Below are 56,966 nucleotides of genomic sequence, written 5' to 3' on the forward strand. Positions count from 1 at the left end.
GTCGGCGATCGCCTGCTCGGGGTTGATGCTGGTGTAGACCTTGGCCGGCGCGTTCCCCTTGTTGATGGTGCCCGTGTGGCCGTTGAACACGGCCAGCCCGCCGTCGATGTGCAGCGTCTGCGACCACTCCTTGGGCTCGAACTCGTCCATGTACGTGCCCGACATGACGCCCTTGCCCTTGCCGGCCTCGCCGCCGCGGCTGACCGGCACGCGCGAGCGGTCGAGGAAGTACTCGTTGGTGCGGCCGTCGGAACGGTTGGCGGTCTTCACCGACTCGTCGAAGTACGAGATCGTCCAGTAGGGAACCGGCACGCCCTTGTCGGGCTTGAGCGGCGTGTATTTCCAGTCGGGCGCCTTGGCCAGCGCGAAGTGTTCGTGGCGTTTCTCCGCCTGCTCGGGTGCGGCCATGCGTTCAGCGCTCCATGATGCTGAGGCTGGCCTGCGACCAGTCCTGCGCGCCGGTGGTCAGCCGCCAGACCAGCGCCAGCGTGCCCTGGTCGAGGTCGATGTGGAGCGTCGACAGGTCCATGTCCAGCGGCACGACGATGCCGTCGTGGTCCGCCATCAGCGCGGTGGCCTTGAGCGCCGGCAGCCGGAAGCCGCGCACGGCCTCGAACAGGCCCTCGAGCTCCACGTCCTCGTCGCCGCGCAGGTAGCCGTTGGTCTGCTGGTCGTCGGGCGCGCAGTTGAAGTAGCGCAGGTCGAAGTCGCGCGGCAGGTGCGGCGCGACCTGCTTGCGCCAGGCCTCGTCGGTGGTGCCGATGCGCGAGACGCGCGGCTGCCAGTCGCCGGGCACGGGCGCGAAGTTGAGGGTGCGGTAGTGGCGCCCGGGCGCGGCGGCCAGCGTCTCGTCGGGCGACAGCAGCTGCGGCGCCGGCCATTCGCGGTCGCGCTCCCAGCGCTCGCCGCGTTCGCCGCGCCGCCGGCCGCCGAAGCCGACGCCGACCGGGTTGGCGAGCCAGGCATCGCGCGGCGCGTCGTCGCCGCTCGGGTGCTCGCCGCCGAAGGCATGCTCGTAGAGCAGCGGCACGCCGCGCACCGGAGAGGGATGCGACAGCTCCCAGCCTCCCATGGCGCGGTAGCGCCAGTGGCGCGGCCCGGTGATCTGCAGCGACTTGCGCAGCGCCCCCACCTGCACGTGCGCGAGCCAGCCATGGGCCGGTTCGCCGCCGGGCGCCCTGGCCTCGCCGGTCACCAGCACGTCGGTGCGCTCGCGAAACGGGATCAGGTCGCTGGGCTGCAGCAGGCTCGACGCGCCCGGCTCGCCCGCGTAGCGGTCGGCCATGTTGAGCGGCGGCTGTTCCTCGAGCGGCGACAGGCCCTGGGCCGTGATCGCGAAGGTGGCCTTGGCGGCGAGGCTGTGGTATTCCTTCTCGTCGTACAGCTCGGTGTCGAATCCAAAGGCGGGGTACGGGGTCTCGTTGATCAGGGCGATGGCCATCGTCAGTTCATGTGGATGTGCTGGCCGTCCATGTCGACGACGGTGGCGCCGTTGACCTGGATGCGGTCGCCGCGGATGGCGATGGTTCCGTCCGACTTGAGCGTGATCGACGAGGCGCCGCACACCAGCGTGAGCTCGTCGCCGGCCTGGTGCACCATGGTGCTGCCCGCGTTCACGCTGACCGTCTTGCCCGAGCTCAGCGAATAGCTGGTGCCCACGGTGGTCGCGTAGCGGGAGCCGACGTTGTGCGTGTGCAGGAAGCCCACGTTGCTCATCCACGTCGCGCCCACGTTGAGGTTGTAGGCCGCGCCGATGTTGGTCATCTGCGCGATGCCCACGTTCTTCAGGCTGGTCAGGCCGATGGTCTCCTGCTTGTTGGAGCCCACCGTGAGGTTCTGGTTGACGCCGATCTTCACCTTCTCGTTGTTGCCCACCGTCTCCGTGCGGTTGACGCCGATCTTGATGGTCTCGTTGAGGCCGACGTCCTCCTTGCGGTTCTCGCCGATCGAGATCGTCTCGTTCTGGTCCACCCGCTCGTTGCGGTTCTTGTGGATGGTGATGCGCTCGTTGCCGTCGACGGTCTCGGTGCGGTCGTTGTGCACCGTGATGGTCTCGTCGTGGTCCACCGTCTCGGTGCGGTCGTGGCCCACGTGCACCGTCTCGTCGTGGTCGATGGTCTTGGCGCGGTCGTGGCCGACCCAGTGCGTCTCGTCGTGCTCGACCTCGATGTCCTGGTTGCGCTCGGCATGCAGCCACACCTGCTCGGCGCCCTTCTTGTCCTCGAAGCGAAAGGCGTTGGCGTTGGCGTCGGTCGCGCCTTCGGAGCTGCGCGACAGCAGCCCGCTCTGCGTGGCGTTGGCGGGCAGCTCCCACGGCGGCATGTTGTCGGCGTTGTAGACCCGGCCGGTGACGATCGGCCGGTCGGGGTCGCCGTTCTCGAAGTCGACGATCACCTCCTGCCCGATGCGCGGGATCTGGATGCCGCCGAAGTTGGTGCCGGCCCAGGGCGACGACACGCGGATCCAGCACGAGCTGTTCTCGTCCTTCGAGCAGGTGCGGTTCCAGTGGAAGCTCAGCTTCACGCGGCCGTACTGGTCGGTCCAGAGCTCGCGCCCGGCCGGGCCGGTGACGATCGCGGTCTGCGGTCCCGTGGTGCGCGGGCGCGGCACGGTGGGCGCGTCGGCGCGAAAGACCTTGCTGGTCGGAATCACCTCGAAGTCGACGCGGCACTCGAAGCCCTGCTGGTCGCTCGCGTCGCCCACGTCCTGCAGGTGCAGCCGCGCGTCGGTCACGAGGTACTGCCGGTTGGCCTCGTCCTGCGGATGGCGCTCGAGCTCGAGCAGGCAACCGGGCACCACGGCGCGCAGGTTGCCCGAGCCGCTGGCGCGCTCGCCGCCGACGCCGGCCTCCTGCATGCGCACGCGCGCCAGCTGTTCGCCCTCGGACTCGACCATGTAGTCGCCGGGCCAGCCGTAGCGCTCGCGGTCGCTCTGTGCGGTCTTGCGCGGCATCGCGCTGACCTGCTGCAGCCGCGCCTTCGGCCGCTGGAAATCGAAGTCGTCGGTGACCCAGCGCCCGCTCTGCAGGCATTCGGCGGCCTGGAAGCTGTCGCAATGCTCCTCGGCGATGGTCTCCTCGGCGCCGCGGAACGGCACCTTGCGGTAGGCGGCGTTGGCGTAGGGCTGGTGCGAGGACATGTCGTCCACGATCACCAGCTTGTGCGAATCCTCGGCGTGCTCGAAGTAGTAGTACAGGCCCCACTCGTGCAGCAGCCGCGCCACGAAGTCGTAGTCGCTCTCGCCGTACTGCACCTGGAACTCGCGCGCCGGGTAGCTCTGCGTGGCGCGCAGCTCGAACGCGAAGCCGTAGCCGCCGAGCACCTCCTGCACGATCTCGAGCACGCTCTTGTTCTGGAAGATGCGGTAGTCGCTGCTGCGCACGGCCAGAGTCAGCCAGGGCTCGATCACCGCCTCGTAGAGGGCGCGACGGTTCTCCAGGCGCAAGAAGCGCATGCGCGTCACCAGCCCGGAAATGTGCCGCTTGCTGCCACCCGCGCCGGGGCGGCCGTCGAGCACGATGTGGGCCGTGAGCGTCTCGCCCACCATCGGCTTGATGTTGACGTTGGCCGCCTGGCGTGGGCTGTGGCCCGGGGTTTCGGGCGTCGCGAGCACCAGGCTGTAGCGGAAGAGCCGGCTCAGCCCCTCCTCGCCGTCGATGGACACCGGCTGGAGGGCAGGCCGGCCTCCGAGCGTGGGCATGGTCGCACAGCTGGCGTCGAGGATGCAGCCGGCCTGCGAGGAAGCAATGGGCATGAAGTTGGATGGGTCCCGTGATGCGATGAGGCGCCGGATCGTGGACACGATGGCGTCATCTTTGTTTCTTCTTTTAACTTTCCGGATCAGTCTACGAAGAGCTGCCTTTGGGGGTCAAGAAGTCCTAAGTACTGCTTTTCCGCCATCGGCGCCTTCGGTGTCCGGCGAAATTGTTCACGGGGCCGCGTGCTATCCTCGACGCAATTCCGTCCGCCGCACTCTGTCTTTATCGAGGGCTGCGTGCGCGACGCGACACAAATCCAAGAACCCTCCGAGGACACCATGAGACTGATTTTGTTGGGCGCGCCCGGGGCGGGCAAAGGCACGCAGGCGGCCTTCATCTGCCAGAAGTACGGCATTCCGCAGATCTCCACCGGCGACATGCTGCGTGCCGCCGTCAAGGCCGGCACGCCGCTGGGCCTGCAGGCCAAGGCCGTGATGGATGCGGGCGCGCTGGTCAGCGACGACCTCATCATCAATCTCGTGAAGGAACGCATCGCCCAGCCCGACTGCGCCGAAGGCTTCCTGTTCGACGGCTTCCCGCGCACCATTCCGCAGGCCGACGCGATGAAGGCCGCTGGCGTCAAGCTCGACTACGTGCTCGAGATCGACGTCCCCTTCAGCGACATCATCGAACGCATGAGCGGCCGCCGCTCGCACCCGGCCTCGGGACGCACCTACCACCTCAAGTTCAACCCGCCCAAGGTCGAAGGCAAGGACGATCTGACCGGCGAGGAGCTGATCCAGCGCAAGGACGACGAGGAAGAGACCGTGCGCACGCGGCTCGACGTCTACAGCCAGCAGACGCGTCCGCTGGTCGACTACTACTCGGCCTGGGCCAAGGCCGATCCGGCCGCCGCGCCGAAGTACCGCGCCATCCAGGGCGTGGGCACGGTCGAAGAGATCACCCAGCGCGCCCTGGCTGCACTGAGCAGCTGAGCCCCGGCTCGAATCGCAAGCCGCGTGCGGGCCCCGGGGCCCGCGACGCGGCTTTTTCTTTGGGCCCCGGCTTCAGAGCAGCGCGAGCGTCAGCGCGATGCGCGCCTTGACCGGCGTCAGCGCGCCCGCGTCGGGCAGCGTGTCGCCCAGCTTGGCCAGGATGCGTCCCTGCGTGCAGCGGGTGGCGCGCAGCACCGCGATGCCGGTCGCCTGCGCCTCGAGCGCCGCCGCCTCGAGCGCGTGGTGCAGCGTGCCGTTGCCGGTGGTCGCCAGCACGAGGCCGCGCAGCGGCGAACTGGCGCCGCCGTCGGCGCGCAAGGCACGGATCACCGCACCGCTCGCGCCCGCGTGGCTCGTCACGATCTCCACGCGCGGCCACGCGGCTTCGTCCTCGGGCAGGCGGTCGAGGGCCGCATCCGTTTCCGAAACCGGCCAGTCGCGCACGCGCCGCACCGCGCCCTCCTCCACGTAGCCCAGCGGCCCCGCGTCGCCGGCGTCGAAGGCATCGAGCCGGTAGGTGTGCACCTTCTGCACGTCGAAGGCACCGAGCACCGTGCCCGCGCACACCGCGCTCACGCCCTGCGCGCCCGGCGTCGCGGCCACGGCGATCGCATCGCGCACGTTCTGCGGACCGTCGGGCGACAGCGCGGAGGCCGGGCGCATGGCGCAGGTCAGCACGATGGGCTTGCGCGGCGCCAGCACCGACTGGAGGAAGAAGGCGGTCTCCTCGAGCGTGTCGGTGCCGTGGGTGATCACCACGCCGGCCACGTCGGGCTGCGCGAGCCAATGGGCGCAGCGCAGCGCCAGCGCGCGCCAGATCGCGAAGGACATGTCCTTGCTGTCGACCTGCGCCACCTGCTCGGCCGCCAGCGTCACGCCCGCGGGCGCCTCGATGCCGCCGAGCAGGTCGGCCACGCCCACCTCGCCGGCGGTGTAGCCGATGTTGTCGCCACTGTTCGCCGCGCGGCCCGAGATGGTGCCGCCGGTGCCGAGCACCACCACGCGCCGTGGATTCGAGAGGGATGAATTCACCATGGCTTGCCAACTTTGAAAAACTGGTTAAAAATACAGGTACTGGATGTTCAGCCAGTGCCGCAAGGAACCACCATGCAGTTCGCCGTGAAGCTTACCGCCCGCCAGCAGCAGATCCTCGATCTGATCCAGAGCGCCATCGCCCGTACCGGGGCGCCGCCCACCCGCGCCGAAATCGCGAGCGAGCTGGGCTTTCGCTCCGCCAATGCCGCCGAAGAGCATCTGCAGGCCCTGGCCCGCAAGGGCGTCATCGAGCTCGTGAGCGGCACCTCGCGCGGCATCCGCCTCAAGGGCGATGCGCTGCGCTCGCTGGCCGAGTCGCGCAACAGCCAGTTCTCGCTGTCGCTGCCCGGCATGGCCCAGCTCGCGCTGCCGCTCATCGGCCGTGTCGCGGCCGGTTCGCCGATCCTCGCGCAGGAGCACGTCGACCAGACCTACTACGTCGAGAACACGCTGTTCCAGCGCCAGCCCGACTACCTGCTCAAGGTGCGCGGCATGTCGATGCGCGACGCCGGCATCATGGACGGCGACCTGCTCGCCGTGCAGGCCACCAAGGAAGCGCGCAACGGCCAGATCGTGGTGGCGCGCCTCGGCGACGAGGTGACCGTCAAGCGCCTCAAGCGCAACAAGCAGGTGATCGAACTGCACGCCGAGAACCCCGACTACCCGACCATCGTGGTCCAGCCCGGCGAACCCTTCGAAATCGAAGGCCTCGCGGTCGGCCTGATCCGAAACACCATGCTGATGTAGGCACGCCGAGCCGGCTGGGCGGTCCGTATCGCCAAGCCGCCTCGCGGATCCGCATCACGCATCCCCCATCCGGTCGCCGCAGGTGGCGGGCGTATGGCGCTTTGTCGCCATCACCCTGCTGCGCCCGATGACAACGAATCCTGCCTGTGTTCAACCTCAAACCTTCTTGGAGTTCACATGGGAATCGCCCTCCTCACCTTCGTCGATCTTTGGATGCCGCTGCAGTCGCTCGCGAGCCGCTGGCTGCCCGCCCGCCCCGTACACCGTCGCGATGACGACCTCTGTGCCAGCGAGTTGCGCTATGTGTCGATACGGCCGTCGCGCGCCGCACGCGGCGACAGCGGGCACAACGCCATCGCACCCGCCGCCGTGGCGCAGGCGCCCTCGCGTCCGCTGCGGGTGGTGCGCCTCGTCGACCGCCAGCAGGGTGGCGCGCGCAACAGCAACCGCGTGGTGATCTCGGGCCGGATGGCGGATGTGTGCGCCGAGCTCGACCGCCTCGCCGCGCTCGAGGCGCTCGAAACCGCCGCCGTGTCGGCCCGCCCCGTGCACCTGCACTGAGGGAGCAAGGCTCGGCTCGCGCGGTCGCTCGATCGCGTGGGCACGACGCCTCGGGCCCAGGGGCGCCACGGGCCAACATCGCCCTTTGCCCATTCTTCGCGGCCCTTCTTTCGCCTTTGCCCCGTTTTCGCCCTTCGCGGGCCTCGGGGCCGTATCCAAACGTTCACCGGCGCGCCGATTCCATGCTGCGAGGCACAATGGCATGCCATGAATATTGTGATCCTCGACGATTACCAGGATGCGGTGCGCAAGCTGCACTGTGCTTCGAAGCTCGATGCCTACGCAGCCAAGGTCTATACCAACACCGTCAAGGGCATCGGCCAACTCTCGGTGCGTCTCAAGGACGCCGACGTGATCGTCCTGATCCGCGAGCGCACCCAGATCTCGCGCCAGCTGATCGAGAAACTCCCCAAGCTCAAGCTGATCTCGCAGACGGGCCGCATCAGCAGCCACATCGACGTGGCCGCCTGCACCGAGCGCGGCGTCGCGGTGGCCGAGGGGTCGGGTTCGCCGCAGGCGCCGGCAGAGCTGACCTGGGCGCTGATCATGTCGGCGATGCGCCGGCTGCCGCAGTACATCAGCAACCTCAAGCATGGCGCCTGGCAGCAGTCGGGGCTCAAGTCGGCCTCGATGCCGCCCAATTTCGGACTCGGCTCGGTGCTCAAGGGCAAGACGCTCTGCGTCTGGGGCTACGGCCGCATCGGCCAGCTCGTGGCGCGCTACGGCCAGGCCTTCGGCATGCAGGTGGTGATCTGGGGCCGCGAGGCGAGCTGCACCAAGGCGCGTTCCGACGGCTTCCAGGTGGCGCAGAGCCGCCAGGAGTTCTTCGCGATGGCCGACGTGCTGTCGGTGCACCTGCGGCTCAACGACGAAACCACCGGCCTGATCACGCTCGAGGACCTCTCGCGCATGAAGCCGACCTCGCTGTTCGTCAACACCTCGCGCGCCGAGCTGGTCGAGTCCGATGCGTTGCTCGCGGCGCTCAACCGCGGCCGTCCCGGGCTGGCGGCGATCGACGTGTTCGAGAGCGAGCCGCCGCTGCAGGGCCATGCGCTGCTGCGCCTCGAGAACTGCATCTGCACGCCGCACATCGGCTACGTGGAGCAGGAGAGCTACGAGATGTACTTCGGCCAGGCCTTCGACAACGTCGTGAGCTTCATCAAGGGCAACCCCACCAACATCGTCAACCCCGGCGCGTTGCAGGTCCGGCGGTGAAGCCGTGAGCCAGCCGGCGCCGAGGGGCGCACTCTGGGCGCTGCTCGCCGGCAACTTCGTGATCGGCACCGGGGTGATGGTGGTGCCGGGCACGCTCAACGAAATCAGCGTCTCGCTCGACGTCAGCGCCGCCACCGCGGGGCAGCTGATCACGGCCGCGGCCTTCGTCACCTGCCTCGGCGCGCCGCTGCTCGCGGCCGCGGTGGCCGGCTGGGATCGGCGCCGGCTGCTGGCCCTCACGATGCTGTGGTACGCGGCCTGGCACGCGGTGTCGGTCTTGATGCCGAGCTTCGGCGCCCTGCTGCCGGTGCGCATGCTCGCGGTGATCGCGCCGGCCATCTTCACGCCCCAGGCGGCCGCCTGCGCCGGCATGCTGGTGCCGCCCGAGCAGCGCGGGCGCGCGGTCACCTTCGTCTTCCTCGGCTGGTCGATGGCCTCGGTGCTGGGCCTGCCCATCGGCGCGCTGATCGGCGGCCATTTCGGTTGGCGCGCGGCCTTCCTCGCGATCTCGGCGCTCAGCGTCGTGAGCGCGGTCTCGGTGTGGCTCACGCTGCCCAACGGCATCCGGCCGGTGGCGCTCACGGCCGCGGCCTGGGCGCGCGTGCTGCGCAGCCCGGTGCTGATGGGCATCGTGTCGATCACCGCGCTGCAGGGCGCGGGCCAGTTCGTGCTGTTCAGCTATTTCGGCCCGATCCTCAAGCAGCGCTTCGGCGCCGACGCCACCGAGCTGAGCCTGATGTGGGGCTGGTTCGGCGCCTGCGGCCTGCTGGGCAACATGGTCGTGAGCCGCATCATCGACCGCGCGGGCGCCGGGCGCATGGTGCTCGTGACCACGGGCCTGATCGCGCTGAGCCTGGCGCTCTGGCCGCTGGCGGACAGCCTGTTCTGGATCGCGGTGGTGGTCTCGCCCTGGGGCCTGGGCTGCTTCTCGACCAACTCGGCCCAGCAGGCGCGGCTGGTGGGCCTCGCGCCCGCGCTGGCGCCGGGCTCGGTGGCGCTCAACAGCTCGGGCATCTACATCGGCCAGGCCTTCGGCGCCGCGCTCGGCGGCTGGCTGCTGGCGCGCGACGCCATGCACTGGATGAGCTGGGTCGGGCTCACGCTGCTGCTGGTGGCCATGGTGCTGAGCGCGGGCATCGACCGCAGCCGCCGGGCGGCCTGACCGGCGCGGCGAAACCCGGTCGCGCCGGCTCCCGCAAGCCTCCCCGAGAAACACCGGGGAAACCCTTCTCCCGCCAGACTGCAAAATCGCTGCTGCAGCGGCCGGCGTGCGCGCACGCGCGGGCGGCCCGCCAGAGATCTCTCAACCTTTGAAAAACCCCAGCCACACATGACAGTGAACTACACCCGGATCGGCGTCGTCGGCGCCGGTGCCATGGGCCGCGGCATCGCCCAGATCGCGGCCCAGGCCGGCAGCGAGGTGCTGCTGCTCGACAGCTTCGAGGGCGCCGCGGCGCGCGGGCTAGATGCCATCGTCGCCCAATGGAACAAGCTGCACGAGAAGGGCCGCATCGACGAGGCCACGCGCGACGCCCAGATCGCGCGCGTACGGATCGCCGAGTCGGCGCAGGCACTGGCCGGCTGCGACCTCGTGATCGAGGCCGTGGTCGAGAACCTCGAGGTCAAGCGCAAGCTGTTCGCCGAACTCGAAGCCATCGTCGCGCCCGGCGCCACGCTGGCCACCAACACCTCCTCGCTCTCGGTGACCGCGATCGCGGCCGGCCTCGAGCACCCCGAACGCTTCGCGGGCTTCCACTTCTTCAACCCGGTACCGCTGATGAAGGTGGTCGAGGTGGTGGCCGGCTTCAAGACCGCGCCCGAGGTCTGCACCCGGCTCGCGGGCTATGCCGCGCAGATGGGCCACAGCGCGGTGCAGGCGCAGGACACGCCCGGCTTCATCGTCAACCACGCCGGCCGCGGCTACGGCACCGAGGCGCTGCGCATCGTGGGCGAAGGCGTGGCCGACTTCGTGACCGTCGACCGCATCCTGCGCGAGCAGGCGGGCTTCCGCCTCGGCCCCTTCGAGCTGCTGGACCTGACCGCGCTCGACGTCTCGCACCCGGTGATGGAATCGATCTACCGCCAGTACTACGACGAGCCGCGCTACCGCCCGAGCGTGATCACCGCGCAGCGCCTCGCGGCCGGCGCGCTGGGCCGCAAGACCGGCGAAGGTTTCTACCGCTACGAGGACGGCGCGATGCAGCAGGCTCCCGAGGCGCCGGCGCCGAAGGTCGATACGCTGCCGGCCGTGTGGGTCTCGCCGCGCGCCGCACGCCGCGCCGAACTGCTGCGCCTGGTCAACACGCTGGGCGCGCAGATCGACAGTGGCGCCTCCGCCGCGCCGCAGTCGCTGATCCTGGTCGCGCCGCTGGGCTTCGACGTGACCACGGTCGCGGCCGTCGATCGCCTCGATGCCACGCGCACCGTCGGCATCGACATGCTGATCGACGACGCCGCCAGCAAGCGCCGCGTGCTCGCCACCAACCCGGCCACCCGGCGCGACATGCGCGATGCCGCGCACGCCCTGTTCGCGCGCGACGGCAAGGCCGTGAGCGTGATCCGCGACAGCGGCGGCTTCGTCACGCAGCGCGTGATCGGCACCATCGTCAACATCGCCGCCGACATGTGCCAGCAGCGCGTGTGCACGCCGGGCGACCTCGAGACCGCGGTGCAACTGGGCCTCGGCTATCCGCGCGGCCCGCTGGCCATGGGCAACCTCTACGGGCCCACCAACATGCTCGAGGTGCTGTTCAACATGCAGACCGTCTACGGCGATCCGCGCTATCGCCCGAGCCCGTGGCTGCGCCGCCGCGGCGCGCTGGGCCTGAGCCTGCTGCACGAGGAAGAGTGAGCCGCGACATGACCGCCGAACTCAAGAGCACGAGCGAAGGTCGCACCATGGTGCTGACGATCGCCAACCCCAGCCAGCGCAATGCGCTCGGTCCCGAGATCTATGCCGCCGGCATCGAGGCGCTCAACGGCGCCGAGAACAGCAGCGAGATCCGCAGCGTGGTCATCGTGGGCGAAGGCCCGTGGTTCTGCGCCGGCGGTTCGCTGCAGCGGCTGCAGGCCAACCGGCAGCGCGAGCGCTCGGTGCAGGCCGAGAGCATCGAGGGGCTGCACAACTGGATCGATTCGATCCGCACCTTTCCCAAGCCGGTGATCGCGGCCGTCGAGGGGCCAGCCGCGGGCGCGGGCTTCTCGCTCGCGCTGGCCTGCGACTTCGTGGTGGCCGCGCGCGACGCGGTGTTCGCCGCCTCGTACAGCAATGTCGCGCTGTCGCCCGACGGCGGACTGAGCTGGCATCTCGCGCAGATGCTGCCGCGCCAGCTCGCGAGCGAATGGCTGATGAACGGCGAGCGCATCGGCGCCGAGCGCCTGCATGCGCTGGGCCTGGTGAACACGCTGAGCGATCCGGGCCAGGCCCTGGCCGGTGCGCTCGCGCTGGCCGCCAAGCTCGACGAGCGCGCGCCCAACTCGCTCGCGAGCATCAAGGAACTGCTGAGCGAAGGCCGCGGCGCCACGCTCTCGTCGCAACTGAGCCAGGAGCGCGACCACTTCGTGCGCAACCTGCACCACGCCAATGCCGGCATCGGCATCGCCGCCTTCCTCGAGAAGAAGAAGCCCCAGTACGAGTGAGTACGCGTGACGGGCAGCGGCGCCTCGCGTCGCTCCCGTGACAACCCTACGCCTTTCAGTCGCCGACAGGACAGACCATGGACGACCCCATTCTTACCATCGAAGAACGTGAAGCGATCAACAGTGGTCGCTGGTTCTCTTCCCTCTCCCCTTCGCTCAGGCACGACATCCTCCGATGCGCATTCGTCAGACGGTACAAGGACGGCGACCTGATCGCCGCGCGCGGCGATCCGCCCGAGCACTGGATCGCCTGTGCCAGGGGTGCGGTGCGCGTGAGCTCCACGGCCGTCTCGGGCAAGCAGGTGACGCTGACCTACGTGGAGCCGGGCATCTGGTTCGGCGACGTCGCGATGTTCGACGGGGACCGGCGCACGCACGATGCCTATGCGCATGGCGACAGCACCATCCTGTGCGTGGCGCGCGCCGACTTCCAGAAGATCCTGGCCGCGCACGTCGAGCTCTACGAGGCGCTGATGCGCCTGCAGGCACGGCGCATCCGCACGCTGTTCGGGCTGGTGGAAGACCTCAACACCTTGCCGCTGCGCGCGCGGCTGGCCAAGCAGCTCATCCACCTGGTGCGCAGCTACGGCGTGCCGAACCTGGACGACGGCAGCCAGATGCGCATCGGCCTGCAGCTGGCGCAGGAAGAACTCGCGCAGCTGCTGGGCGCCTCGCGCCAGCGCGTGAATCAGGAACTCAAGACCATGGAACGCGAGGACATCATCCGCATCGAGCCGGCCGGACTGGTGGTGCTCGATCGCGCGGCACTGATGCGCGTCTCGGAATCGGATCGATAGCATGAGCCAGGATTTTTCGAACTTCGTCGGCACCCGCGCGGTGTCGCAGCAGCACGCCTTCGACGTCGACGCGCTGTCGGCCTGGCTCGAGAAGAACCTCGAGGGCTTCAAGGGCCCGCTCACGGTCGAGATGTTCAAGGGCGGCCAGTCCAACCCGACCTACAAGCTGGTCACGCCCACGCAGAGCTACGTGATGCGCGCCAAGCCGGGCCCGGTCGCCAAGCTGCTGCCCTCCGCGCATGCGGTGGAGCGCGAGTTCAAGGTGATGAGCGGCCTGGCCGGCACCGACGTGCCCGTGCCGCGCATGCACTGCCTGTGCGAGGACGAGGCCGTGATCGGCCGCGCCTTCTACGTGATGGAGTTCATGCAGGGCCGCGTGCTCTGGGACCAGTCGCTGCCGGGCATGGGCAATGCCGAGCGCAGCGCCATCTACGACGAGATGAACCGCGTGATAGCCGCGCTGCACACCGTGAAGTACGCCGAGCGCGGCCTCGCCGACTACGGCAAGCCGGGCAACTACTTCGAGCGCCAGATCGGCCGCTGGAGCAAGCAGTACGTGGCCTCGATCACGCAGCCCATCCCCGAGATGGACAAGCTCATGGAGTGGCTGCCGGCGCACATGCCCGCGAGCGCGCGCGACGAGAACATGACCTCGATCGTGCACGGCGACTTCCGGCTCGACAACCTGATGTTCCACGCCACCGAGCCGCGCGCGATCGCGGTGCTCGACTGGGAGCTGTCGACGCTGGGCCATCCGCTGGCCGACTTCAGCTACCACTGCATGTCCTGGCACATCTCGGGCGCGACCTTCCGCGGCATCGCGGGCCTCGACCACGCGAGCCTGGGCATCCCGACCGAGAGCGAATACATCCGCAGGTACTGCGAGCGCACCGGCCTCACCACGCCCGAGGCGCTGGCGCCCGACTGGAACTTCTACCAGGCCTACAACCTGTTCCGCATGGCCGCGATCCTGCAAGGCATTGCCAAGCGAGTCGAGGCCGGCACCGCATCGAGCGAGCAAGCCGTGGCCTCGGGCCGCGGTGCCCGTCCCATGGCCGAAATGGCCTGGCAATTCGCGCAGCGAGCATGAGCCTCCCGGCCTTTCACGTCGCCTTCCGGCATGTGATCCGCCGCCCCTCGCGGGGGAGGCCCGGCCCGCTCGTGCGCTCACGAAACGCACAACGCACCCTGTGCGCACACGGCCGTACCGGCGGCTAGGCACCACCCGAGCCGCCCGCCCTTCACCCCCAACGGAGACCCCCATGGATTTCGAATACTCGGCCAAGACCAAAGACCTCCAGAAACGCGTCAGCGCGTTCATGGACGAATACATCTATCCCGCCGAAGCCGAATACAGCGCCGAACTCGCGGCCAACACGGCCGCCGGGAAGCGCTGGACCGCGCTCAAGACCGTCGAGAAGCTCAAGGACAAGGCCAAGGCCCAGGGCCTGTGGAACCTGTTCCTGCCCGTCGACAGCGCGGCCGCCTCGGGCTACGACGGCGCCGGCCTCACCAACCAGGAATACGCGCCGCTGGCCGAGATCATGGGCCGGGTGCCATGGGCGTCTGAAGCCTTCAACTGCTCGGCGCCCGACACCGGCAACATGGAGACCATCGCGCGCTACGGCTCCGACGCCATCAAGGCACGCTGGCTCAAGCCGCTGCTCGAAGGCCAGATCCGCTCGGCCTTCGCGATGACCGAGCCCGACGTGGCCTCGAGCGACGCGACCAACATCTCGACGCGCATCACGCGCGAAGGCGACGAGTACGTCATCAACGGCCACAAGTGGTGGATCTCGGGCGCCGCCGACCCGCGCTGCGCCGTGTTCATCACCATGGGCAAGAGCGATCCCGAGGCACCCAAGCATTCGCAGCAGAGCATGGTGATCGTGCCGGCCGATGCCAAGGGCATCCGCATCGTGCGCCCGCTCAACGTGATGGGCTACGACGACGCGCCGCACGGTCACGTGGAGATGTACTTCGAGAACGTGCGCGTGCCGGTCGACAACATCCTGCTCGGCGAAGGCCGCGGCTTCGAGATCGCCCAGGGCCGCCTCGGCCCCGGACGCATCCACCACTGCATGCGCCTGATCGGCCTGGCCGAGCGCGCGCTCGAACTGATGTGCCGCCGCGCTTCGTCGCGCGTGGCCTTCGGCAAGACCGTGGCCTCGCAGACCGTGACGCAGGAACGCATCGCCGAGGCGCGCTGCAAGATCGACATGGCCCGCCTGCTCACGCTCAAGGCCGCCTGGCTCATGGACGTGGCCGGCAACAAGGTCGCGAAGAACGAGATCGCGATGATCAAGGTGGTGGCGCCTTCGATGGCCTGCCAGGTGATCGACTGGGCCATGCAGGTACATGGCGGCGGCGGCATGTGCGACGACTTCCCGCTCGCCTACGCCTATGCCGGCGCGCGCACCCTGCGCTTCGCCGACGGTCCGGACGAAGTGCACCGCAACGCGATCGCCAAGTGGGAGCTGGGCAAGTACGCGCCGGGCAAGGCCGAGGCGGAGATGCCGGTCACGCGCTTCTGAGCGGGCGGCTTTCCCAAAAGCAAAGGGCGCGATCTTTTTCGCGCCCTCGGATTGCTGGCTAACCTCAAGCCCTCGCCTCTCGGCGAGGGCTTTGTGCTTTTGGATGACAGGATGCTCGATGGCCCCACTCCCGCGCAGCAAGAGCTCGCCATCGTGGCAAGGCGCCGGCGGACCACCTGTTCTGCAAGCCTTACAGCAATGGCTCTAACCAGGCGCGGAGCGATGGCGTATCGTGAATATCGCCCCCGAATAGGTGCTCGGGGATGAGAGGTTCGTTTGCTTTCCGGCTCCGACCGATCCAGACTTTCTGGGGAACGGCGATTTGCAAGCCGCTCGGCAGATCGACCACGGCGATGTCGAGATAGTCGGAGTCCGCGCTGGTCGCTTCACCGACATGCAAAGCGCCCGGAACTGCGAGCACCAGATCCGAAAAATCCAGGCAAGCGCTCGCGCAGTTTTTATCCGTCAATAAAACGACGCGACCCTTGAATGAATCTCCCTCGGGAGGCGACGGGTACTGGCTTCCTTCAATCGCACCGTCGGAAACCAATACATCGGGCCCGGATTTCTGATGCGCCTCTTTCAGGAATTTTTCCATCTCCGAAATCTTCCTGTATCTGACGCTCTGCGGCCCCGCGCGCGCCAATTCATCGCGCGCAAGGCGCGCAAACCAATCCACCGAAATTCGAGATGGACGCCACCACGCTTGCGCACCACTTTCCAGATTTGGTGTATCTCGTCGCATCAGTGCCGCCAGCATTTGATAGCCGAAGAGACTGCTTCCACCGTTATTTCCGCGCGCATCGAATACGACGACATCGGCTTTCGCCGGAACACTCAGAATGGCCGAGATGGCGTCTTCCATTTCGTTTTTTTCCAGATCCGAAGACAGGAACTGCTGCGCATAGATCCAATAGCGATTCTTCCCCCAGGGCTCAACGCCCATCCGGGGTCGTTGCTTGTTCGAGGAATAAATTCCTGCATCCGAAGCTTTCCAATCGAGCCGATATTCCCGGGTTTCCCCATTCGACTCAAAGGTACAGCTATACGGTTTTTCTGTTTCCCAGATGCCGTCACGAGGAATTCGATTCGAAAGCAGCAGTGCGAGCCTGTCCAGAACGGATTCCAAGCCGGTGCGCCGGTCCACGAAAGGCGCGATGTGGGTATCTATGTATTCGGATGGTTTCAGTCCATCGCAGGCGATCAGGATGGCTCCTTTTTCTGGCAACGTAGTGGGCCATCCTGAAGCGGCACGCACGACCCGCCATTCGCCACTCCTCCACTGCGCGGTCCAGCCGGCCCACATTGTCTTGCTGGAGGCGTTCGGATCCCAGACGGCCACATGACCGTCGCGAAAACCGGATAGGTAATAGCGGACCGCCGCCAATATCTGCGGCGCGTTTGCAGCCCGCATCGCAAGTTTCTCGGCCTCGTCATAACCTCGAACAATCCAATCGTTGAACGACCGGTCTGTTTTCAGCGCTACTGCCGGATGGGCATCAAGGAGAACCTGTTGCGCCCGTGCAAGCTCGGCCAGAGCGATCGCAGAGTAATTCGAGCCCGTTGCATTTGATGAAAAAGGCAGGACAGCCAATAACAGGAAGCAACGCTTGAATTCGCGCAGAGCCGGCAACTTCAGGCGAGGCATCAAATGGCATAGTGGATTATTGGATTCCGCATGACCATCCGATTGCCGACGGGCACTGTCGCGACTGAGCGCGCGTACGCACCAATCTTTCATCATGACTCACTCCCTTTCGGCTTGTTTGCAAGCTCTATGAATGGATGTGGCATCCTACACCGGCTTCTTCAAAGCCTTTTAAGAGGACTCACCCTTTTTCTGCGAATTGATTCGCAAAAAATCATCAACGGAGGTTGCAAGCCGAAGGAAGGTTTTTGGATTCGCTGCCTATCTGAACGAATCTCAGAGCTTCTTCTGCATGAACATCGCGCTGCCGAAGGCCGGATCCAGCTGGTAGTCGGCGAAGCCTTCGCGCTCGTAGGCCTTGCGCGCGGACACGTTGCCCGACAGCACCTCGAGCGTGAGCTTGCAGGCGCCGCGCGCGCGGGCCTCCTGCTCCACGCGCTCGAGCATGCGCTGCGCGAGGCGCTGGCCGCGGTGGCTGGACGCCACGACCACGTCGTGCACGTTCACCAGCGGACGGCAGGCGAAGGTCGAGAAGCCTTCCACGCAGTTGATCAGTCCGACCGGCTGGCCGTCGTCGTAGGCAAGCACGCTGAAGGCCTGCGGCCGGGCCGCGAGCGCGGCCGGCAGCTCGGCGCGCACCTGCGCGCTCAGGGGCGTGCCGCCACCGGCAGGATCGCGCGCGTAGCCATCGAGCAATTCGACGAGCGCCGCGGCCTGCGCGGCATCGCGGTAGTCGGCGAGCACGACCTCGATCGTCACTTCGCGCCTTCCACCGTGGCAACGAGACGCCGGGCGCTGGCCTCGGCCACCTGCGCATCGCGTGCCTCGACCATCACGCGCAGCAGCGGCTCGGTGCCGCTGGCACGGATCAGCACGCGGCCCGAGTCGCCGAGTTCGGCCTCGATGCGCTTCGTTTCGCTGGCCAGCGCCGCGTTGTCCTTCCAGTTCAGACCGGGCGCCAGGCGCACGTTGATCAGCGTCTGCGGGAACAGCGTCACGCCCTCGAGCAGCTGCGCCACGCTCTTACCGCTGCGCACGCAGGCCTGCAGCACCTGCAACGCGCTCACGATGCCGTCGCCGGTGGTGTGGCAGTCGAGCGCCAGCAAGTGGCCCGAGCCCTCGCCGCCCAGCAGCCAGCCGTGCTTCTCGAGCTCCTCGAGCACGTAGCGGTCGCCGACCTTGGCGCGCACGAACTCGATGCCCTGCCCACGCAGCGCCACCTCGACCGCCTTGTTGGTCATCAAGGTGCCGACCACGCCAGCCGGCTTGCTGCCGCGCGCGATGCGCTCGGCCACCATCAGGTAGAGCAGTTCGTCGCCGTTGAAGAGGCGGCCGCTGGCATCCACCAGCTGCAGCCGGTCGGCGTCGCCGTCGAGCGCGATGCCGTAGTCGGCCTTCTGAGCCGTCACGGCGGCGATCAGGGCCTCGGGGTGCGTGGCGCCGAAACCGTCGTTGATGTTGAGGCCGTCGGGCGTGCAGCCGATGCTCTGCACCTCGGCACCCAGCTCGTGGAACACGTCGGGCGCCACCTGGTAGGCCGCGCCATGGGCCGCGTCGACCACCAGCTTCAGGTCGCGCAGGGTGAGGTCGTTGGAGAAGGTGCTCTTGCAGAACTCGATGTAGCGGCCGGCCGCGTCGTTGAGTCGGCGCGCCTTGCCCAGGCCGGCCGACTCGACCCAGACCGGGTCTTCCTCGAGCGCGGCTTCCACCGCGAGCTCCCACTCGTCGCTGAGCTTGGTGCCCTGCGCGCTGAAGAACTTGATGCCGTTGTCGGGGTAGGCGTTGTGGCTCGCGCTGATCACCACGCCGAGGCTGGCGCGCTGCGCGCGCGTGAGATAGGCCACGCCCGGGGTCGGAAGCGGGCCGAGCAGCACCACGTCGACGCCGGCGGAGTTGAAGCCCGACTCGAGCGCCGACTCGAGCATGTAGCCCGAGATGCGCGTGTCCTTGCCGATCAGCACGGTGGGCCGGGCCTCGGTCTTCTTGAGCACGCGGCCCACCGCATGCGCGAGGCGCAGCACGAAGTCGGCGGTGATCGGCGAACGGCCGACGGTGCCACGGATGCCATCGGTGCCGAAGTACTTGCGAGTCATGTTCTTGTCTTTTCTCGGGATGTTTGAAGGAATATTTCTGAGGAAACCTGGCCCGGCTGCCGTGGCGATCCGATGGCTATGCGGCGGCCTTCATCGCGCGCCAGACCGCGAGCGCGGCGACCGTGTCGCGCACATCGTGCACGCGCACGATGGCAGCACCATGATCGACCGCGAGCACGGCGGCGGCCACGCTGGGCACCATGCGCAGCGCGGCCTGCTCGATGCCGGTGACGGCGCCGATCGAGGACTTGCGCGACCAGCCCAGCAGCAGCGGATGGCCCGCGCCGAGCAGCTCGCGCTGCCGGGCCAGCAGCGCGAAATTCTGCGCCACGGTCTTGCCGAAGCCGATGCCGGGGTCGAGCGCGATGCGTTCGGGCGCGATGCCGAGCGCGCCCAGGGCGTCGAGCTGCTCGCGCCAGAAGTCCAGCACCTGCGGCACGACCTCGCCGTCCATCGGCGCGGCCTGCATGGTCTGCGGATCGCGGTGCATGTGCATCAGGCAGATGCCGCACGAGGGATGCGCTGCGACCGCCTCGCGCGCGCCCGGCTGGCGCAGCGCCCAAATGTCGTTGACGATGTCCGCGCCGAGGTCGAGCACCGCGCGCATGACCTCGGGCTTGTAGGTGTCGATGGAGAGCGGCACGCCGAGCTTCACCGCCTCGCGCACCACCGGCAGCACGCGCGCCAGCTCGGCTTCGAGCGGCACGGCCGGACTGCCGGGCCGGGTGGATTCGCCGCCGATGTCGAGGATGTCGGCGCCCTCCTCCAGCAACTGCTCACAGTAGCGCAGCGCGGCCGCGGTGGAGGCATGGGCGCCGCCGTCGGAGAAGGAGTCGGGCGTGACGTTCACGATGCCCATCACGCGCGGCTGCGCGAGGTCGATCGAGAAGCGGGCGGTCTGCCAGGAGGACATGGCGAGGTGCGTCGTCATGCGGCCGCGAGGGCCCGAACATGGAAAACGGGGCCTGAGGCCCCGTTGCTGTTTGATGCCAGACGCACTTCTCAGGCGGCGGTCGGCGAAGGTTCCGGATTCACGGCAGGCGTGCCGCCGTTGCCGCCACCGTTGCTGCCCGAAGGGGGCGTGCGCGGCGTCCAGTCCTTGGGCGGGCGCGGCTCCTTGCCGGCCATGATGTCGTCGAGCTGCTCGGAGTCGATGGTTTCCCATTCGAGCAAGGCCTTGGCCATGGCGTGCATCTTGTCGCTGTTCTCTTCGATCAGGCGACGCGCCAGCGCGTACTGGTCGTCGATGATGCGGCGCACTTCGGAGTCGACCTTTTCCATGGTCTGCTCGCTCATGTTGGTGGTCTTGGTCACCGAGCGGCCCAGGAACACTTCGCCTTCGTTCTCGGCGTAGACCATCGGGCCGAGCGCATCGCTCATGCCGTACTTCATGACCATGTCGCGCGCCAGGTTCGTGGCACGTTCGAAGTCGTTGCTCGCGCCGGTGGTCATCTGGTGCATGAACACTTCCTCGGCGATGCGGCCGCCGAACAGCATGCTGATCTGGTTCAGCATGTACTCGCGGTCGTAGCTGTAGCGGTCCTGCGCCGGCAGGCTCATGGTCACGCCGAGGGCGCGGCCGCGCGGAATGATCGTGACCTTGTGGACCGGGTCGCACTTGGGCAGCAGCTTGCCGATGAGGGCGTGGCCGGACTCGTGGTAGGCCGTGTTGCGGCGCTCTTCCTCGGGCATGACCATGCTCTTGCGCTCGGGGCCCATGAAGATCTTGTCCTTGGCCTTCTCGAAGTCCTGCATCTCGACCACGCGCGCATTGCGGCGGGCGGCCATCAGGGCGGCTTCGTTGCAGAGATTGGCCAGATCGGCACCCGACATGCCGGGCGTGCCGCGCGCGATCACGCTCGGGTTCACGTCCTGGCCCAGCGGGACCTTGCGCATGTGCACGCCGAGGATCTGTTCGCGGCCGCGGATGTCCGGCAGCGTGACGTAGACCTGGCGGTCGAAGCGGCCCGGGCGCAGCAGCGCGGCATCGAGGATGTCGGGACGGTTGGTCGCGGCCACGACGATCACGCCGAGGTTGGTTTCGAAGCCGTCCATCTCGACCAGCATCTGGTTGAGGGTCTGCTCGCGTTCGTCGTTGCCGCCGCCGAGGCCGGCACCGCGCTGACGACCCACCGCGTCGATTTCGTCGATGAAGATGATGCAGGGCGCGTTCTTCTTGGCGTTCTCGAACATGTCGCGCACGCGGGCCGCGCCCACGCCGACGAACATTTCGACGAAGTCGGAACCCGAGATCGAGAAGAACGGGACCTTGGCTTCGCCGGCGATCGACTTGGCCAGCAGGGTCTTGCCGGTACCGGGCGGGCCGACCAGCAGCAGGCCACGCGGAATGCGGCCGCCGAGTTTCTGGAAGCGCTGCGGGTCCTTGAGGAAGTCGACGACTTCGCGCACCTCTTCCTTGGCCTCGTCGCAACCCGCGACGTCGGCGAAGGTGACGGTGTTGTTGTTCTCGTCCATCATGCGCGCCTTGCTCTTGCCGAAGCTGAAGGCACCGCCCTTGCCGCCGCCCTGCATCTGTCGCATGAAGTAGACCCACACGCCGATCAGCAGCAGCATCGGACCCCAGCTGACCAGCAAGGTCATGAGCAGGGAGCCCTCTTCGCGCGGCTTGACGTCGAACTTGACGTTGTTGGCGATCAGGTCGCCGACCAGGCCGCGGTCGAGGTAGGTGGCCGTGGTGCGGATCTTGCGGTCGTCGTTGGTGATCGCGACGATCTCGCTGCCGCCCTGGCCTTCCTGGATCGTGGCGCTCTTGATGCGGTTGCCACGAACTTCCTCGAGGAAGTCCGAATAACCGATATTGCCTGCACCGGCGGCGCCGCGGGTGTCGAACTGCTTGAACACAGTGAACAACACCATCGCGATGACAAGCCAGACGGCAACCTTGGAAAACCACTGATTGTTCAAACGAAGCTCCAGTCGAAAGCGCGTGACGGGAAGATGAAAATACGCGCTTGGGTACGCAGTTGCGCCCCATTTTAGGCTTTTCAAGCTGCGAAAAGCTCGGATTTCCCTAAAGCAGCCATAGCCTGACAAGGGTTTGGGGGGTTTTCGGTATCAACGCGTATCAGACGCCGGTTTTCAGGCCGATCCCGACCATGAAGGTCTCGGACGAACGGTCGCGCGAAGCCTTGGGCTTGAACGGCTTCACGGTGCGGAAATGGGCCTTGAAGAGCTTCACGAGCTGGTCGTAGCCGCTGCCGTGGAACAGCTTGGCCACCAGCGCCCCCTCGGGCTTGAGGTGGTGCTGCGAGAAATCGATGGCCAGCTCGATCAGGTGGGCGATCCGCGCCGCGTCGGCCGACTCGATGCCCGAGAGATTGGGCGCCATGTCCGAGACCACCACGTCGGCCTTGCGGCCGCCCAGCGCCTCGGTGAGCTGCGCCAGCACGCTGTCCTCGCGGAAGTCGCCCTGCAGGAAGTTCACGCCCTCGATCGGCTCCATCGGCAGGATGTCGATCGCGACGATGGTGCCCTCGAGCGCGCCCGTGGCGGCGCCGCCCGGCGACATGCGCCGGCGCACGTACTGGCTCCAGGCGCCGGGGGCCGACCCGAGGTCGACGACCAACTGGCCGGGCTTGACGAGGTTCAGCGCCTCGTCGATTTCCTTGAGCTTGTAGGCCGCGCGGGCACGGTAGCCCTCCTTCGTGGCCAGTTTCACGTAGGGATCGTTGATGTGGTCGTGCAACCACGCCTTGTTGACTTTCTTGGGCTTCGCCTTGGTGCTCATGGATTGGCCTGGGTGCCGGGCCCCGGTTTCTTCGGGGGCCGGCGGTTCGGCTCGTGGAGGTGCTGATCTACGTCCGATAATACGGGGATGCCCGCCATTCAACTTACCCCTGCCGAGCGCAAGGTGCACCGCGCCGAAGCTCACCACCTGGATCCGATCGTCATGGTCGGTGGCGACGGGCTCACCCCTGCCGTGAAGAAAGAGGCCGATGCGGCCCTCAAGGCCCACGGCCTCATCAAGGTGCGCGTCTTCTCCGACGACCGCGCCGCGCGCGAAGCAATGCTGCAGGAGCTGGCCGACGAGCTCGATGCCGCCCCGATCCAGCACATCGGCAAGCTGCTGGTGCTGTGGCGTCCGAAGCCCGAGAAAGAACGCGTCGTCGACGAGGACCGCATGCCCGGCCCGCGCGACGTGAAGATCGTCAAGTACAGCAAGCGCGGCGGCCAGCGCCCCGAGATCAAGACCCTGCGCGTGCTCGGCAACCAGCGCCTCACGCCCGGCGGCACGATCAAGCGCGCCAAGGCCAAGCGGCCGCTGTCGGCCAAGAAGCGCAACCAGGCGGACTGAGTTTGGCGCCAGCACAGGGCGCCGTGCGCCATATCCTCTGCATGAAGTGGGGCACCAAGTACGGCCCCGAGTACGTCAATCGCCTCTACGCCATGGTGCGCCGCCACCTGAGCGGCGATTTCCGCTTCGTCTGCCTGACCGACGACGGCCAGGGCGTGCGGCCCGAAGTCACCTGCCTGCCGATCCCGCCGCTGAACCTGCACCTGGCGCCGGGCCAGCGCGACGGCGCCTGGAAGAAGCTGACGACCTTCGAGGCCGACCTGCACGGGCTGCGCGGAACCGCCCTCTTCCTCGATCTCGACGTGGTGATCGTCGGCAGCCTCGACGCCTTCTTCGAGCACCCCGGCGACTTCCTCATCATCCGCGACTACGACCGCTTCTGGCGGCGCGGCCGCATCACCGGCAATTCGTCGGTCTACCGCTTCGAGCTCGGCGCGCACGCCGACGTACTCGGCTACTTCCGCGACCATCTCGACGAGGTGCAGGCCCGTTACCGCAACGAGCAAACCTACCTGTCCGACGTGCTGCACAAGCAGGGCAAGCTGGCCTACTGGCCCGACGGCTGGTGCCCGAGCTTCAAGTACCACGGCATCCCGGCCTGGCCCTCCAACTACTGGAAGGCGCCGTTCGTGCCGCGGGACGCGCGGATCATGGTGTTTCACGGCGAGGTCAACCCGCCCGATGCGCTGGCAGGCCGGCGCAACCGGCGCTTTCGCTACATCCGCCCGGCGCACTGGGTCGCCGAGCACTGGACCGAGTAGGTCCTCCCGGACTTCAGCGCGGCCGCTGGCCGCCGCTCATGCGCCAGAGCAGCACGCTGGTACACAGCCACTGCACCAGGTACATCCCGCTGCCCACCGAGTGCCAGAGCTTGAGGTTGTCGCGCGCCACGATGCGCGGCGCCACGGCGTACTGCTGCAACAGCGCGAGCAGCATGGCGGCCAGCACCAGGAACAGGGCCGTCAGCACCGGCGGGGTCATGCCGTCGTCGGCCTTGGCGCGGAAATGGATCAGCAGGATCAGTCCGCACAGCAGCGCGATCCAGCTCTGGGCCTCGAACAGTTGCGCCGCGAAGTTGCCCGCCACCGAGGGATTGCCGAGCCGCGCGAACAGCATCGGCACGACGAGAAAGCCGATGGTCGTGAGGCTGCCCCACCAGAGGGCGGCCAGCATCAGCGCGACACGGTCTTTCATCGCAGCGCCGCTCAGAGGTAGCTGACCGCCACGATCTCGTAGCGCTTGAGGCCACCGGGCGTCTGCACCTCGACGCTGTCGCCCTCCTCCTTGCCAATGAGCGCGCGCGCGATCGGGCTCGACACGTTGATCAGGCCCTGCTTCAGGTCGGCCTCGTCCTCGCCCACGATCTGGTACTTGACCGGATCGCCGCTGTCCTCTTCCTCGAGCTCGACCGTGGAGGCGAACACCACCTTGCCGCCGGCATCGAGCTCGGTCGGGTCGATCACCTGCGCGGCCGAGAGCTTGCCCTCGATCTCGAGGATGCGGCCCTCGATGAAGCCCTGGCGGTCCTTGGCGACTTCGTACTCGGCGTTTTCGCTGATGTCGCCCTGGGCGCGTGCCTCGGCGATCGCATTGATGATCGCGGGCCGCTCCACCGTCTTGAGGCGGCGCAGTTCGTCGCGCAGCTTCTCCGCGCCGCGTTTGGTGATGGGAATGGTTGTCGCCATATATCGTTCTCCATAAAGCGAAACCGCCGAACGCTGCCGTTCGGCGGTCGATGGGGGAAGGCTCTCAAACGAGAGTTCGTCCGGTCAGCCGGCTCAGGATGGCGAGCGGGCTCGAAGCGGGATTGTATTGCTTCGCCGCGTCCAGGTGCAGGGTCTGCTCGAGCATGTACTGCCCGGCCATCACCGCGTGCGAGGTCTGGTCGGAGAAGCACACCCAGACCGAGCCGGGCGGGAACTCGGCGTTCTCCTGCGGCGAGGTCTTCTGGTAGTCGAGGTCCGACTTCATGCCGTCGTGCAGCTGCAGCATCAGGTGGTCGTACTCGCTGCGGAAGGACTTGGTCACGTGCAGCGCCTGCAGCAGCCTGGCCTGCCAGCGCGCATAGGGCTTGGCGCGCGGCAGGAAGCGGCGCGCGATGTCCTCGAAGGGCTCGCCCACGCGCCACACGCGCGGCGCGCCGTCGGGATTGACGTTGGTGAACACGCGCAGGATGCGCTCGCCGTAGTTGGGCCGCGAAGGGAAGGCATCGACGTGCAGCCGCCGGTCGTCGGCGCGCCACGACTGCACGCGCGTCTCGACCTGCGCCGGGCGGTAGCTGGTGGGCGCGAGCCGCAGCGCGGGCACGTAGTGCGGCAGCAGCCCGTGGATCAGCTGCTGCGCCTGCGCCCGAAAGCGCCCGACCATGCCGGCCGCGAGTTGCTGCACCGCCTCGTCGCCCACGGCGCCCTTGAGCCTGCCGTTGGCGTCGAGGCTGATGTTGCGCACGTCGGGCGACAGCAGCGCGGGCGTGAGCAGCGCGCGTTCCTGCGGCAGCAGCTCGAAGCCCAGCCGCGGGAAGTACAGCACCTTGCCGGCCTCGAGCGCGGCGATCCACGCCTCGTTGGGCGTGGCCGCGCTCCAGTCGTTCAGCGCCAGTTCGACGAGCTGCGTTTCCATCGCGAGGCTCAGGCCGCGGCCAGCTGCGCGTGCATCTCCTGCACCGAGATCACGTCGAGATCGTCCATGTAGCGCATGCCTTCGACCGCGGCTTCGGCGCCGAAGATCGTGGTGAAGGTGGTCACGCGCGCCAGCAGCGCCGAGGTGCGGATCTGGCGCGAGTCGGTGATCGCGTTGCGGCGCTCCTCGACCGTGTTGATGACCAGCGCGATCTCGTTGTTCTTGATCATGTCCACGATGTGCGGGCGGCCTTCGGTCACCTTGTTCACCGTCGCGCACTCGATGCCCGCGGCATTGATGGCCGCGGCCGTGCCCTTGGTCGCGATCAGCACGAAGCCCAGCTGCGCCAGGCCGCGAGCGACCTCGACCGCGCGCGTCTTGTCGTTGTTCTTCACCGAGATGAAGGCCTTGCCCGACTTCGGCAGGAGCGTGCCGGCGCCGAGCTGCGACTTCACGAAGGCCTCGCCGAAGGTCTTGCCCACGCCCATCACCTCGCCGGTCGACTTCATCTCGGGGCCGAGGATGGTGTCCACGCCCGGGAACTTGACGAACGGGAACACGGCCTCCTTCACGCTGAAGTACGGCGGCGTGACTTCCTTCGTCACGCCCTGCGACGCGAGCGACTGGCCCGCCATGCAGCGGGCCGCCACCTTGGCGAGCTGGATGCCGGTGGCCTTGCTGACGTAGGGCACGGTGCGCGAGGCGCGCGGATTGACTTCGAGCACGTAGATCGTGTCCTTGCCGTCCTTCTGCTGGATCGCGAACTGCACGTTCATCAGGCCGACCACGTTCAGCGCCTTGGCCATCGCGGCGCTCTGGCGCTTGAGCTCGGCCACGGTCTCGGCCGACAGGCTGTAGGGCGGCAGCGAGCAGGCGGAGTCGCCCGAGTGCACGCCGGCCTGCTCGATGTGCTCCATCACGCCGCCGATCAGGGTCTGGCCCTCGGCGTCGCGCAGGCAGTCGACGTCGCATTCGACGGCGTCGTTGAGGAAGCGGTCGAGCAGCACCGGCGAGTCGTTGCTGACCTTGACCGCCTCGCGCATGTAGCGCTCGAGGTCGCGCTGCTCGTGCACGATCTCCATCGCGCGCCCGCCGAGCACGTAGCTCGGGCGCACCACCAGCGGGTAGCCGAGTGCCGCTGCCTTCTCGAGGGCTTCGGCTTCGGTGCGCGCGGTGGCGTTCGGCGGCTGCAGCAGCTGCAGTTCATGCAGCAGCTTCTGGAAGCGCTCGCGGTCTTCGGCCGCGTCGATCATGTCGGGCGAGGTGCCGATGATCGGCACGCCGTTGGCCTCGAGGTCGAGCGCGAGCTTCAGTGGCGTCTGGCCGCCGTACTGCACGATCACGCCGACCGGCTTTTCCTTGTCGACGATCTCGAGCACGTCCTCGAGCGTCAGCGGCTCGAAGTACAGGCGGTCCGAGGTGTCGTAGTCGGTCGACACGGTCTCGGGATTGCAGTTGACCATGATGGTCTCGTAGCCGTCCTCGCGCATCGCGAGCGCGGCATGCACGCAGCAATAGTCGAACTCGATGCCCTGGCCGATGCGGTTGGGACCGCCGCCGAGCACCATGATCTTCTTCTTGTCCGACGGATCGGCCTCGCACTCGTCCTCGTAGGTCGAGTACATGTAGGCGGTGTCGGTCGAGAACTCGGCCGCGCAGGTGTCCACGCGCTTGTAGACCGGGCGCACGCCCAGGGCGCGGCGCTTCTCGCGGATGGCCGTGTCCGTGGTCTTCAGCTGCTTGGCGAGCCGGCGATCGGAGAAGCCCTTCTTCTTCAGCGCGAGCAGCGTGTCCTTGTCGATGTCGTCGAGCGACTTGGTCTCGAGCTCGAGCTCGATCTTCACGATCTCCTCGATCTGCACCAGGAACCACGGGTCGATCTTGGTCAGCGCGAACACCTCGTCCACGCTCAGGCCCTGCGCGAAAGCATCGCCCACGTACCAGATGCGCTCGGGGCCGGGCTCGCCGAGCTCCTTCTCGAGCACCTCGCGGTCCTGCGTCTTCTCGTTCATGCCGTCGACGCCGACCTCGAGACCGCGCAGCGCCTTCTGGAACGATTCCTGGAAGGTGCGGCCCATGGCCATCACCTCGCCCACCGACTTCATCTGCGTGGTGAGGCGCGAATCGGCCTGCGGGAACTTCTCGAACGCGAAGCGCGGGATCTTGGTGACCACGTAGTCGATCGAGGGCTCGAACGAGGCCGGCGTGGCGCCGCCGGTGATCTCGTTGCGCAGCTCGTCGAGCGTGTAGCCCACGGCCAGCTTGGCCGCGACCTTGGCGATCGGGAAGCCGGTGGCCTTCGAGGCCAGCGCCGACGAACGCGACACGCGCGGGTTCATCTCGATCACGACCATGCGGCCGTCCTTCGGATTGATCGAGAACTGCACGTTCGAGCCGCCGGTGTCGACGCCGATCTCGCGCAGCACGGCCAGCGAGGCGTTGCGCAGGATCTGGTATTCCTTGTCGGACAGCGTCTGCGCGGGCGCCACGGTGATCGAGTCGCCGGTGTGCACGCCCATCGGGTCGAGGTTCTCGATCGAGCAGACGATGATGCAGTTGTCGGCCTTGTCGCGCACGACCTCCATCTCGTACTCCTTCCAGCCGAGCAGCGATTCCTCGATCAGCAGCTCGTTGGTCGGCGAGGCCTCGAGGCCGCGCTTGCAGATGGTCTCGAACTCCTCCGAGTTGTAGGCGATGCCGCCGCCGGTGCCGCCGAGCGTGAAGCTCGGGCGGATCACGGTCGGGAAGCCCACGCTCTTCTGCACCGCCCAGGCCTCGTCCATCGAGTGCGCGATGCCCGAGCGCGCCGAGCCCAGGCCGATCTTGGTCATCGCGTCCTTGAACTTCAGGCGGTCCTCGGCCTTGTCGATGGCCTCGGGCGTGGCGCCGATCAGCTCGACCGGCTTGCCGGTGGCCGCGCCCTGGTACTTGTCGAGCACGCCGTGGTGCCAGAGGTCGAGCGCGCAGTTCAGCGCGGTCTGGCCGCCCATGGTCGGCAGGATCGCGTCGGGACGCTCCTTGGCGATGATCTTCTCGACCGTCTGCCAGGTGATCGGCTCGATGTAGGTGACGTCGGCCGTGGCCGGGTCGGTCATGATCGTCGCGGGGTTGCTGTTGATCAGGATGACCTTGTAGCCTTCCTCGCGCAGCGCCTTGCAGGCCTGCACGCCGGAGTAGTCGAACTCGCAGGCCTGGCCGATGATGATCGGGCCGGCGCCGATGATGAGGATCGATTTGAGGTCTGTGCGCTTAGGCATTCTCTTTCTCCGTCTTTTCCGTATTGTTCTTTTCCATGAGTGCCGTGAAGCGGTCGAACAGGTAGCCGATGTCGTGCGGGCCGGGCGAGGCTTCGGGGTGGCCCTGGAAGCAGAACGCCGGCTTGTCGGTGCGCGCCAGGCCCTGCAGCGTGTTGTCGAACAGGCTCACGTGGGTGGGACGCAGGTTCGCCGGCAGCGACTTCTCGTCGACCGCGAAACCGTGGTTCTGGCTCGTGATGCTGACGCGGCCGCTGTCGAGGTCCTTGACCGGGTGGTTCGCGCCGTGGTGGCCGAACTTCATCTTGAAGGTCTTCGCGCCCGAGGCCAGCGCCATGATCTGGTGGCCCAGGCAGATGCCGAAGGTCGGGATGCCGGTCTCGATCAGCTCCTTGACGGCGCTGATCGCGTAGTCGCAGGGCTCCGGGTCGCCGGGACCGTTGGCCAGGAAGATGCCGTCGGGCTTGAGCTTGAGCACGTCGGCCGCGGGCGTCTGCGCCGGCACCACGGTGATGCGCGCGCCGCGCTGGGCGATCATGCGCAGGATGTTCTTCTTGACGCCGTAGTCGAAGGCCACGACGTGGAAGCGCGGCGTGATCTGCACGCCGTAGCCCGAACCCAGCTTCCACTCGGTCTCGGTCCACTCGTAGGTCTGCTTGACCGACACGACCTTCGCCAGGTCGAGGCCGGCCATGCTCGGCGCGGCCTTGGCGGCGGCGATCGCCTTGTCGATCAGCGCCTGGGTGACCGCTTCCCCTTCGGCCAGTCCCAGGATGCAGCCGTTCTGCGCGCCGTGCGTGCGCAGGTGGCGGGTCAGCTTGCGGGTGTCGATGTTGGCGATGGCCACCGTCTTGCCCTCCACCAGGTACTGCGACAGCGTCGCGGTATGGCGGAAGTTGGAGGCGATCTGCGGCAGGTCACGGATGATGAGGCCCGCGGCATGGATCTTGTCGGCCTCGATGTCCTCGGGATTGACGCCGTAGTTGCCGATGTGCGGATACGTGAGCGTCACGATCTGCTGGCAGTAGCTCGGGTCGGTGAGGATTTCCTGGTAGCCGGTCATCGCGGTGTTGAACACCACTTCGCCGACGGTGGAGCCGGTGGCTCCGATCGAGTTGCCTTGAAAGACCGTGCCGTCTGCGAGCGCCAGGATGGCGGGCGGGAAACTTCCCTTGAGAGACAAAAGCACTGGGTTCTCCGGATGGTTACGGTCGCCCGGCGTCCCGGGCTTCGAAGCCTTGGGACTGCTGCTTAAGGGGAAGATGGCGTGGAATGCGGCCGGGCGACGCTGATTTGCGAGTAAGCCCCCGATTGTAGCCCGGCGGCCGCGGCCTCTCGCCTCGTGGGGCATGAAGATTCGCTAGCGCGTACACCAGCCATGCGTCAATGGCATGAACCCGGCGGCAACTGAGAATGTTTCTTATCTTTTGAGGGTGGCCGCGCCGCTCGCATGCAGGCAGATGGCAGCGGCCGAGGCCACGTTGAGCGACTCCTCGCCCCCGGGCTGCGCAATGCGGATGTGGTGCGTGGCCCGCGCCTCGAGCACGGCCGACACGCCCTGCCCTTCGTGGCCCAGCAACCAGGCGCAGGGATGCGGCAGCTTCGCCGCGTGCAGCCAGTCGCCGCGGTGCGAGCTGGTGGCGACCAGCGGCACCGCCAGCGCCTCGAGCGCCTCGGCATCGACGCCCTCGATCAGCCGCAGGCCGAAATGGGCTCCCATGCCCGCGCGCAGCACCTTGGGCGACCAGAGCGCCGCCGTGCCCTTGAGCGCGATCACCTGCTGGAAGCCGAAAGCCGCGGCGCTGCGCAGCACCGAACCGACGTTGCCGGCGTCCTGCAGCCGGTCGAGCACCACGGTCGGCGCCTCGGGCAGCACCGCGGGCCGCTCGGGCAGCTCGAGCAGGAAACCCATGGGCGCCGGCGATTCCAGAGCGCTCGCCGCCTTCAGCAATTCGTCGTCGACGAGCACGGTCTTGGCGGCATCGCGCGACCATTCGGCGGGCGCCTGCGGCCAGAACGACAGCGAGAACACGGCCACCGCCGGCGTCACGCCGCGCGCCAGCGCGGCGCGGCACAGGTGGTCGCCCTCGAGCCAGATGCGGCCCAGCTTGCGGTAGGCGCCCGGGTCCTGCGCCAGCTTGCGCAGGTCCTTGAGCAATGGGTTGTCGCGCGAGCTGATGCGGCTTGGGCCGGCGGGCGTGGTCATCGGATCAGGGCGCCGGGCGCAATTCGATGGCCACGACCTGGGTCTGCACCGCAACCGCGGTGAGCGTGGATTCGACCTGGACCACCGGCACCGTCGGCGTCATGCGCGCCAGCGCGGCCGCCACCGGGCTGAACGAACGCCGGTGGTGCACGCAGGCGCCATGCTGCAGCAGGGCCTCGAGATGCTCGGGCGTGCCGTAGCCCTTGTGGCCCGCGAAGCCGTAGTGCGGAAACTCCTGGTGCAGCTGCTCGCAGAGCCGATCGCGGTGCACCTTGGCCAGGATCGACGCGGCAGAGATCGCCTTCACGCGCGCGTCGCCCTTGACGATGGCCTCGGCCAGCACGTCGAGCTGCGGCAGCCGGTTGCCGTCCACCAGCACCTTGGCCGGCTTCAGGCGCAGGCCCTCGACCGCGCGGCGCATCGCCAGCATGGTCGCCTGCAGGATGTTGTGGGTGTCGATCTCCTCCACGCTGGCCTGCGCGATCGAGCAGCACAGCGCCTTGGCCATGATCTGGTCGTGCAGCCGCTCGCGCTGCAGCGCGGTCAGGGTCTTGGAGTCGGCCAGGCCGCGGATCGGGCGCTCGTCGTCGAGGATCACGGCCGCGGCGACCACCGGCCCGGCCAGCGGACCGCGTCCCGCCTCGTCCACGCCCGCCAGCAGGCCGGGCGCGTCCCAGGCCAGGGGCGCCTGTTCAGCCTTCAAGAACTTTCTGGATCGCATCGGCGCACAGTGTCGGCGTATCGCGCTGCAGTTGCACGTGGAGTTCGGCGAAACGCGCCTCGAGCGCGCGCACCCGCTCGGGGGCATCGAGCCATTCGAGCGTGGCCTGGGCCAGCGCCTCGGGCGACGCGGCTTCCTGCAGCAATTCGGGCACCACGAAGTCGCGGCACAGGATGTTAGGCAGCCCGACCCACGGCTGGAGCTGCTTGCGCTGCATCATCCGCCACGAGAGGCTGTTCATGTTGTAGGCGATGACCATCGGCCGCTTGAACAGCGCCGCCTCGAGCGTGGCGGTGCCGCTGGCGATCAGCGTGACGTCGCACGCGGACAGCGCGGCATGCGACTGGCCGTCGAGCAGCGTCACCGCGTCGCCCAGGCCGCTGGCCTTCAAGAGCGCCTCGACCTCGGCGCGCAGCCCCGGCAGGATCGGCGCCACGAAGCGCAGCGCGGGCCGCGCCTTGCGCATCAGCGCGGCGGCCTCGAAGAAACGGGCCGCCAGGTAGCGAACCTCGGAGCGCCTGCTGCCCGGCAGCAGCGCCACCACCTGGGCGTCGGGCGCGAGGCCCAGCGAGGCGCGCACCGCCGCGCGGTCGACCGTCATGGGAATCACGTTGGCCAGCGGATGCCCGACATAGCTCGCCTGCACGCCCTGCGAGGCCAGCAGCTCGGGCTCGAACGGGAAGATGCACAGCACGTGGTCGGCCGCGGCGCGGATCTTCTCGATGCGCTCGGGCCGCCAGGCCCAGATCGACGGGCAGACGAAGTGCACCGTCTTCATGCCGCGGCCACGCAGGCCGGCCTCGAGGTCGAGGTTGAAATCGGGCGCGTCGACGCCGATGAAGAGTTCGGGCCATTCGCGCAGCAGCCGCGCCTTGAGCTGGCGCCGGATGCCCGCGATCTCGGCGTAGTGGCGCAGCACCTCGATGTAGCCGCGCACCGCGAGCTTTTCCTGCGGCCACCAGCTCTCGAAACCGTGCGCCAGCATGCGCGGGCCGCCGATGCCGGCGGTCTGCAGGCCAGGCCAGCGCGCGGTGAGGCCGTCGAGCAGCAGCCCGGCCAGCAGGTCGCCGGATGCTTCGCCGGCGACCAGCGCGAAGCGTCGCTGCCCGTTGGATGTCATTGCTGGAAACTCAGCGCGCGATGCCGCGCGTGGAGGTGGCGAGGAAGCCGTCCATCAGCGCCACGTCGGCGGCCGCATCGGGCGTTTCGGCGGCCAGCGCGGCAATGCCGGCACGCGCCTCCTCGAGCGTCTTGCCCTGGCGGTACAGCAGCTTGTGCATGTCGCGGATGGCGGCGATGCGCCCGGCCGAGAAGTCGCGCCGGCGCAGGCCGACCAGGTTCACGCCGCGCACCGTGAGCGGGGTGCCGTCGACCACCATGTAGGGCGGCACGTCCATCGCGATATGGCTGCCGAAACCGATCATCGAATGCGCGCCGACGCGCATGCGCTGCAGGATGCCCACCAGGCCGCCGACCGTGACCCAGTCGCCGATCTGGACATGGCCGGCCAGCGTGGTGTTGTTGGCCATCGTGATCTGGTTGCCGAGCTGGCAGTCGTGCGCGATGTGCACGTAGGCCATGATCCAGTTGTCGTCGCCGATGCGGGTGACGCCCGCGTCCTGCACCGTGCCGACATTGAAGGTGCAGAACTCGCGCACCGTGTTGCGGTCGCCGATCGTGAGCTCGGTCGGCTCCCCCGCGTGCTTCTTGTCCTGCGGCACCGCACCCAGCGACGAGAACTGGAAGATGCGGTTGTCGCGCCCGATGGTCGTGTGACCTTCGATCACGCAGTGCGAGCCGATGACCGTTCCCGCACCGATACGCACATGCGGACCGATCACGGTATAGGGACCGACCGCGACCGACGGGTCGAGCTCGGCCTTGGGATCGACGATGGCCGTCGGATGAACCTGCGTCATGCGCCGATCGTCAGGCGTTGATCTGGCGCATCGCGCACATCAGGGAGGCTTCGCAGGCCAGCTCGCTGCCCACCAGCGCCCGGCCCTTGAACTTCGAGATGCCGGCCTTCATGCGCTCGATCTCGACCTCCAGCGTGAGCTGGTCGCCCGGCTCCACGGGGCGCTTGAAGCGCGCGCCGTCGATCGCGGCGAAGTAGTAGACGGTGTTGTCGTCGGGCACGATGTCGAGCGAACGAAACGACAGCAGCGCCGCGGCCTGCGCCATGGCTTCGAGCATCAGCACGCCGGGCATCACCGGGCGATGCGGGAAGTGGCCGTTGAAAAACGGCTCGTTCATGGTCACGTTCTTGAGCGCCGTGATGCGCTTGCCCTTCTCCATGTCCAGCACGCGGTCGACCAGCAGAAAAGGATAGCGGTGCGGCAGCAGCTTGAGGATTTGATGGATGTCGAGCGTCGTCGTCATGGTGGTCTTCTGTTCCTGCATCGTCGTCATTGTTGGGGGGGAGCCTTCTCCAGCGCCTTCAGTCGTTCGCGCAGGCTGTGCAACTGCTTGAGCGTTGCGGCGTTCTTTTCCCAGGTCGCATTGTCATCGATGGGGAACATGCCGGTGTACTGGCCGGCCTTGCGGATGGAGCGTGTCACCACGGTGGCGGCGGACACGTGGACGCCGTCGGCCACGCTCAGGTGGCCCAGCACGATGGCACCGCCGCCGAAGGTGCAGTTGGCGCCGATGGTCGCGCTGCCGGCCACGCCGACGCAGCCCGCCATCGCGGTGTTGCGGCCCACGCGCACGTTGTGGCCGATCTGGATCAGGTTGTCGAGCTTCACGCCGTCCTCGAGCACGGTGTCGTCGAGCGCGCCGCGGTCGATGCAGGTGTTGGCGCCGATCTCGACGTCGTTGCCGATGCGCACCGCGCCCAGCTGCTCGATCTTGACCCAGCCCTCCTTGCTCGGCGCGAGGCCGAAGCCGTCGGCACCGACAACCACGCCCGGATGCAGCAGGCAGCGCTCGCCGATCGTGCAGTCCTCGCTCACGGTGACGCGCGACTTCAGCACCGTGCCGGCACCGATGCGCGCCCCGCGCTCGACCACGCACAGCGCGCCGATGCGGGCCGTGGGATCGACCCGCGCCTCGGGATGGACGACGGCCGAGGGATGGATGCGCTCGGCCTCGGGCCGCGCATGGCTCGCCTTCCACAGCTGCGTGAGCCGTGCGAAATAGAGGTAGGGATCGGGCGCGACGATGTAGGCGCCGCGCGCGGCGGCCGCCTCGCTCATCGCGGGCGACACGATCACGCAGGCGGCCTTGGAGGCCGCGAGTTCCTGCTGGTACTTGGGATGGCTCAGGAAGCTGAGCGCATCGGGCTGTGCATTCTGGAGCGGGGACAGGCGCTCGATGGACAGCGTCGCATCGCCATGAAGCTCGCCCCCGAGGGCGTCAACGATGGCTCCTAGCTGCAGTGCCACGCCGGTACGCGGCGTTACTTGCCGCCCGTGGGCGAGGAAGCGGACGAGGGCGTGCTCACCGAGGCGTTGAGCGCCTTGATCACCTTGTCGGTGATGTCGTGCTTCGGATTGATGTAGATCGCTTCCTGCAGGATCGCGTCGTACTTCTCGGCTTCGGCGACCTGCTTGACCACGCGATTGGCACGGTCGTAGACCTGCTGCAGCTCTTCGTTCTTGCGCGCGTTGAGGTCTTCCTGGAACTCGCGGCGGCGACGCTGGAAGTCGCGGTCCTGCTCGATCAGCGTGCGCTGGCGCGCGGCACGCTGGCTCTCGGGCAGGGTCACGGCCTCGCGCTCGAACTTCTCGGACGCGGCCTTCAGGGCATCGCCCTGCGCGGTCAGGTCCTTTTCGCGCTTGAGGAACTCGGCCTCGAGCTTGGCCTGCGCCGTCTTCGCGGGCTGCGCCTCGCGCAGCACGCGATCGGGATTGACGAAGCCGATACGAAATGTTTCCTGCGCCTGCGCCCATGCGGGCGCCGCGAGCCATGCCATCGCGGGAATCAGCAACGCGCCTGCCGTGGCGCGAATCAAATGCGTCATTAGAAAGAGGTTCCGATCTGGAATTGCAGGCGCTGGATTCTATCCTTCGGGATCAGGATCAGGCCCGTGTTCGGGTCCTGCACTTCCTTCTGCTGGCGCACCGGAACGGCATAGGCGATCCGCAGCGGGCCGAGCGGGGAGATCCAGCTGATGCCGAGACCGACCGAGGCGCGGATCTTCTTCGAAGCCTTCCACTGTTCGTCGGTGAGGCCGGCCGAGCGCGAGCCGAACACGTTGCCGGCGTCGAAGAAGCCGTACAGGCGCAGCGTGCGGTCGTTGCCGGCGCCGGGGAACGGCGTGCTGAGTTCGGCGTTGAAGATGGCCTTCCTGGTGCCGCCGAGCGCGGCGCCTTCGGTCTGGCCGAGCAGCGGCTGGTCGCGCGGACCGAGCGAGTTCTGCTCGAAGCCGCGCACCGAGCCCAGGCCACCGGCGTAGAAGTTCTTGAAGATCGGATAGACCTTGCCGCCGAACGCCTTGCCGTAGCCGACTTCGGAGTTGATCGCGAAGGTGTACTGCTTGTTGATCGGGAAGAACTGCTGGTACTGGTAGTTGGTCTTGAAGTACCGCATGTCGCCGCCGACACCGATCTCGAGGTTGGCGCGCTGCAGCCGACCCTTGGTCGGGACCAGTGCGCTGTCGCGGTCGTCGCGCGCCCAGCCCACGGTCAGCGGGATGCCCCACACGCTGTCGTTCGAGCAGCCGTCGATCACGTCGAAGTTGAGGCCCGGCACCAGGCTCGGGATCGGACGCGTCGTGCAACCGAAGTAGCTGCGGTAGGAGTTCGGGGTCAGGAACGCGTAGGTGTTCTTGGCATTGAACGCATAGCGCTCCACGCCGATGCCGAAGAACACCGTGTCGAGTTCGCTGAACGGCACGCCGAAGCGGATCGACGCGCCCTGGTTGACCAGCTGGTAGTCGCCGTCGACGGCCGTGTTGTACGGGCGGGTCGTGTTGTGATAGACGCTGATCGTGCGCGAGATGCCGTCCTTGGTGAAGTACGGATCGGTGGTGGTCACCGAGATCGTGCGGTTCGACTTGCTGGTGTTGACCTGCAGGCCCAGATAGTTGCCCGAGCCGAACACATTTTCCTGCTGGATGCCGAAGGTCAGAGAGACGCGCTCGGCGCTCGAATAGCCGGCGCCCAGCTGCAGCGAACCGGTGGGCTTCTCGGCCACGGTGATCAGCAGGTCGACCTGGTCGGGCGAGCCCGGCAGTTCCTGGGTTTCGACGTTCACTTCGGTGAAGTAGCCCAGGCGGTCCACGCGGTCGCGCGAGAGCTTGATCTTGTCGCCGTCGTACCAGGAAGCCTCGTACTGGCGGAATTCGCGGCGGATCACTTCGTCGCGCGTGCGGGAGTTGCCGCCGACGTTCACACGGCGCACGTAGACGCGGCGCGAAGGCTCGGCCTGCAGCACCAGCGTCACGCGGTTGTTGACGCGGTCGATCTCGGGCTTGGCCTGCACGCGTGCGAAGGCGTAGCCGAAGGTGCCGAAGTAGTCGGTGAAGGCCTTGGTGGTCGCCGTGACCTGCTCGCCGTTGTAGGGCTCGCCGGGCTTGATCGTGACCAGGGTCTTGAATTCCTCGTCGCGGCCGAGGAAGTTGCCGTCGAGCTTGACGCCCGCGACGACGAACTTCTCGCCTTCCGTGATGTTGACCGTCACCGACAGGTCCTGGCGGTCGGGCGAGATCGCGACCTGCGTGGAGTCGACGCGGAACTCGAGGTAGCCGCGCGTGATGTAGTAGCTCTTGAGCGTCTCGAGGTCGGCATTGAGCTTGGCGCGCGAGTACTGGTTCGACTTGGTGTACCAGCTGAGCCAGCCGCCGCTGTCCTGGTCGAACAGGTCGAGCAGCGTGCTCTCGCTGAAGTCCTTGTTGCCGACGATGTGCACTTCGCGGATGCGCGCCGAGTCGCCTTCGGTGACCGTGAAGGTCAGGTTCACGCGGTTGCGCTCGATCGGCGTGACGGTGGTCACGACCTGCGCGTTGTAGAGGCTGCGGCTCACGTACTGGCGCTTGAGCTCCTGCTCGGCGCGGTCGGCCAGGGCCTTGTCGTAGGGCCGGCCTTCGGTCAGGCCGACCTCGCGCAGCGCCTTCTGCAGCGCCGCCTTGTCGAATTCCTTGGTGCCGACGAAATCGACGTCGGCGATGGTCGGGCGTTCCTCGACGATCACCACCAGCACATTGCCGTTGACGTCGATGCGCACGTCCTTGAACAACCCCAGATCGAACAGCGCGCGGATGGCGGCGGAACCGCGGTCGTCGCTGTAGGTGTCGCCCACGCGCAGCGGCAACGACGCGAAGATCGTTCCGGGCTCCACGCGTTGCAGGCCTTCCACGCGGATGTCGCGCACGGTGAAGGGCTCGACGGCCCAGGCTGCCGTGGCCGCCAGCGTGCTGGCCACCAGTGCGGCAACGCTACGCAGGCGAAAGCGACTGAAGTTTTTGTTCATCTGTGAATTGATCCGGCGCGGAAAGGGCCGGCAAGATAGTTAACCAAAGAGCCGCGATGTGTCGTTGAACAAGGCAATCGACATCATGACCAGGAGCAGGGCAACGCCACCGCGCTGAAGCCAGTCCATCCAGACGTCGGAGACGCTTTTACCGGTCAGGCCCTCCCAAAGATAATACATCAGGTGCCCCCCATCGAGGACCGGCAGCGGGAGCAGATTGAGCACGCCCAGGCTCACGCTGATGAGCGCGAGGAACACCAGGTACTGCGTAAGGCCGAGGCTGGCGGACTTGCCGGCGTAATCGGCAATGGTGATCGGGCCGCTGAGATTCTTGATCGAGGCCTGGCCGATGACCATCTTGGCCATCATGCGCACGGTCAGCGCCGACACCTCCCAGGTGCGGACCACGCCGCGCCAGACGCCGTCGACCGGACCCTGCCGCACGGTCACCATGTCGGGCGGCGCGCCCACGTAGGCGCCGATGCGGCCGACCTTCAGGCCGCCCTCCTCGCGCACCTCGGGGGTGACCTCGATCGTCTGCGCGCGGCCCTCGCGCTCGATCTGCCAGGGCAGCGCGAGCGCCTTACCGTCCTTGACCGAGGCGCGGATCGCCTCGCGCAGCTGCTGGCCGTCGACGATGGCGGTGTCGCCGATGGCGCGCACCAGGTCGCCGCGGCGCAGGCCCGAACGCTCGCCGGCGCCGCCGGCCATCACCTCGCCGATCTCGGGACGGGTCATGGGCGCCAGCACGCCGATCTTGCGGAACATCTGGGCATCGGCATCCTTGACCTCGATGCGGCTCAGCGGCAGCACGAGCGTGCGGGCCGGCTGGCCGCCCTGCCCCGCCACCTCGAGCGTGAGGTCGTGGCCGTCGAGCGCGCCACGGATCATGCGCCAGCGCAGGTCCTCGAAGGACTGGACCTCGGTCAGCTCGTCGCCCTCGAAGCCGGCGCGGGCGATGTGCTCGCCGCCGCGCAGCCCGGCCTGCTCGGCCAGCGAAGCCGCCACCGGCCGCGCCAGCGTCGCCACCGGCTCCTGCACGCCGATCCAGTTCACGACCGTGTAGAGCGCCACCGCCATCAGCAGGTTGGCGATCGGACCGGCCGCGACGATGGCCGCGCGCGAGCGCAGCGGCTGGGTATTGAAGGCACGATGGCGCTCTTCGGGCGCCACCGGGGCCTCGCGCTCGTCGAGCATCTGCACGTAGCCGCCGAAGGGAAACAGGCCGATGGCGAACTCGGTGTCCTGGCCCGGATGCTGGCGCCGCGGCTTCCACGCGTAGACCGGTTTGCTGACGCGCCAGAGGATGCGGCCGAGCAGCGAGGGGCTGTCGGGGCTGCCGAATGGCAGCGTGGCCACGCCGAAGCGCTTGACCTTGACGCCGCAGGCGACCGCGACCCGGTAGTGGCCGTACTCGTGGACGGTGATCAGCAGGCCGAGCGCGACGATGAATGCAACGAGGGTGAGCATCCGGAACCTTGCTTCTTGGAATCGGTGGCGCGCGGGGCGTCAGGCGGACAGACGCAGCGCCGCGGCATTCGCGGCAGCGCGGGCGCTGGCGTCGAGGGCCAGCAGATCGGCCAGCGACGCCGGCTTGGAGGGCGCGACCGCCTCCAAAGTTTCCATGTTGACCGCATGAATGCGATCGAAGCGCAGCCGGCGCGCCAGGAAGGCCTCGACCGCGACCTCGTTGGCGGCGTTCAGCACGGCCGTGGTGCCGGGCACCGCGCGCAGCGCCTGCCAGGCCAGGTCCAGGCCCGGGAAGAGCGCCGCGTCGGGCGCATGGAAGCTCAGATCGGCCAATTGGCGGAAGTCCAGCCGCGCCGCTCCGCTCTCGATGCGCTCGGGCCAGGCCAGGCCGACGGCGATCGGCACCCGCATGTCGGGCGTGCCGAGCTGGGCCAGCACCGAGGCGTCGGTGAACTGCACCATCGAATGGACCACGCTCTGAGGATGGATCACCACCTCGATCTGCTCGGGCGCCACGCCGAACAGGTGCCGCGCCTCGATCACCTCGAGGGCCTTGTTCATCATGGTGGCCGAGTCGACCGAGATCTTGCGCCCCATGACCCAGTTGGGATGGGCGCAGGCCTGCTCGGGGGTGACGGAACCAAGGGTCTCGGGCGCGCGGGTGCGGAACGGGCCGCCCGAGGCCGTGAGGATGATCTTGTCGATGCGCCGCGCCCAGGTGGATGGGTCCTCGGGCAGCGACTGGAAGATCGCCGAATGCTCGCTGTCGATCGGCAGCAGCGTCGCCCCGCCCTCGCGCACCATGCGCATGAACAGGTCGCCGCCGACCACCAGCGCCTCCTTGTTGGCGAGCAGCAGGCGCTTTCCGGCGCGCGCGGCCGCCAGGCAGGGCCCCAGGCCCGCGGCGCCGACGATGGCCGCCATCACGGCATCGACCTCCTCGTGCGACGCTATCTCTTCGATAGCACCGGCGCCGGACAGGACCCGGGTCGGCAGATTGTTCTGCTGGAGCTTATCGGCCAGCGCGGCCGCATGGGCCTCGCTCGCCATGACCGCGAAGCGCGGCGAGAAGCGCGCGCACTGCGCGAGCATCTCGTCGACCTTGGTGGCGGCCGAGAGCGCGAAGACCTCGAAGCGCTCGGGATGGCGCGCGATCACGTCGAGCGTGCTGACGCCGACCGAACCGGTCGAGCCGAGCACCGTCACGCGTTGTCGGGGGGAAGTGTTCACAGAAAAGCCAGCATCATTGCAATGGGGAGCGTGGGCAAGAGGGCATCCACCCGATCGAGCACCCCGCCGTGGCCGGGCAGCAGCCGGCTGCTGTCCTTGGCGCCCGCGCTGCGCTTGATCAGCGACTCGACCAGGTCACCGACCACGCTCATCGCCGCCAGGAAGACCACGCCGAGCAGCAGCAGCCACCAGCCGCGCGTCGCCAGCCGGCTGTAGAGGCTGGCCACCGTCGCCTGCGCCGAGGCATCGGCCCAGACCCAGGCCAGCGCCAGCACCACCACGCCCGCCATGCCGCCCCAGACGCCTTCCCAGCTCTTGCCAGGACTGATCGCGGGCGCGAGCTTGCGCCGCGTGAACTTGAGGCCGAAGGCGCGGCCGGCGAAATAGGCGAAGACGTCGGCAACCCAGACCAGCACCAGGATCGAGAGCAGGAAGTTGATGCCGATCAGGCGCGCCTGCACCGCGGCCAGCCAGGCCACCCACAGCGCCAGCAAGCCGCCCACGAGACGGATGCCGCGCGGCACCTTGGGCCAGCCCGGCACCGCCGCGCGCAGCAGCGCCGCGCCGCCGAGCACCCAGGCCGCGCTGGCGAGCGTCCACAGCAGCAGCAGCGGCCGCTCGAGCAGCCCGAGCCACCACGAGAGCGCGCACAGCACCACCATCTCGAGGCCGAGGAACACCGACACGCGCTGGCCATAGCCGTTGAGGCGCCCCCACTCCCAGGCCGCGGCGCCGATCAAAACCAGCATCACGCAGCCGAAGGGAACGTAGGAAGGATAGAAAAGCGCCGGCAGAAGGATCGCCAGCAGGACGATCGCCGTGAGGATGCGTTGCTTGAGCATGCAGCGGGGTTCGTCCGGGAAAGAGAGATTCAGGCCGTCTGGCGGGGTCTGGCGCTGGTCGAGACCTGCGCCGATGTCTTGCCGAAGCGGCGTTCGCGGTTCTGGAAGGCGGAAATGCCCTCGTCGAGCGCGGCCTCGTCGAACTCGGGCCAGAGCTTGTCGCTGAAGAACAGCTCGGCATAGGCGCTCTGCCAGAGCAGGAAGTTCGACAGTCGCTGCTCGCCGCCGGTGCGGATGAACAGGTCGGGATCGGGCACGTGGGCGAGCGCCATCGCGCGGTCGAGGTTGAGCTCGGTCAGCGGCTCGCCGCGCTCGGCCAGCTTGGCGGCGGCCTGGGCGATGTCCCAGCGGCCACCGTAGTTGAAGCACACGTTGAGCACCAGGCGATCGTTCATCGCGGTGGCGTTCTCGGCGTCGACCAGGCCCTTCACCATCTTCGGCGACAGGCCGCCGCGCTCGCCGACGAAGCGCAGCTGCACGCCGTCGCGGCCGAGCTTGGGCACCTCGCGCGCCAGCGCGCCGACCATCAGGTCCATGAGGCCCGAGACCTCCTCGGGCGGGCGGTTCCAGTTCTCCGAGGAGAAGGCGAACACGGTCAGCACCCGCACACCGCGGTCGACGCAGGCCTTGACGCAGCGCCGCAGCGACTCCACGCCCTGCTTGTGCCCTGCCACGCGGGGCAGGAAGCGCCGCGTGGCCCAGCGGCCATTGCCATCCATGACGATGGCGATGTGGTGCGGAATGGTCTGCGGCGTGGAGGCGGCCATGGGCAGCCTCAAACGGCCATGATCTCCGCTTCCTTGGCCGCGATCAGGCGATCGATCTCCGCGATGTGGCGGTCAGTCACCTTCTGGATCTCGGCTTCGGCGCGCTTCTGGTCGTCTTCCGAAGCCAGCTTGTCCTTGACCAGCTTCTTGACCGATTCGTTGGCGTCGCGGCGCAGGTTGCGCGTCGCGACCTTGGCGCTCTCGCCTTCGTTGCGCACCAGCTTGGTCATTTCGCGGCGGCGCTCTTCGCTCATGGCGGGCAGCGGCACGCGGATCAGCTCGCCCATCGAGGCCGGGTTGAGACCCAGGTCGCTTTCGCGGATGGCCTTCTCGATCTTGGCGCCCATGCCCTTTTCCCAGGGCTGCACGCTCAGCGTGCGCGAGTCGAGCACCGACACGTTGGCCACCTGGCTCAGCGGCACCTGCGAGCCGTAGTACTCGACATGGATCGAGTCGAGCAGCGCGGCGTTGGCACGGCCGGTGCGGATCTTGGTGAGGTTGTTCTGGAAGGCAGCGATCGACTGGTTCATCTTCGCGTCGGTCGTGCTGCGAATATCGGCAATGGTCATTCTCAAATACTCCTAGGCATGCACCAGCGTGCCCTCGTCCTCGCCCATGACGACGCGCTTGAGCGCGCCGTTCTTGAAGATCGAGAACACCTTGATCGGCAGCTTCTGGTCGCGGCACAGCGCGAAGGCTGCCGCGTCCATGATGCCGAGATTCTGCGCGATGGCCTGATCGAAGGTCAGGCTGGCGTAGCGCGTCGCGTCGGGATGGGTCTTCGGGTCGGCGCTGTAGACGCCGTCGACCTTGGTCGCCTTGAGCACCAGCTCGGCGCCGATCTCGGCGCCGCGCAGCGCCGCGGCGGTGTCGGTGGTGAAGAAGGGGTTGCCGGTGCCCGCGGCGAACACCACGACCTTGCCCTCCTCGAGGTACTGCAGCGCCTTGGGCCGCACATAGGGCTCGACCACCTGCTCGATGGCGATGGCGGACATCACGCGCGCCACCAGCCCCTGCTTGTTCATGGCATCGGCCAGCGCCAGCGAGTTCATCACCGTGGCCAGCATGCCCATGTAGTCGGCCGTGGCGCGGTCCATGCCGACCGAACCGCCCGCGACGCCGCGGAAGATGTTGCCGCCACCGATCACGACCGCCACCTCGACGCCCATGTTCACGACCTCGGCCACTTCCGCGACCATGCGGACGATGGTGGCGCGGTTGATGCCGAAGGCGTCGTCGCCCATCAGTGCCTCTCCCGACAGCTTCAACAAGATTCGCTTGTGGGCTGGGCGGGGATCAGACATGGGCAATTTCCTTTAAGAGTGAGCGGGGGCGAGTGTAGAGCTTGGCGGTGAAAAGGCGACAGCATGCACCTGCACGCTGTCGCCTTCTGGCGGGGGACGGTCTCAGGCAGCGGCCTTGGCGGCTGCGACCTGGGCCGCGACTTCGGCGGCGAAGTCGTCGACCTTCTTCTCGATGCCTTCGCCGACCACGTACAGGGTGAAGCCCTTGACGGTGGTGTTGACGGACTTGAGCATCTGTTCGACGGTCTGCTTGTCGTTCTTCACGAACGGCTGGTTGTGCAGCGAGACTTCCTTGAGGAACTTCTGCACGCCGCCCTCGATGCGCTTGGCAACGATGTCGGCGGGTTGCGGCTTCTTGCCTTCGGCTTCGGCGGTCTTGCGGTCTTCTTCCGCCTTGCCCGCGGCCACGGCGCGTTCCTTCTCGATCAGCTCGGCCGGCACGTCCGAGGCGGCCACCGACACCGGCTTCATGGCGGCGATGTGCATCGCGACGTCCTTGGCGGCGGCATCGTCACCTTCGAACTCGACCACCACGCCGATGCGCGTGCCGTGCAGGTACGAAGCCAGCTTGCCGTTGCCGGCGAAGCGCTTGAAGCGGCGGAAGCTCATGTTCTCGCCGATCTTGCCGACCAGGCCCTTGCGCACGTCCTCGAGCGCGGGGCCGAAGCCGTCCTGCTCGTAGGCCAGCGCGCCCAGCGCGGCGATGTCGGCCGGGTTGTTCTGCGCGACCAGCTTGGCGGCGGCGTTGGCCAGGGCCAGGAAGCTGTCGTTCTTGGTGACGAAGTCGGTTTCGCAGTTGATCTCGATCATCGCGCCGGCGGCGTCGTCGACATAGGCAGCCACCACGCCTTCGGCGGTGATGCGGCTCGATGCCTTGCCAGCCTTGTTGCCGAGCTTGATGCGCAGCAGCTCTTCGGCCTTTTCCATGTTGCCGTCGGCCTCGGTCAGAGCCTTCTTGCACTCCATCATCGGCGCGTCGGTCTTGGCGCGCAGTTCGCCGACCATGCTTGCGGTGATTGCAACCATTGTTTCTCTCCGTATTCAGAAAATCAGATTAAAAAAAAGGGGCAACGAAGCCCCTTCTTCAGGCGCGGGGACGCGCAGCTCAGGCCGAAGCGCTTTCTTCGACTTCGACGAATTCGTCGCTACCTTCGGCGATGGCCTTGACCACGTCGCTGGTCGCGCTGTTGCGGCCTTCGATGATCGCGTCGGCGATGCCGCGGGCGTACAGCGTGACGGCCTTCGACGAGTCGTCGTTGCCGGGGATCACGTAGTCGATGCCTTCGGGCGAGTGGTTGGAGTCCACCACACCGATCAGCGGAATGCCGAGCTTCTTGGCTTCGGCCACGGCGATCTTGTGGAAGCCCACGTCGATCACGAAGATGGCATCGGGCAGCGCGGTCATGTCCTGGATGCCGCCGATGTCCTTCTCGAGCTTCTCGATTTCACGGGTGAAGGTGAGCTGCTCTTTCTTGCTCAGGCTGTCGAGGCCGGCTTCCTGCTGGGCCTTCATGTCCTTCAGACGCTTGATCGAGGTCTTGACGGTCTTGAAGTTGGTCAGCATGCCGCCGAGCCAGCGGGTGTCGACGAAGGGCACGCCGGCGCGGCGAGCTTCGGTGGCGACGATTTCGCGCGCCTGGCGCTTCGTGCCGACCATCAGGATCGTGCCGCGGTTGGCCGTCAGCTGCTTGGCGTACTTGGCCGCATCCTGGAACATCGGAAGCGACTTTTCCAGGTTGATGATGTGGATCTTGTTGCGATGACCGAAGATGAACGGGGCCATCTTGGGGTTCCAGAAGCGGGTTTGGTGACCGAAATGGACACCGGCTTCCAGCATTTCGCGCATGGTGACGGACATTGAAGTTACTCCGAAGGTTGGGTCTAAAATCCAGCCCGTTTTTGCACTCCGCTGGACACTGCACGCCGGCCTGGCCGGCCACGCTGCATCAGCGAAGTCGCAACACCTTGATTGGGCTGGTTTGCGAATGTGTTTCTTCTGCGTGGCACTCTCCCCTTGACAGGCAAAGTACCGCGTGAGCGAAACCCAAAGAGTATAGCACGCGCCTCAGACACCTCTGCCCTGCACGCCTTGCCAGTCCCCGACGCCCCACCTCCCGCCCCGCCGCCGAACGCCGTTCGGCGGATGCACGCGCCTGAAGCCCCGTCCAGCGCCGGGAGAACGCCCCGGGGCGCCCATGCTCTGGCATGCTGCGCTGCGCGACGAGGCCGCGTGGCTGCTGCAAAAACCATAGCTAGGCACCCTCGTCAGATGGGCGTCAGCACTCTTTCTTATCCTGAATCTCAATGAAAATCGCGATCGTGGGCGCCGGCATCATCGGTGTCACCACCGCCTGGGAGCTGGCGTCCGACGGCCATGAAGTGGCCGTTTTCGAGCGCCGGGGCGCCGCCGCCGAGGAGGCCAGCTTCGCCAATGCCGGCGTGGTCGCGCCCGGCTACGTTACGCCCTGGGCGGCGCCCGGCATGCGCCTCAAGGTGTTGCGCTCGCTGCTGTCGTCGCACGGCGCCATCAAGCTGCGCTGGCCGCTGACCTCGCGCGACCTGGGCTGGATGTCGCGCTGGCAGAAGGCCTGCAAGCTCGAGACCTACCTCGCGAACCGCGCGCGCATGCAGCGCCTGGCCTTCTACAGCCGCACCCGGCTGCACGAGGTGAGCGAGGCCCGCGAGCTCAGCTATGAACGCAGCGACGGCTACCTGGTGCTGCTGCGCTCCAAGCGCGAGCGCAAGCTGGTCCAGGCCGGGCTCGAAGTGCTGCGCGGCGCGGGCAGCGTGTTCCGCGAAGTCGACGCCGACGAGGCACGGCTGATCGAACCCGCTCTCAATCCCGACACGCCGCTGGCCGGCGCGATCCACCTGCCCGAGGACGAGGTCGCGAACTGCCGCCAGTTCGCGCTGCTGCTCAAGTGGGAGGCCGAGGCGCTCGGCGCGCAGTTCCATTTCAACTGCGACATCGCGCCGCTGAGCCGCGCCGCGCCCACCTCGGTGTCGCTGGCCAGCGGCTCCGATGCGCTGCGCTTCGATGCGGTGGTGGTCTGCGCCGGACTCGGCTCGGCCTCGCTGCTGCGCCCGCTCGGCCTGCGGATCCCGATGGCGCCGGTCTACGGGCATTCGGTGAGCGCGCCGGTGCGCGAGCCGCTCAATGCACCGCGCAGCGCGATCATGGACGAGCGCTACAAGGTCGCGATCTCGCGCCTCGGCCAGCGCGTGCGCGTGGCCGGCAGCGCCGAGATCGGCGGCTCGGCCGACACCTTGAGCCAGCCCGCGATCCTCACGCTCTACAAGGTGCTGCAGGACTGGTTTCCGGGCGCGGCCACCCTGCAGTCGGGCGTCCAACAGTGGAAAGGCGCAAGGCCGATGCTGCCCGACGGGCCGCCGGTGCTCGGCGCGAGCGGCATCCCGGGCGTGTGGCTCAACCTGGGCCACGGTTCCAGCGGCTGGGCACTGTCGTGCGGCAGCGCGCGCGTGGTGGCCGACCTGATCGCCGGGCAGGACCCGGGCGTGGACCTCGAAGGTCTGGGCGTCGAGCGGCTCGGAAGCTGAGGCTCAGGCCTCGTCCTTCGGGCCCCACTGGCGCGGATGCGCGGCCGGCTTCTCCACCGGCAAGGGCGGCGGCTCCGGCGGCCGCAGGCGCCGGGCCAGCCCGGACAGCAACGCGGGCGCGACCAGCACGCACACCGCCAGGCACAGCAGATCGGCGGCCATCAACAGCCAGCGCCACGCGCCCGGCGAACCGTCGACCAGGGGATCGAGCCAGCGGATCAGCCCGAAGCCCCACCCCACGCTCGCGGCCCAGGCCAGGTCGCGCAGCGACACCCAGCGCAACGATTCGGCCAGCAGGAACACGGCCCAGACGACGGCCAGCCACCCCAAGGCCCAGGGCAGCCCTTCGTCCAGCGCCATGCCGGTGAAGACGAAGGCCGCGAACCACGCGAACAGCAGCGCGATCAGCCAGCCGAGGATCCCGAGGCGTTTCATCGCGCGATCATAGGCAGGGGCAGAATCGACCGATGCATCGCATCACCTCCGCCACCGCAGCCGACCTGTTCGACCTCGCCGCCACGCGCCGCATCGAGCAGGCCGCCGCGGCCGCCCTGCCCGCCCACGCGCTGATGCGGCGCGCCGGGCTGGCGGTGGCACGGCTCGCGATGGCGATCGCGCCGCATGCGCGCACGGTCTGGGTGGCCTGCGGGCCGGGCAACAACGGCGGCGACGGTTTCGAGGCGGCCGCACAACTGAGGCAGCGCGGGTTCGAGGCCGTTGTCAGCTTCGCGGGTGACGAGGCCCGCCTGCCCGCCGATGCGAAGGCCTCGCTGCAGCGAGCTCGCGACGCGGGCGTGGCCTTCGCTTCGGAGCCGCCCGCGCGCTACGAACTCGCGATCGATGCCCTGCTCGGCATCGGCGCCGGCCGGCCGCCGCAGGGTGCAATGGCCGAGTGGCTGCGCCGCATGCATGGCGAGACGCATCCCGTGCTCGCGGTGGACGTGCCATCGGGGCTGAATGCCAACACCGGCACGCACTCGCTTGGCGATCTGCTCGAACAGGGCGCGGCATCGCGGCGCATCTGCCTGAGCCTGCTGACCCTGAAGCCCGGTCTCTTCACGGCCCAGGGCCGCGACGCGGCCGGCGAGATCTGGTTCGACGACCTCGGTTGCGGCACGGCGAACGAAGCGCCGGCGGCGCGCCTGCCGGGCGCCCCGTCTTTGGCCCCGCGCGCCCACGCCTCGCACAAGGGCAGCTATGGCGACGTGGCCGTGATCGGCGGCGCGTCGGGCATGGCCGGCGCGGCGCTGCTGGCGGGCTCCGCCGCGCTGCACGCGGGCGCGGGCCGCAGCTTCGTCGGGCTGCTCGATCCCGGCGCGGCACCGGTCGACCTCGCGCAGCCCGAACTGATGCTGCGCGACGCGCGTTCGCTCGATCTCTCGGCGATGGCCGTGGTCTGCGGTTGTGGTGGCGGCACCGCGGTGCGCGAGCTGCTGCCGCGCGTGTTGTCGACCGCCCGCGCGCTGGTGCTCGATGCCGATGCGCTCAACGCGATCGCGAGCGACGACGGTCTGCAGACCCAGTTGAAGGCACGCACGAAGCGCGGCCGGCCCACGGTGCTGACGCCGCATCCGCTCGAGGCGGCGCGCCTGCTCGGCGGCACGGCCGGCGAGGTGCAGGCCGATCGTCTGGCGGCCGCGCGCCGGCTGGCGGCGCAGACGGGCGCCGTGGTGGTGCTCAAGGGTTCGGGAACGATCGTCGCCGACGATGCGGGCACCGTGCCAGTGCTCAATCCGACCGGCAATGCCCGCCTCGCGAGCGCCGGCACCGGCGACGTGCTGGCCGGCATGGTCGGGGCGGGCCTGGCGGCGGGCCGCGGCGCCTTCGAGGCCGCCTGGCAAGCAGCCTGGCACCACGGCGACCTGGCCGACCGCTGGCCGGCCGACGCGCCGCCGCTGACGGCCGGCGCGCTCGCGCGCCAGTCGCCGCGCTGACGGGCTTCTAGCCGCGGCCGACGAAGGGCATCTTCGTCGCCATCACCGTGTGGAACAGCACGTTGGCCTCGAGCGGCAGGTTCGCCATGTAGAGCACCGACTGGCCGACGATCTTCACGTCGATCAGCGGCTCCACCGCGAGCTCGCCATTGGCCTGCGGCACGCCCTTGGCCATGCGCGCGGCCAGCTCCGTCATCGCGTTGCCGACGTCGATCTGGCCCACCGCGATGTCGTGCTTGCGCCCGTCGAGCGACGCGGTCTTCGTCAGGCCCTCGACCGCATGCTTGGTGGCCGTGTAGGCGGCCGAGTTCGGCCGCGGCGCGGTGGCCGAGATCGAGCCGTTGTTGATGATGCGGCCGCCCTTCGGCGTCTGCGCCTTCATCGTGCGGAAGGCCTGCTGGATGCAGAAGAACATCCCGTTGAGGTTGATGTCGACCACGCCGCGCCATTGCTCGGGCGTCCAGTCCTCGAAGGAACCGGGCGGGTTGCCGACACCCGCGTTGTTGAACAGCAGATCGACGCGACCGAAGCGCTCGACGGTGGCGCCGAACAGCGCCTGCACCGACTCGGCGCTGGCCACGTCGGTGGGCACCGCGAAGGCGCGCGCACCGGCGCCCGATTCCTCGGCCACCTGCTCGAGCGGCTCGAGGCGGCGGCCCGCCAGGGCCACGCTCCAGCCGTCGCCCAAAAGGGCCAGCGCCGCGGCGCGGCCGATGCCGGTGCCGGCGCCCGTGACGATCGCGATGCCCTTGTTCTTCTCTGTACTCATGCCCGTTGTCTCCTTCTCGGCGTGTTCATGGATTCGAATGGAATGGATGTGATGGATGAAAGGGGCACTCAGCCGCGGCGCGTCTTGCGCCCCTTCATCTTGTTGGCGGCCTTCTTGACCGCCGACTTGAAGGCCTGCATCGCGGACTGCGGGCCGCCCGCGGCTGGCTCCCGTCCGGCGCGGGCGCCGCCGCTCGGCGCCTCGGCCTTCTGGCGCGCGCCGCGCTTGGCCGAGGCCTTGACCGGCACGCCGCCGGCCGCGGCACCCTTGTCCTTCATCGCGCGCGCGGTCAGCTCCTCGCCTTCGCGCACCAGGCGGAAGTCGATCTTGCGGCCGTCGAGGTCGACGCGGCTGACCTGCACCCGCACCCGCGTGCCGATGGCATAGCGGATGCCGGTGCGCTCGCCGCGCAGCTCCTGGCGCATCTCGTCGAACTTGAAGTACTCGCCGCCGAGCTCGGTGATGTGCACCAGACCCTCGACGTACATCGCATCGAGCGTGACGAAGATGCCGAAGGTGGTGGCCGCGGTGACCACGCCGCCGTACTCCTCGCCGAGGTGCTCGCGCATGTACTTGCACTTGAGCCAGGCCTCGACGTCGCGGCTGGCCTCGTCGGCGCGGCGCTCGTTGGCGCTGCAATGCAGCCCGGCGGCCTCCCAGGCCTGCACTTCCTTGGTCGGCGCGACCGTGGCCTTCTGCGGCTTGGTGGTCGGCGCCTTCACGCGCGAGGCCAGCCGCTTGGCGAGCTTGGCATGCGCCTCGCCCGGCGTCGGCAGCATCGGCAGCTGGTAGCGCGTCTTGCCGAGGATGGCCTTGATCACGCGATGCACCAGCAGGTCGGGATAGCGCCGGATCGGGCTCGTGAAGTGCGTGTAGGCCTCGTAGGCCAGGCCGAAGTGGCCGCTGTTGATCGGCGTGTAGATCGCCTGCTGCATCGAGCGCAGCAGCATGGTGTGGATCTGCTGCGCGTCGGGGCGCTCCTTGGTCGCCTCGGCGATGGCCTGGAACTCGCCGGGCGCCGGGTCGTCGGTGATGCTCAGGCCCACGCCCATCGCCTTCAGGTAGCCGCGCAGGATCTCCTTCTTCTCGGGCGTCGGGCCTTCGTGCACGCGGTACAGGCCCGGGTGCTTGCCCTCGGCGATGAAGTCGGCGCTGCAGACGTTGGCCGCGAGCATCGCTTCCTCGATCAGGCGGTGCGCCTCGTTGCGGGTGCGCGGCACGATCTTCTCGATGCGGCCGGCGTCGTCGCAGATGATCTGCGTCTCGGTGGTCTCGAAGTCGACCGCGCCGCGCTTGCCGCGCTGCTTGAGCAGGGCCTTGTAGACGTCGGCGAGGTTCAGCAGGTCCTTGACGCGCTCCTTGCGCTTGGCCGCCTCGGGGCCGCGCGTGTTGCCGAGGATGGCAGCCACCTCGGTGTACGTGAAGCGCGCGTGGCTGAACATCACGGCCGGATAGAACTGGTAGGCGTAGATCTCGCCATCGGCCGCGACCAGCATGTCGCAGACCATGCACAGGCGCTCGACCTCGGGGTTCAGCGAGCACAGGCCGTTCGAGAGCTTCTCGGGCAGCATCGGAATCACGCGGCGCGGGAAGTACACGCTGGTGGCGCGGTCGTAGGCATCGATGTCGATCGCCGAGCCGGTGCCCACGTAGGCGCTGACGTCCGCAATCGCAACCAGGAGCCGCCAGCCCTTGCCGCGGCCGACCTTCGCGGGCTCGCAGTACACGGCGTCGTCGAAGTCGCGCGCGTCCTCGCCGTCGATCGTGACCAGCGGCACGTCTGTGAGGTCGACGCGGCCCTTCTTGTCGGCCGGGCGCACCTTCTCGGGCAGCGCCTTGGCCTCGGCCAGGCACGCTTCGGAGAACTCGTGCGGCACGCCGTACTTGCGCACCGCGATCTCGATCTCCATGCCGGGGTCGTCGATCTCGCCGAGCACTTCCTTCACCCGGCCCACGGGCTGGCCGAAGAGCGCGGGCGGCTCGGTGAGCTGCACCACGACCACCTGCCCCACCTTGGCGGGACCGGTCGCACCCTTGGGAATCAGCACGTCCTGGCCGTAGCGCTTGTCCTCCGGTGCCACGAGCCAGATACCGCCCTCGTGCAGCAGGCGGCCGATGATCGGCTGCTCGGGGCGCTCGATGATCTCGACCACGCGCCCCTCGGGGCGACCGCGGCGGTCGAGCCGCACCACGCGCGCCTTGACCCGGTCCTTGTGCAGGACCGCGCGCATCTCGTTGGGGGGCAGATAGATGTCGGCTTCGCCGTCGTCGCGTTGCACGAAGCCATGTCCGTCGCGATGGCCCTGGACAGAGCCTTCGAATTCATCCAGCAAGCCGCTGGAAGTGACATTATTTTTGATATGATCTCCTTCTTTCCTGAAATTCAAAGCGTACCTGCTTCGGCAAGTATGCGGGCCCAGATGGCGGAATTGGTAGACGCACTAGTTTCAGGTACTAGCGAGTAACATCGTGGAGGTTCGAGTCCTCTTCTGGGCACCAAGTTTAAATAGACTCTCACCAAGTCTTTCGATTCAAGCCACCGGCCTCCGGTGGCTTTTTTCTTGCCCGCTCCGATCATGGTCGTCATCGACGTCGGCGCGCGCGCGGTCAGTCCGCGCATCGGTGCCTGTGTCGTGAACGCATCATCGTGCGCACAAAATTGCGAGCCCGCGAGAAAATCGTTTTTGATTTGATATACTCGTAGGCTTTCCTGAAAAGCCCAGATGGCGGAATTGGTAGACGCACTAGTTTCAGGTACTAGCGAGTAACATCGTGGAGGTTCGAGTCCTCTTCTGGGCACCAGATCCAAGAGCACCTTCGAAAGGTTCTTGAGATTCTTCGAATGAAGCCACCGTTTCACGGTGGCTTTTTTCTTGTCCGTTCGAATCATCAAGCGGACGTCAGATCGGCAGCGCGATCAGGTCGTGCCCCTCGGCGCCCACGATGCGCGCGCGCGTGAACTCCCCCACCTTGAGCGTCTTGCTGATCTTCTCGGGCGGCAGCAGCCGCACGGTGCCGTCGATCTCTGGCGCGTCGGCGTAGGTGCGTCCCACGCCGCCCTTGCGACCCATCGCCGGCGCGGAGTCGACCAGCACCTGCATCGTGGCGCCCACGCGCTCCTGCAGCTTGGCGATCGACACCGCCTCGGCCACCTCCATGAAGCGCGCGCGACGTGCTTCACGCTCGGCCTCGGGCAGCATGCCGGGGATGTCGTTGGCGGTGGCGCCCTCGACCGGGCTGTAGGCAAAGCAGCCCGCGCGATCGATGCGCGCTTCGCGGATGAAGTCGAGCAGGTGCTCGAATTCCTCTTCCGTCTCGCCCGGGAAACCGGCGATGAAGGTGCTGCGGATCACGAGCTCCGGGCACACCTCGCGCCAGCGCGCGATGCGCTCGAGGTTCTTCTCGCCGCTCGCGGGGCGCTTCATGCGGCGCAGCACGTCGGGATGGCTGTGCTGCAGCGGCACGTCGAGGTAAGGCAGCACCTTGCCGCTGGCCATCAGCGGAATGACCTCGTCCACGCTCGGATAGGGATAGACGTAGTGCAGCCGCACCCAGGCGCCATAGGGCTCGGCGATCTCGCCGAGCGTGCGCACCAGCTCGAGCATGCGGGTCTTGACCGGCTTGCCGTCCCAGAACCCGGTGCGGTACTTGACGTCCACGCCATAGGCCGAGGTGTCCTGGCTGATCACCAGCAGTTCCTTCACGCCGCCCTCGAACAGCGCCTTCGCCTCGCTCAGCACATCGCCCACGGGCCGCGACACGAGGTCGCCGCGCATCGAGGGAATGATGCAGAAGGTGCAGCGGTGGTTGCAGCCCTCGCTGATCTTCAGGTAGGCATAGTGGCGCGGCGTGAGCTTGAGGCCCGCCACGCCGAAGCTGTTGGGCACCAGGTCGACGAAGGGATCGTGCGGCTTCGGCAGATTGGCATGCACCGCATCCATCACCTCCTGCGTGGCATGCGGACCGGTGACGGCCAGCACGCTGGGGTGCATCTGCTTGACCAGGTTGCCGCCCTGGTCGCCAGTCTTGGCACCCAGGCAGCCGGTGACGATCACCCGGCCGTTCTCGGCCAGCGCCTCGCCGATGGTGTCCAGGCTTTCCCGGACGGCATCGTCGATGAAGCCGCAGGTGTTGACGATCACCAGGTCGGCGCCCTCGAAGGACTTGGCGGTCTGGTAGCCCTCGGCGCTCAGCTGCGTGAGGATCAATTCGGAATCGGTCAGGGCTTTGGGACAGCCCAGGCTCACGAAACCGACCTTGGGGGCGGCCGTCGTGGCTGTTCTTTCGTGGGAGGCAACTTCGCTCATAGCCTCCTATTGTCCCAGCTATCTGGGACGACAGGTATTTCAGGGACGCTTGATGCCAAAGGCGCCCAATACCTGCTCGGTGCTTTTCTGCATCTGCTCCTGCATCTGCAGGAACACGTTCTTCGATTGCTCCACGTAGTTGCCCATCAGGCCCTGCAGCATCGGCGACTGCATGCTCATGAAGCGCGACCACATCTCGGGCGTCAGGCCCTCGGCTTTTTCGGAGAGCTGCGCCTGCACCTCGGTCATCGCCTGGATGTTCTTTTCGAGATAGGGCGCCATGTAGCTCTGCATGGCCTGGCCGTAGAAGCGGATGATGTTGGCCAGCACCTGCTCGGTGAACATCGGCGCACCGCCCGCCTCTTCTTCGAGAATGATCTGCAGCAGGATGCTGCGCGTGAGGTCGTCGCCGGTCTTGGCATCGCGCACCACGAACTGGGCGCGCTCGATCACCAGTTGCTTGACCTCGGTCAGCGTGATGTAGGTGGACGTCTCGGTGTCGTAGAGCCTTCGGTTCGGGTACTTCTTGATCACACGCTGTACCGGCTTGACCCCGGACTTCTTGCTCTGCACTGCGGACTCCTTCACATGGACGCCCATGTCATCGGATGATTCTAGGGAGCGGTTTTGCTGCATCGCGACAAGGTTTACCCTGACCGCGCGCGACCGGCGGTCGCGCCTTCACTCCGCGGCGGTGGCGTATTCGGCGCCGCAAGCCGCGCAGGCGGCCGATTCGGGCCGCTCCGCGCTCTCCTCGCGGAAGCGCAACGGGCTCTTGTGCCCGTAGACCACCCAGCAACGCGGGCAATGTTCGTGGCCGACCGTCGGCAGATAGGCGCGGGCGCGCTGCTCGGCGCGCTCCTGCGTGACCGGCATGCCCTGCCGCGCCGCGCGCTCGACCTCGCGCGCGGCCATGGTGTCGAGGCGCCCGCCCGCGCGGTCGTTGATGCCGTAGACGGCGCGCGCGAACTCGATCGGCGCCTGCTTCATCAGCGCGGCCAAACGCGCCTGCGCGCGCTCGCGATCCACCACGATCGATCGCGCGCTCATCGGATGATCCCCGAGGGGAAATGAAAAGAAAAAAGGCTCTGCACGGCAGCCAAGTTAGCACAAGAAAATGGCCCGGTGGTTGCCCGTGGCGGACATCCGAATGGGCGATTGCCACGATAGGAACCCAGCCGAAGGGCTGGTCCTTCCGTCCGGCGAATGGCCGATCCAGGGAATGGCGCCCGGTCGGACCCAGGCAGCTCTGCGAAAAAGATTCTACCCACGGGTAGGATCCTCTTTCGCCCCGTCAGCCACAGCCCGCCTCGAGCGCCCCAACCCTGATCCGCGAAGGACGCATCGACGTCGCGCCAGAATCACGGATGGGATGAAGAGACAGGAGATGAAGCTTCGGGCTTCACTGCAAGGGGGAGAGGAATCTCCCCGAAATCTCCCGTTGGGCCTGAAGACTGGTCTTCTTCAGAGGGAGATTTGGTAGGCGCGATTGGACTCGAACCAACGACCCCCACCATGTCAAGGTGGTGCTCTAACCAGCTGAGCTACGCGCCTGCGATTGTTTCGAGAAGCTGAAAGTATAGCAGGAGAAATGGCGGTTTCCGGACACGCCGCCGCTTTTTCATCGACGTCGCGCGGATCGCACGCCTGCCACCGCCGTGACCACGTTGAGCACCTGCGCGAGACGCGCCGCGTCGGCGATCTCCACGGTGAAGGTCATCCATGCCGTGCCCTTGACTGACTGCGTCTGCACGCCGATCACGTTCATCTTCTCGCGCGCGAAGACATCGGAGATGTCGCGCAGCAGGCCCTGCCGGTCGGCCGCTTCCACGGCGACGTCGACCGCATAGACCGGCGCCTCGCCCTTGGTAGAGCCCCACTCCACGTCGATCACGCGCTCGCCGTCGCGCGAGGCCATCGTGCGGAAGTTGCTGCAGTCCACGCGGTGCACGCTCACGCCGTGGCCGCGCGTGACGAAGCCCGCGATGGCATCGGGCGGTGCCGGCTTGCAGCACTTCGCGAGCTGCGTCATCAGCGAGGAGACACCGACCACCAGCACGCCACCCTTGCCCGATTTCTCGCTGGCACGCGGCTTCTTGATCTGCACGCCGTCGTCGGGATTCGCCGGCGGCTCGGGCGGACGCAGCAGCGTTTCGATGTTGCGCAGCGAGAACTCGTCCTTGCCGACCACTTCGAACAATTGGTCCGCCGACTTGAAACCCAGTTGCGATGCGAGGTCCTCGAGCCGCATGGCCGTGCGGCCTTCGCGCTGCAGCAGCTTCTCGACCGCCTCGC

The 56,966-nt window shown here is 67.7% G+C and carries 52 protein-coding genes and 3 tRNA genes (2 of these 55 running past the window's edge); 16 read left to right on the forward strand and 39 right to left on the reverse strand.

Annotated elements, in window-relative coordinates; all coding sequences use genetic code 11:
• The 3 genes in view from INQ48_16905 to tssI are tightly spaced (at most 4 nt apart) and all read right to left on the reverse strand, a layout consistent with a single transcriptional unit that may run on beyond the window.
• On the reverse strand, positions 1-408 hold the 5' portion of the coding sequence (locus tag INQ48_16905; GenBank protein ID QRF55106.1) for an RHS repeat protein. The gene continues 4,683 nt to the left of window position 1, outside the view; the window shows 408 of its 5,091 coding nt (coding positions 1-408); the start codon lies at positions 406-408; its stop codon lies off the left edge, out of view.
• A gap of 4 nt (positions 409-412) precedes the next feature.
• Positions 413-1,441: a DUF2169 domain-containing protein gene (locus INQ48_16910; GenBank protein ID QRF55107.1), complete on the reverse strand. Its 1,029-nt coding sequence runs from the start codon at positions 1,439-1,441 to the stop codon at positions 413-415.
• Positions 1,442-1,443: 2 nt separating this feature from the next.
• Positions 1,444-3,753, reverse strand: coding sequence for a type VI secretion system tip protein VgrG (gene tssI / locus INQ48_16915; protein QRF55108.1), 2,310 nt, complete (start codon positions 3,751-3,753; stop codon positions 1,444-1,446).
• Positions 3,754-4,035: 282 nt separating this feature from the next.
• On the opposite strand from tssI, the gene adk reads away from it, so the two are divergent.
• Positions 4,036-4,692 carry an adenylate kinase gene (gene adk / locus INQ48_16920; GenBank protein ID QRF55109.1) on the forward strand — a complete coding sequence of 219 codons (657 nt, stop codon included), beginning with the start codon at positions 4,036-4,038 and terminating at the stop codon, positions 4,690-4,692.
• 72 nt (positions 4,693-4,764) lie between these two features.
• Here adk and INQ48_16925 read toward each other — a convergent pair whose 3' ends face one another.
• Positions 4,765-5,727, reverse strand: coding sequence for an asparaginase (locus tag INQ48_16925; GenBank protein ID QRF55110.1), 963 nt, complete (start codon positions 5,725-5,727; stop codon positions 4,765-4,767).
• 72 nt (positions 5,728-5,799) lie between these two features.
• Between INQ48_16925 and lexA the strand changes: the two genes are divergently transcribed.
• From lexA to INQ48_16970, 9 genes are all read left to right on the forward strand, one after another.
• The gene (lexA, locus tag INQ48_16930) at positions 5,800-6,474 is read left to right on the forward strand and encodes a transcriptional repressor LexA (GenBank protein QRF55111.1); all 675 of its coding nucleotides are present in this window, start codon (positions 5,800-5,802) and stop codon (positions 6,472-6,474) included.
• Between the two features lie 177 nt (positions 6,475-6,651).
• Positions 6,652-7,035, forward strand: a complete 384-nt coding sequence (locus tag INQ48_16935) for a hypothetical protein (protein ID QRF55112.1) — start codon at positions 6,652-6,654, stop codon at positions 7,033-7,035.
• A 207-nt stretch (positions 7,036-7,242) separates the two neighbouring features.
• The gene (locus tag INQ48_16940) at positions 7,243-8,250 is read left to right on the forward strand and encodes a D-2-hydroxyacid dehydrogenase family protein (protein QRF55113.1); all 1,008 of its coding nucleotides are present in this window, start codon (positions 7,243-7,245) and stop codon (positions 8,248-8,250) included.
• Between the two features lie 4 nt (positions 8,251-8,254).
• Positions 8,255-9,412, forward strand: a complete 1,158-nt coding sequence (locus INQ48_16945; protein QRF55114.1) for an MFS transporter — start codon at positions 8,255-8,257, stop codon at positions 9,410-9,412.
• A gap of 168 nt (positions 9,413-9,580) precedes the next feature.
• Positions 9,581-11,101 carry a 3-hydroxyacyl-CoA dehydrogenase gene (locus INQ48_16950; protein ID QRF55115.1) on the forward strand — a complete coding sequence of 507 codons (1,521 nt, stop codon included), beginning with the start codon at positions 9,581-9,583 and terminating at the stop codon, positions 11,099-11,101.
• Between the two features lie 8 nt (positions 11,102-11,109).
• Positions 11,110-11,889 carry an enoyl-CoA hydratase/isomerase family protein gene (locus INQ48_16955; protein ID QRF55116.1) on the forward strand — a complete coding sequence of 260 codons (780 nt, stop codon included), beginning with the start codon at positions 11,110-11,112 and terminating at the stop codon, positions 11,887-11,889.
• A gap of 77 nt (positions 11,890-11,966) precedes the next feature.
• Positions 11,967-12,686 (forward strand): Crp/Fnr family transcriptional regulator, encoded by a 720-nt coding sequence (locus INQ48_16960; GenBank protein ID QRF55117.1) that lies wholly within the window; start codon positions 11,967-11,969, stop codon positions 12,684-12,686.
• Position 12,687: 1 nt separating this feature from the next.
• On the forward strand, positions 12,688-13,776 hold the full coding sequence (locus tag INQ48_16965; GenBank protein ID QRF55118.1) for a phosphotransferase: 1,089 nt from the start codon (positions 12,688-12,690) through the stop codon (positions 13,774-13,776).
• Between the two features lie 172 nt (positions 13,777-13,948).
• On the forward strand, positions 13,949-15,220 hold the full coding sequence (locus tag INQ48_16970; GenBank protein ID QRF55119.1) for an acyl-CoA dehydrogenase family protein: 1,272 nt from the start codon (positions 13,949-13,951) through the stop codon (positions 15,218-15,220).
• A 190-nt stretch (positions 15,221-15,410) separates the two neighbouring features.
• Here INQ48_16970 and INQ48_16975 read toward each other — a convergent pair whose 3' ends face one another.
• The 6 genes from INQ48_16975 to INQ48_17000 form a co-directional block, all read right to left on the reverse strand.
• Positions 15,411-16,964: a hypothetical protein gene (locus INQ48_16975; GenBank protein ID QRF55120.1), complete on the reverse strand. Its 1,554-nt coding sequence runs from the start codon at positions 16,962-16,964 to the stop codon at positions 15,411-15,413.
• 180 nt (positions 16,965-17,144) lie between these two features.
• Positions 17,145-17,627: a GNAT family N-acetyltransferase gene (locus INQ48_16980; GenBank protein QRF55121.1), complete on the reverse strand. Its 483-nt coding sequence runs from the start codon at positions 17,625-17,627 to the stop codon at positions 17,145-17,147.
• The gene (gene glmM / locus INQ48_16985; protein ID QRF55122.1) at positions 17,624-18,961 is read right to left on the reverse strand and encodes a phosphoglucosamine mutase; all 1,338 of its coding nucleotides are present in this window, start codon (positions 18,959-18,961) and stop codon (positions 17,624-17,626) included. Before glmM ends, INQ48_16980 begins: the two co-directional genes overlap by 4 nt.
• A 76-nt stretch (positions 18,962-19,037) precedes the next feature.
• Positions 19,038-19,874, reverse strand: a complete 837-nt coding sequence (folP, locus tag INQ48_16990) for a dihydropteroate synthase (GenBank protein ID QRF60770.1) — start codon at positions 19,872-19,874, stop codon at positions 19,038-19,040.
• An 89-nt stretch (positions 19,875-19,963) separates the two neighbouring features.
• Entirely contained in the window at positions 19,964-21,886 is a 1,923-nt protein-coding gene (gene ftsH / locus INQ48_16995; protein ID QRF55123.1) for an ATP-dependent zinc metalloprotease FtsH, read from the reverse strand.
• A gap of 160 nt (positions 21,887-22,046) precedes the next feature.
• Positions 22,047-22,709: an RlmE family RNA methyltransferase gene (locus INQ48_17000; GenBank protein QRF55124.1), complete on the reverse strand. Its 663-nt coding sequence runs from the start codon at positions 22,707-22,709 to the stop codon at positions 22,047-22,049.
• Between the two features lie 87 nt (positions 22,710-22,796).
• Here INQ48_17000 and INQ48_17005 point away from each other — a divergent pair, with 87 nt between their 5' ends.
• Together INQ48_17005 and INQ48_17010 are read left to right on the forward strand one after the other, a co-directional pair.
• A complete protein-coding gene (locus tag INQ48_17005) occupies positions 22,797-23,276 on the forward strand; it encodes a YhbY family RNA-binding protein (protein QRF55125.1) in 480 nt (159 codons plus the stop codon).
• A gap of 2 nt (positions 23,277-23,278) precedes the next feature.
• Positions 23,279-24,037 (forward strand): glycosyltransferase, encoded by a 759-nt coding sequence (locus tag INQ48_17010; GenBank protein ID QRF55126.1) that lies wholly within the window; start codon positions 23,279-23,281, stop codon positions 24,035-24,037.
• A gap of 13 nt (positions 24,038-24,050) precedes the next feature.
• Here the strand turns inward: INQ48_17010 and INQ48_17015 are convergent, their stop codons facing one another.
• From INQ48_17015 to rpsB, 21 genes are all read right to left on the reverse strand, one after another.
• The gene (locus tag INQ48_17015; GenBank protein QRF55127.1) at positions 24,051-24,470 is read right to left on the reverse strand and encodes a DUF4149 domain-containing protein; all 420 of its coding nucleotides are present in this window, start codon (positions 24,468-24,470) and stop codon (positions 24,051-24,053) included.
• A gap of 11 nt (positions 24,471-24,481) precedes the next feature.
• Positions 24,482-24,961 carry a transcription elongation factor GreA gene (greA, locus tag INQ48_17020; GenBank protein QRF55128.1) on the reverse strand — a complete coding sequence of 160 codons (480 nt, stop codon included), beginning with the start codon at positions 24,959-24,961 and terminating at the stop codon, positions 24,482-24,484.
• Positions 24,962-25,025: 64 nt separating this feature from the next.
• A complete protein-coding gene (locus INQ48_17025; protein ID QRF55129.1) occupies positions 25,026-25,895 on the reverse strand; it encodes a Kdo hydroxylase family protein in 870 nt (289 codons plus the stop codon).
• An 8-nt stretch (positions 25,896-25,903) separates the two neighbouring features.
• Positions 25,904-29,152, reverse strand: a complete 3,249-nt coding sequence (gene carB / locus INQ48_17030; protein ID QRF55130.1) for a carbamoyl-phosphate synthase large subunit — start codon at positions 29,150-29,152, stop codon at positions 25,904-25,906.
• Positions 29,145-30,338, reverse strand: a complete 1,194-nt coding sequence (gene carA, locus INQ48_17035) for a glutamine-hydrolyzing carbamoyl-phosphate synthase small subunit (GenBank protein ID QRF55131.1) — start codon at positions 30,336-30,338, stop codon at positions 29,145-29,147. The genes carB and carA overlap by 8 nt, the downstream gene beginning before the upstream one ends.
• A 231-nt stretch (positions 30,339-30,569) precedes the next feature.
• Positions 30,570-31,355: an RNA methyltransferase gene (locus tag INQ48_17040; protein ID QRF55132.1), complete on the reverse strand. Its 786-nt coding sequence runs from the start codon at positions 31,353-31,355 to the stop codon at positions 30,570-30,572.
• 4 nt (positions 31,356-31,359) lie between these two features.
• Complete coding sequence (rnhB, locus tag INQ48_17045) at positions 31,360-32,076, reverse strand: ribonuclease HII (GenBank protein QRF55133.1); 717 nt, start codon at positions 32,074-32,076, stop codon at positions 31,360-31,362.
• A complete protein-coding gene (gene lpxB / locus INQ48_17050; GenBank protein QRF55134.1) occupies positions 32,048-33,196 on the reverse strand; it encodes a lipid-A-disaccharide synthase in 1,149 nt (382 codons plus the stop codon). The genes rnhB and lpxB overlap by 29 nt, the downstream gene beginning before the upstream one ends.
• 10 nt (positions 33,197-33,206) lie before the next feature.
• Positions 33,207-33,995: an acyl-ACP--UDP-N-acetylglucosamine O-acyltransferase gene (gene lpxA, locus INQ48_17055; protein ID QRF55135.1), complete on the reverse strand. Its 789-nt coding sequence runs from the start codon at positions 33,993-33,995 to the stop codon at positions 33,207-33,209.
• A 10-nt stretch (positions 33,996-34,005) separates the two neighbouring features.
• Complete coding sequence (fabZ, locus tag INQ48_17060; GenBank protein ID QRF55136.1) at positions 34,006-34,488, reverse strand: 3-hydroxyacyl-ACP dehydratase FabZ; 483 nt, start codon at positions 34,486-34,488, stop codon at positions 34,006-34,008.
• On the reverse strand, positions 34,485-35,462 hold the full coding sequence (lpxD, locus tag INQ48_17065; GenBank protein QRF55137.1) for a UDP-3-O-(3-hydroxymyristoyl)glucosamine N-acyltransferase: 978 nt from the start codon (positions 35,460-35,462) through the stop codon (positions 34,485-34,487). The genes fabZ and lpxD overlap by 4 nt, the downstream gene beginning before the upstream one ends.
• Positions 35,463-35,476: 14 nt before the next feature.
• Complete coding sequence (locus INQ48_17070; protein ID QRF55138.1) at positions 35,477-36,040, reverse strand: OmpH family outer membrane protein; 564 nt, start codon at positions 36,038-36,040, stop codon at positions 35,477-35,479.
• Entirely contained in the window at positions 36,040-38,490 is a 2,451-nt protein-coding gene (bamA, locus tag INQ48_17075) for an outer membrane protein assembly factor BamA (GenBank protein ID QRF55139.1), read from the reverse strand. The genes INQ48_17070 and bamA overlap by 1 nt, the downstream gene beginning before the upstream one ends.
• A gap of 39 nt (positions 38,491-38,529) precedes the next feature.
• Entirely contained in the window at positions 38,530-39,960 is a 1,431-nt protein-coding gene (gene rseP, locus INQ48_17080; protein ID QRF55140.1) for an RIP metalloprotease RseP, read from the reverse strand.
• 39 nt (positions 39,961-39,999) lie between these two features.
• Positions 40,000-41,190 (reverse strand): 1-deoxy-D-xylulose-5-phosphate reductoisomerase, encoded by a 1,191-nt coding sequence (locus tag INQ48_17085; protein QRF55141.1) that lies wholly within the window; start codon positions 41,188-41,190, stop codon positions 40,000-40,002.
• Positions 41,187-42,032, reverse strand: a complete 846-nt coding sequence (locus tag INQ48_17090) for a phosphatidate cytidylyltransferase (protein ID QRF55142.1) — start codon at positions 42,030-42,032, stop codon at positions 41,187-41,189. The genes INQ48_17085 and INQ48_17090 overlap by 4 nt, the downstream gene beginning before the upstream one ends.
• A 29-nt stretch (positions 42,033-42,061) precedes the next feature.
• Positions 42,062-42,799, reverse strand: coding sequence for a di-trans,poly-cis-decaprenylcistransferase (uppS, locus tag INQ48_17095; protein QRF55143.1), 738 nt, complete (start codon positions 42,797-42,799; stop codon positions 42,062-42,064).
• Between the two features lie 8 nt (positions 42,800-42,807).
• The gene (gene frr, locus INQ48_17100) at positions 42,808-43,368 is read right to left on the reverse strand and encodes a ribosome recycling factor (GenBank protein ID QRF55144.1); all 561 of its coding nucleotides are present in this window, start codon (positions 43,366-43,368) and stop codon (positions 42,808-42,810) included.
• A 12-nt stretch (positions 43,369-43,380) separates the two neighbouring features.
• On the reverse strand, positions 43,381-44,103 hold the full coding sequence (locus INQ48_17105; GenBank protein QRF55145.1) for a UMP kinase: 723 nt from the start codon (positions 44,101-44,103) through the stop codon (positions 43,381-43,383).
• Positions 44,104-44,205: 102 nt separating this feature from the next.
• Complete coding sequence (locus tag INQ48_17110; GenBank protein QRF55146.1) at positions 44,206-45,129, reverse strand: elongation factor Ts; 924 nt, start codon at positions 45,127-45,129, stop codon at positions 44,206-44,208.
• 79 nt (positions 45,130-45,208) lie between these two features.
• On the reverse strand, positions 45,209-45,961 hold the full coding sequence (gene rpsB, locus INQ48_17115; GenBank protein ID QRF55147.1) for a 30S ribosomal protein S2: 753 nt from the start codon (positions 45,959-45,961) through the stop codon (positions 45,209-45,211).
• Positions 45,962-46,407: 446 nt separating this feature from the next.
• Here rpsB and INQ48_17120 point away from each other — a divergent pair, with 446 nt between their 5' ends.
• Positions 46,408-47,661: a D-amino acid dehydrogenase gene (locus tag INQ48_17120; GenBank protein QRF55148.1), complete on the forward strand. Its 1,254-nt coding sequence runs from the start codon at positions 46,408-46,410 to the stop codon at positions 47,659-47,661.
• A 3-nt stretch (positions 47,662-47,664) separates the two neighbouring features.
• Here the strand turns inward: INQ48_17120 and INQ48_17125 are convergent, their stop codons facing one another.
• The gene (locus tag INQ48_17125) at positions 47,665-48,096 is read right to left on the reverse strand and encodes a hypothetical protein (protein QRF55149.1); all 432 of its coding nucleotides are present in this window, start codon (positions 48,094-48,096) and stop codon (positions 47,665-47,667) included.
• Positions 48,097-48,128: 32 nt separating this feature from the next.
• Between INQ48_17125 and INQ48_17130 the strand changes: the two genes are divergently transcribed.
• Entirely contained in the window at positions 48,129-49,595 is a 1,467-nt protein-coding gene (locus INQ48_17130) for an NAD(P)H-hydrate dehydratase (protein QRF55150.1), read from the forward strand.
• A gap of 7 nt (positions 49,596-49,602) precedes the next feature.
• Here INQ48_17130 and INQ48_17135 read toward each other — a convergent pair whose 3' ends face one another.
• The gene (locus tag INQ48_17135) at positions 49,603-50,364 is read right to left on the reverse strand and encodes an SDR family oxidoreductase (GenBank protein ID QRF55151.1); all 762 of its coding nucleotides are present in this window, start codon (positions 50,362-50,364) and stop codon (positions 49,603-49,605) included.
• A gap of 68 nt (positions 50,365-50,432) precedes the next feature.
• The gene (gene rnr, locus INQ48_17140; protein ID QRF60771.1) at positions 50,433-52,724 is read right to left on the reverse strand and encodes a ribonuclease R; all 2,292 of its coding nucleotides are present in this window, start codon (positions 52,722-52,724) and stop codon (positions 50,433-50,435) included.
• 54 nt (positions 52,725-52,778) lie between these two features.
• Here rnr and INQ48_17145 point away from each other — a divergent pair.
• Positions 52,779-52,863, forward strand: a tRNA-Leu gene (locus tag INQ48_17145).
• 218 nt (positions 52,864-53,081) lie between these two features.
• Positions 53,082-53,166: transfer RNA gene (locus INQ48_17150), tRNA-Leu, on the forward strand.
• Positions 53,167-53,264: 98 nt separating this feature from the next.
• Here INQ48_17150 and rimO read toward each other — a convergent pair.
• The 5 genes from rimO to INQ48_17175 form a co-directional block, all read right to left on the reverse strand.
• Positions 53,265-54,671 carry a 30S ribosomal protein S12 methylthiotransferase RimO gene (gene rimO / locus INQ48_17155; GenBank protein ID QRF55152.1) on the reverse strand — a complete coding sequence of 469 codons (1,407 nt, stop codon included), beginning with the start codon at positions 54,669-54,671 and terminating at the stop codon, positions 53,265-53,267.
• A gap of 39 nt (positions 54,672-54,710) precedes the next feature.
• Positions 54,711-55,271: a polyhydroxyalkanoate synthesis repressor PhaR gene (phaR, locus tag INQ48_17160; GenBank protein ID QRF55153.1), complete on the reverse strand. Its 561-nt coding sequence runs from the start codon at positions 55,269-55,271 to the stop codon at positions 54,711-54,713.
• A gap of 81 nt (positions 55,272-55,352) precedes the next feature.
• Positions 55,353-55,721 carry a hypothetical protein gene (locus INQ48_17165; protein QRF55154.1) on the reverse strand — a complete coding sequence of 123 codons (369 nt, stop codon included), beginning with the start codon at positions 55,719-55,721 and terminating at the stop codon, positions 55,353-55,355.
• Between the two features lie 427 nt (positions 55,722-56,148).
• Positions 56,149-56,225: transfer RNA gene (locus INQ48_17170), tRNA-Val, on the reverse strand.
• A 67-nt stretch (positions 56,226-56,292) separates the two neighbouring features.
• On the reverse strand, positions 56,293-56,966 hold the 3' portion of the coding sequence (locus tag INQ48_17175; protein QRF55155.1) for a bifunctional (p)ppGpp synthetase/guanosine-3',5'-bis(diphosphate) 3'-pyrophosphohydrolase. Its footprint extends 1,561 nt past the window's final position; 674 of the gene's 2,235 nt are visible here — the last part of the coding sequence; its start codon lies beyond the right edge, outside the window; its stop codon occupies positions 56,293-56,295.

This window comes from Variovorax paradoxus (assembly GCA_016806145.1).
Classification (GTDB): Bacteria; Pseudomonadota; Gammaproteobacteria; order Burkholderiales; family Burkholderiaceae_C; genus Variovorax.

Bases quoted from the DNA above. Each gene is read 5' to 3' on its own strand.
- INQ48_16910 (QRF55107.1), bottom strand. From the start codon at position 1,441: ATGGCCATCGCCCTGATCAACGAGACCCCGTACCCCGCCTTTGGATTC.
- tssI (QRF55108.1), bottom strand. From the start codon at position 3,753: ATGCCCATTGCTTCCTCGCAGGCCGGCTGCATCCTCGACGCCAGCTGT.
- adk (QRF55109.1), top strand. From the start codon at position 4,036: ATGAGACTGATTTTGTTGGGCGCGCCCGGGGCGGGCAAAGGCACGCAG.
- INQ48_16925 (QRF55110.1), bottom strand. From the start codon at position 5,727: ATGGTGAATTCATCCCTCTCGAATCCACGGCGCGTGGTGGTGCTCGGC.
- lexA (QRF55111.1), top strand. From the start codon at position 5,800: ATGCAGTTCGCCGTGAAGCTTACCGCCCGCCAGCAGCAGATCCTCGAT.
- INQ48_16935 (QRF55112.1), top strand. From the start codon at position 6,652: ATGGGAATCGCCCTCCTCACCTTCGTCGATCTTTGGATGCCGCTGCAG.
- INQ48_16940 (QRF55113.1), top strand. From the start codon at position 7,243: ATGAATATTGTGATCCTCGACGATTACCAGGATGCGGTGCGCAAGCTG.
- INQ48_16950 (QRF55115.1), top strand. From the start codon at position 9,581: ATGACAGTGAACTACACCCGGATCGGCGTCGTCGGCGCCGGTGCCATG.
- INQ48_16955 (QRF55116.1), top strand. From the start codon at position 11,110: ATGACCGCCGAACTCAAGAGCACGAGCGAAGGTCGCACCATGGTGCTG.
- INQ48_16960 (QRF55117.1), top strand. From the start codon at position 11,967: ATGGACGACCCCATTCTTACCATCGAAGAACGTGAAGCGATCAACAGT.
- INQ48_16965 (QRF55118.1), top strand. From the start codon at position 12,688: ATGAGCCAGGATTTTTCGAACTTCGTCGGCACCCGCGCGGTGTCGCAG.
- INQ48_16970 (QRF55119.1), top strand. From the start codon at position 13,949: ATGGATTTCGAATACTCGGCCAAGACCAAAGACCTCCAGAAACGCGTC.
- INQ48_16975 (QRF55120.1), bottom strand. From the start codon at position 16,964: ATGATGAAAGATTGGTGCGTACGCGCGCTCAGTCGCGACAGTGCCCGT.
- glmM (QRF55122.1), bottom strand. From the start codon at position 18,961: ATGACTCGCAAGTACTTCGGCACCGATGGCATCCGTGGCACCGTCGGC.
- folP (QRF60770.1), bottom strand. From the start codon at position 19,874: ATGTCCTCCTGGCAGACCGCCCGCTTCTCGATCGACCTCGCGCAGCCG.
- INQ48_17000 (QRF55124.1), bottom strand. From the start codon at position 22,709: ATGAGCACCAAGGCGAAGCCCAAGAAAGTCAACAAGGCGTGGTTGCAC.
- INQ48_17005 (QRF55125.1), top strand. From the start codon at position 22,797: ATGCCCGCCATTCAACTTACCCCTGCCGAGCGCAAGGTGCACCGCGCC.
- INQ48_17015 (QRF55127.1), bottom strand. From the start codon at position 24,470: ATGAAAGACCGTGTCGCGCTGATGCTGGCCGCCCTCTGGTGGGGCAGC.
- greA (QRF55128.1), bottom strand. From the start codon at position 24,961: ATGGCGACAACCATTCCCATCACCAAACGCGGCGCGGAGAAGCTGCGC.
- INQ48_17025 (QRF55129.1), bottom strand. From the start codon at position 25,895: ATGGAAACGCAGCTCGTCGAACTGGCGCTGAACGACTGGAGCGCGGCC.
- carB (QRF55130.1), bottom strand. From the start codon at position 29,152: ATGCCTAAGCGCACAGACCTCAAATCGATCCTCATCATCGGCGCCGGC.
- INQ48_17040 (QRF55132.1), bottom strand. From the start codon at position 31,355: ATGACCACGCCCGCCGGCCCAAGCCGCATCAGCTCGCGCGACAACCCA.
- rnhB (QRF55133.1), bottom strand. From the start codon at position 32,076: ATGCGATCCAGAAAGTTCTTGAAGGCTGAACAGGCGCCCCTGGCCTGG.
- lpxB (QRF55134.1), bottom strand. From the start codon at position 33,196: ATGACATCCAACGGGCAGCGACGCTTCGCGCTGGTCGCCGGCGAAGCA.
- lpxA (QRF55135.1), bottom strand. From the start codon at position 33,995: ATGACGCAGGTTCATCCGACGGCCATCGTCGATCCCAAGGCCGAGCTC.
- fabZ (QRF55136.1), bottom strand. From the start codon at position 34,488: ATGACGACGATGCAGGAACAGAAGACCACCATGACGACGACGCTCGAC.
- INQ48_17070 (QRF55138.1), bottom strand. From the start codon at position 36,040: ATGACGCATTTGATTCGCGCCACGGCAGGCGCGTTGCTGATTCCCGCG.
- bamA (QRF55139.1), bottom strand. From the start codon at position 38,490: ATGAACAAAAACTTCAGTCGCTTTCGCCTGCGTAGCGTTGCCGCACTG.
- rseP (QRF55140.1), bottom strand. From the start codon at position 39,960: ATGCTCACCCTCGTTGCATTCATCGTCGCGCTCGGCCTGCTGATCACC.
- INQ48_17090 (QRF55142.1), bottom strand. From the start codon at position 42,032: ATGCTCAAGCAACGCATCCTCACGGCGATCGTCCTGCTGGCGATCCTT.
- uppS (QRF55143.1), bottom strand. From the start codon at position 42,799: ATGGCCGCCTCCACGCCGCAGACCATTCCGCACCACATCGCCATCGTC.
- frr (QRF55144.1), bottom strand. From the start codon at position 43,368: ATGACCATTGCCGATATTCGCAGCACGACCGACGCGAAGATGAACCAG.
- INQ48_17105 (QRF55145.1), bottom strand. From the start codon at position 44,103: ATGTCTGATCCCCGCCCAGCCCACAAGCGAATCTTGTTGAAGCTGTCG.
- INQ48_17110 (QRF55146.1), bottom strand. From the start codon at position 45,129: ATGGTTGCAATCACCGCAAGCATGGTCGGCGAACTGCGCGCCAAGACC.
- rpsB (QRF55147.1), bottom strand. From the start codon at position 45,961: ATGTCCGTCACCATGCGCGAAATGCTGGAAGCCGGTGTCCATTTCGGT.
- INQ48_17120 (QRF55148.1), top strand. From the start codon at position 46,408: ATGAAAATCGCGATCGTGGGCGCCGGCATCATCGGTGTCACCACCGCC.
- INQ48_17125 (QRF55149.1), bottom strand. From the start codon at position 48,096: ATGAAACGCCTCGGGATCCTCGGCTGGCTGATCGCGCTGCTGTTCGCG.
- INQ48_17130 (QRF55150.1), top strand. From the start codon at position 48,129: ATGCATCGCATCACCTCCGCCACCGCAGCCGACCTGTTCGACCTCGCC.
- INQ48_17135 (QRF55151.1), bottom strand. From the start codon at position 50,364: ATGAGTACAGAGAAGAACAAGGGCATCGCGATCGTCACGGGCGCCGGC.
- rimO (QRF55152.1), bottom strand. From the start codon at position 54,671: ATGAGCGAAGTTGCCTCCCACGAAAGAACAGCCACGACGGCCGCCCCC.
- phaR (QRF55153.1), bottom strand. From the start codon at position 55,271: ATGGGCGTCCATGTGAAGGAGTCCGCAGTGCAGAGCAAGAAGTCCGGG.
- INQ48_17165 (QRF55154.1), bottom strand. From the start codon at position 55,721: ATGAGCGCGCGATCGATCGTGGTGGATCGCGAGCGCGCGCAGGCGCGT.